The sequence below is a fragment of the Thermomicrobiales bacterium genome, from assembly GCA_041390825.1.
GTDB lineage: Bacteria > Chloroflexota > Chloroflexia > Thermomicrobiales > UBA6265 > JAMLHN01.
On sequence record JAWKPF010000017.1, the window covers coordinates 56,405 to 96,841 of the forward strand.

38 protein-coding genes, 3 tRNA genes, 1 other RNA gene and 1 pseudogene (1 of these 43 running past the window's edge) are annotated in these 40,437 nt (G+C 61.0%); 19 read left to right on the forward strand and 24 right to left on the reverse strand.

Annotated elements, in window-relative coordinates; translation table 11 throughout:
* The 5 genes from purF to der form a co-directional block, all read left to right on the forward strand.
* Positions 1–1,275: the 3' portion of an amidophosphoribosyltransferase gene (gene purF / locus R2855_10840; GenBank protein ID MEZ4531509.1), read on the forward strand. It extends 177 nt beyond the left edge of the window; only the last 1,275 of its 1,452 coding nucleotides appear in the window; its start codon lies off the left edge, out of view; its stop codon occupies positions 1,273–1,275.
* A gap of 28 nt (positions 1,276–1,303) precedes the next feature.
* Complete coding sequence (gcvT, locus tag R2855_10845) at positions 1,304–2,431, forward strand: glycine cleavage system aminomethyltransferase GcvT (protein ID MEZ4531510.1); 1,128 nt, start codon at positions 1,304–1,306, stop codon at positions 2,429–2,431.
* A gap of 37 nt (positions 2,432–2,468) precedes the next feature.
* Entirely contained in the window at positions 2,469–2,861 is a 393-nt protein-coding gene (gene gcvH / locus R2855_10850; GenBank protein ID MEZ4531511.1) for a glycine cleavage system protein GcvH, read from the forward strand.
* A gap of 123 nt (positions 2,862–2,984) precedes the next feature.
* Positions 2,985–4,334 carry an aminomethyl-transferring glycine dehydrogenase subunit GcvPA gene (gcvPA, locus tag R2855_10855; GenBank protein ID MEZ4531512.1) on the forward strand — a complete coding sequence of 450 codons (1,350 nt, stop codon included), beginning with the start codon at positions 2,985–2,987 and terminating at the stop codon, positions 4,332–4,334.
* Between the two features lie 136 nt (positions 4,335–4,470).
* On the forward strand, positions 4,471–5,820 hold the full coding sequence (gene der, locus R2855_10860) for a ribosome biogenesis GTPase Der (protein ID MEZ4531513.1): 1,350 nt from the start codon (positions 4,471–4,473) through the stop codon (positions 5,818–5,820).
* 119 nt (positions 5,821–5,939) lie between these two features.
* On the opposite strand, the gene galE is transcribed toward der, so the two are convergent.
* Positions 5,940–6,920, reverse strand: coding sequence for a UDP-glucose 4-epimerase GalE (galE, locus tag R2855_10865; protein MEZ4531514.1), 981 nt, complete (start codon positions 6,918–6,920; stop codon positions 5,940–5,942).
* 121 nt (positions 6,921–7,041) lie between these two features.
* Here galE and glyA point away from each other — a divergent pair, with 121 nt between their 5' ends.
* Together glyA and R2855_10875 are read left to right on the forward strand one after the other, a co-directional pair.
* Positions 7,042–8,298 (forward strand): serine hydroxymethyltransferase, encoded by a 1,257-nt coding sequence (gene glyA, locus R2855_10870; GenBank protein ID MEZ4531515.1) that lies wholly within the window; start codon positions 7,042–7,044, stop codon positions 8,296–8,298.
* 38 nt (positions 8,299–8,336) lie between these two features.
* Positions 8,337–9,374: an MraY family glycosyltransferase gene (locus tag R2855_10875; GenBank protein ID MEZ4531516.1), complete on the forward strand. Its 1,038-nt coding sequence runs from the start codon at positions 8,337–8,339 to the stop codon at positions 9,372–9,374.
* Between the two features lie 6 nt (positions 9,375–9,380).
* Here the strand turns inward: R2855_10875 and R2855_10880 are convergent, their stop codons facing one another.
* The 5 genes from R2855_10880 to R2855_10900 form a co-directional block, all read right to left on the reverse strand.
* On the reverse strand, positions 9,381–9,569 hold the full coding sequence (locus tag R2855_10880; GenBank protein MEZ4531517.1) for a hypothetical protein: 189 nt from the start codon (positions 9,567–9,569) through the stop codon (positions 9,381–9,383).
* 63 nt (positions 9,570–9,632) lie between these two features.
* Entirely contained in the window at positions 9,633–10,016 is a 384-nt protein-coding gene (rsfS, locus tag R2855_10885) for a ribosome silencing factor (protein MEZ4531518.1), read from the reverse strand.
* 58 nt (positions 10,017–10,074) lie between these two features.
* Positions 10,075–10,146: transfer RNA gene (locus R2855_10890), tRNA-Ile, on the reverse strand.
* 215 nt (positions 10,147–10,361) lie between these two features.
* A complete protein-coding gene (locus tag R2855_10895) occupies positions 10,362–10,805 on the reverse strand; it encodes a VOC family protein (GenBank protein ID MEZ4531519.1) in 444 nt (147 codons plus the stop codon).
* Between the two features lie 257 nt (positions 10,806–11,062).
* Positions 11,063–12,085, reverse strand: coding sequence for a succinylglutamate desuccinylase/aspartoacylase family protein (locus R2855_10900; GenBank protein ID MEZ4531520.1), 1,023 nt, complete (start codon positions 12,083–12,085; stop codon positions 11,063–11,065).
* Between the two features lie 318 nt (positions 12,086–12,403).
* Here R2855_10900 and R2855_10905 point away from each other — a divergent pair, with 318 nt between their 5' ends.
* Complete coding sequence (locus R2855_10905) at positions 12,404–14,236, forward strand: chloride channel protein (protein MEZ4531521.1); 1,833 nt, start codon at positions 12,404–12,406, stop codon at positions 14,234–14,236.
* Positions 14,237–14,299: 63 nt separating this feature from the next.
* On the opposite strand, the gene R2855_10910 is transcribed toward R2855_10905, so the two are convergent.
* The 3 genes from R2855_10910 to R2855_10920 all read right to left on the reverse strand — a co-directional run bounded on the left by R2855_10910 (position 14,300) and on the right by R2855_10920 (position 17,427).
* Positions 14,300–14,372: transfer RNA gene (locus R2855_10910), tRNA-Gly, on the reverse strand.
* A gap of 9 nt (positions 14,373–14,381) precedes the next feature.
* Positions 14,382–14,458 (reverse strand) — tRNA-Pro (locus R2855_10915).
* Between the two features lie 47 nt (positions 14,459–14,505).
* Complete coding sequence (locus tag R2855_10920; protein MEZ4531522.1) at positions 14,506–17,427, reverse strand: DUF2298 domain-containing protein; 2,922 nt, start codon at positions 17,425–17,427, stop codon at positions 14,506–14,508.
* Here R2855_10920 and R2855_10925 point away from each other — a divergent pair.
* Positions 17,426–17,928: pseudogene (locus tag R2855_10925) on the forward strand (methionyl-tRNA formyltransferase). The gene R2855_10920 and the pseudogene R2855_10925 overlap by 2 nt on opposite strands.
* Positions 17,929–18,063: 135 nt before the next feature.
* Complete coding sequence (locus R2855_10930; GenBank protein ID MEZ4531523.1) at positions 18,064–18,420, forward strand: hypothetical protein; 357 nt, start codon at positions 18,064–18,066, stop codon at positions 18,418–18,420.
* Here R2855_10930 and R2855_10935 read toward each other — a convergent pair.
* The 3 genes from R2855_10935 to R2855_10945 all read right to left on the reverse strand — a co-directional run bounded on the left by R2855_10935 (position 18,417) and on the right by R2855_10945 (position 20,584).
* Positions 18,417–18,890: a hypothetical protein gene (locus R2855_10935; protein ID MEZ4531524.1), complete on the reverse strand. Its 474-nt coding sequence runs from the start codon at positions 18,888–18,890 to the stop codon at positions 18,417–18,419. The two genes, R2855_10930 and R2855_10935, sit on opposite strands and share 4 nt — an antisense overlap.
* A gap of 89 nt (positions 18,891–18,979) precedes the next feature.
* On the reverse strand, positions 18,980–20,011 hold the full coding sequence (locus R2855_10940; protein MEZ4531525.1) for a prephenate dehydrogenase/arogenate dehydrogenase family protein: 1,032 nt from the start codon (positions 20,009–20,011) through the stop codon (positions 18,980–18,982).
* A gap of 27 nt (positions 20,012–20,038) precedes the next feature.
* Positions 20,039–20,584 (reverse strand): SH3 domain-containing protein, encoded by a 546-nt coding sequence (locus R2855_10945; GenBank protein MEZ4531526.1) that lies wholly within the window; start codon positions 20,582–20,584, stop codon positions 20,039–20,041.
* Between the two features lie 187 nt (positions 20,585–20,771).
* Here R2855_10945 and R2855_10950 point away from each other — a divergent pair, with 187 nt between their 5' ends.
* The gene (locus tag R2855_10950) at positions 20,772–21,356 is read left to right on the forward strand and encodes a hypothetical protein (protein ID MEZ4531527.1); all 585 of its coding nucleotides are present in this window, start codon (positions 20,772–20,774) and stop codon (positions 21,354–21,356) included.
* On the forward strand, positions 21,289–21,765 hold the full coding sequence (locus tag R2855_10955) for a hypothetical protein (GenBank protein ID MEZ4531528.1): 477 nt from the start codon (positions 21,289–21,291) through the stop codon (positions 21,763–21,765). Before R2855_10950 ends, R2855_10955 begins: the two co-directional genes overlap by 68 nt.
* Before the next feature lie 54 nt (positions 21,766–21,819).
* On the opposite strand, the gene R2855_10960 is transcribed toward R2855_10955, so the two are convergent.
* The 6 genes from R2855_10960 to tatA form a co-directional block, all read right to left on the reverse strand.
* Positions 21,820–23,547: an NADH-ubiquinone oxidoreductase-F iron-sulfur binding region domain-containing protein gene (locus R2855_10960; GenBank protein MEZ4531529.1), complete on the reverse strand. Its 1,728-nt coding sequence runs from the start codon at positions 23,545–23,547 to the stop codon at positions 21,820–21,822.
* 4 nt (positions 23,548–23,551) lie between these two features.
* Positions 23,552–24,082, reverse strand: a complete 531-nt coding sequence (locus R2855_10965; protein MEZ4531530.1) for an NAD(P)H-dependent oxidoreductase subunit E — start codon at positions 24,080–24,082, stop codon at positions 23,552–23,554.
* A gap of 141 nt (positions 24,083–24,223) precedes the next feature.
* Positions 24,224–24,625: a hypothetical protein gene (locus tag R2855_10970; GenBank protein ID MEZ4531531.1), complete on the reverse strand. Its 402-nt coding sequence runs from the start codon at positions 24,623–24,625 to the stop codon at positions 24,224–24,226.
* Positions 24,626–24,660: 35 nt separating this feature from the next.
* A complete protein-coding gene (locus R2855_10975) occupies positions 24,661–25,212 on the reverse strand; it encodes a bifunctional nuclease family protein (GenBank protein ID MEZ4531532.1) in 552 nt (183 codons plus the stop codon).
* Between the two features lie 135 nt (positions 25,213–25,347).
* A complete protein-coding gene (gene lepB, locus R2855_10980; protein ID MEZ4531533.1) occupies positions 25,348–26,100 on the reverse strand; it encodes a signal peptidase I in 753 nt (250 codons plus the stop codon).
* Between the two features lie 134 nt (positions 26,101–26,234).
* Positions 26,235–26,468, reverse strand: coding sequence for a twin-arginine translocase TatA/TatE family subunit (gene tatA / locus R2855_10985; protein MEZ4531534.1), 234 nt, complete (start codon positions 26,466–26,468; stop codon positions 26,235–26,237).
* Between the two features lie 212 nt (positions 26,469–26,680).
* Here tatA and R2855_10990 point away from each other — a divergent pair, with 212 nt between their 5' ends.
* From R2855_10990 to R2855_11010, 5 genes are all read left to right on the forward strand, one after another.
* Positions 26,681–26,812, forward strand: coding sequence for a hypothetical protein (locus tag R2855_10990; GenBank protein MEZ4531535.1), 132 nt, complete (start codon positions 26,681–26,683; stop codon positions 26,810–26,812).
* Positions 26,813–26,886: 74 nt separating this feature from the next.
* A complete protein-coding gene (locus tag R2855_10995) occupies positions 26,887–28,593 on the forward strand; it encodes a hypothetical protein (protein ID MEZ4531536.1) in 1,707 nt (568 codons plus the stop codon).
* Complete coding sequence (locus R2855_11000) at positions 28,559–29,518, forward strand: HEAT repeat domain-containing protein (GenBank protein ID MEZ4531537.1); 960 nt, start codon at positions 28,559–28,561, stop codon at positions 29,516–29,518. The genes R2855_10995 and R2855_11000 overlap by 35 nt, the downstream gene beginning before the upstream one ends.
* Positions 29,518–30,561 (forward strand): peptidoglycan bridge formation glycyltransferase FemA/FemB family protein, encoded by a 1,044-nt coding sequence (locus R2855_11005; protein MEZ4531538.1) that lies wholly within the window; start codon positions 29,518–29,520, stop codon positions 30,559–30,561. The genes R2855_11000 and R2855_11005 overlap by 1 nt, the downstream gene beginning before the upstream one ends.
* Positions 30,558–32,060 (forward strand): UDP-N-acetylmuramoyl-L-alanyl-D-glutamate--2,6-diaminopimelate ligase, encoded by a 1,503-nt coding sequence (locus R2855_11010; protein ID MEZ4531539.1) that lies wholly within the window; start codon positions 30,558–30,560, stop codon positions 32,058–32,060. The genes R2855_11005 and R2855_11010 overlap by 4 nt, the downstream gene beginning before the upstream one ends.
* Here R2855_11010 and aspS read toward each other — a convergent pair.
* The 4 genes from aspS to murJ are packed head-to-tail and all read right to left on the reverse strand — an operon-like array spanning position 32,042 to position 38,332.
* Positions 32,042–33,859, reverse strand: coding sequence for an aspartate--tRNA ligase (gene aspS, locus R2855_11015; GenBank protein MEZ4531540.1), 1,818 nt, complete (start codon positions 33,857–33,859; stop codon positions 32,042–32,044). The two genes, R2855_11010 and aspS, sit on opposite strands and share 19 nt — an antisense overlap.
* 35 nt (positions 33,860–33,894) lie before the next feature.
* Positions 33,895–34,737 carry a MazG family protein gene (locus tag R2855_11020; GenBank protein MEZ4531541.1) on the reverse strand — a complete coding sequence of 281 codons (843 nt, stop codon included), beginning with the start codon at positions 34,735–34,737 and terminating at the stop codon, positions 33,895–33,897.
* A gap of 5 nt (positions 34,738–34,742) precedes the next feature.
* Positions 34,743–36,611, reverse strand: coding sequence for a translation elongation factor 4 (lepA, locus tag R2855_11025; GenBank protein MEZ4531542.1), 1,869 nt, complete (start codon positions 36,609–36,611; stop codon positions 34,743–34,745).
* A 41-nt stretch (positions 36,612–36,652) separates the two neighbouring features.
* Positions 36,653–38,332 carry a murein biosynthesis integral membrane protein MurJ gene (murJ, locus tag R2855_11030; GenBank protein ID MEZ4531543.1) on the reverse strand — a complete coding sequence of 560 codons (1,680 nt, stop codon included), beginning with the start codon at positions 38,330–38,332 and terminating at the stop codon, positions 36,653–36,655.
* A gap of 105 nt (positions 38,333–38,437) precedes the next feature.
* Between murJ and rpsT the strand changes: the two genes are divergently transcribed.
* On the forward strand, positions 38,438–38,707 hold the full coding sequence (gene rpsT / locus R2855_11035; protein MEZ4531544.1) for a 30S ribosomal protein S20: 270 nt from the start codon (positions 38,438–38,440) through the stop codon (positions 38,705–38,707).
* Between the two features lie 65 nt (positions 38,708–38,772).
* On the opposite strand, the gene R2855_11040 is transcribed toward rpsT, so the two are convergent.
* Together R2855_11040 and ssrS are read right to left on the reverse strand one after the other, a co-directional pair.
* A complete protein-coding gene (locus R2855_11040; GenBank protein MEZ4531545.1) occupies positions 38,773–39,795 on the reverse strand; it encodes a hypothetical protein in 1,023 nt (340 codons plus the stop codon).
* A 26-nt stretch (positions 39,796–39,821) separates the two neighbouring features.
* A non-coding RNA gene (ssrS, locus tag R2855_11045) (6S RNA) lies at positions 39,822–39,954 on the reverse strand.
* A 101-nt stretch (positions 39,955–40,055) separates the two neighbouring features.
* Here ssrS and R2855_11050 point away from each other — a divergent pair.
* Positions 40,056–40,437 (forward strand): beta-ketoacyl synthase N-terminal-like domain-containing protein (locus R2855_11050; protein ID MEZ4531546.1); only part of this gene is annotated, 382 nt, incomplete at its 3' end.

Consider the following 40,437-nt stretch of genomic DNA (forward strand, 5'->3'; position numbering starts at 1 on the left):
CATGCCATTCATCGCCGCACGCATCTGGGGTTGGTGAGCCAGGCGTTTACAGAGAACGATCTCGCGGTGCTGCCTGGCTTCGCTGCCGTTGGGCATACGCGATACTCCACCACCGGCCAGAGCAGCGAACGCAACGCTGGCCCAATGCTGACCGAAAGCCCGCAAGGACCCATCGCTGTCGGGCACAACGGCAACATCGTGAACGCGTTCGCGCTTCGAGATGAGCTCGAGGCGCGTGGAGAGCGATTCGTCACCACCACCGACAGCGAAGTGCTCGCGCGCCTGATCGCGCTAGCACCGGGCGAAGACATGGTGATGAAACTGCGGCAAGCGATGCCCCGGTTGAATGGCGCATACAGCCTCGTGATCCTCACGAAAGACAAGCTCTACGCTGTTCGCGACCCGAAAGGCGTGCGACCACTCTGTCTCGGCAGGTTGGGCGGGAACTGGGTCGTCGCGTCAGAGAGTTGCGCGTTGATGACCGTTGGCGCGGAATTCGTACGCGAGGTCGAACCGGGCGAGATCGTGCAGATCGATGCAGATGGCATGCAGTCGTTTCGACCGCAAGAGCAAGTCAAGCACGCCACCTGCCTGTTCGAGCTCATCTACTTTGCCCGTCCGGACAGCACGCTGCTCGATCAACGTTTGCACCTGGTGCGCCAACGAATGGGTGCGGTTCTCTCGGAGGAGCATCCAGTCGAAGCCGACGTCGTTGTCGGGTTGCCCGATTCCGCCACCCCTGCCGCCATCGGTTACGCCAAGCAATCCGGCATTCCGTACGGCGAGGGCTTGATCAAGAACCGCTATATCGGCCGGACGTTCATTCAGCCTGACCAGCGCTTGCGCGATATCGGCGTCTCGCTCAAGTTCAATGCATTGCCCGAGGTGCTCGAAGGCAAGCGGGTGGTGCTGGTCGACGACACGATCGTGCGCGGGACCACCAGCCGGCCAATCGTCAATCTGCTCCGCAGCGCTGGCGCCAGGGAAGTCCACATGCGGGTGCATGCGCCGCCAATGATGTGGCCGTGCTATCTGGGTGTCGACCTTGCGCGGCGAGAGGAGCTCATCGCGGCGCGCATGACCGTCGAGGAGATTGGCAAGCACATCGGCGCTGACTCGATTGGGTATCTTTCCCTCGAAGGACTCCTGCGGGCGATCGATGCGCCCGGGGGAGGCTTCTGCACCGGCTGTCTGACGGGGAACTATCCGATACCGGTGCAGCTCGAAATGGATATGAACAAGCTGGTACTCGAGCGAGAAGCACTTCTGGCCTGACGCTCCAAAGAGGAAACGGGGAGATTCGTTGACCGAAACCGAAACCGAGGTCTTGTACACGCCGCTTTACGACCGGCATGTGGCGCTTGGCGCGCGGCTGATTCCGTTCGCTGGCTGGATGATGCCGGTGCAGTATGCGGGAATCCTTCATGAGCACCGGCTGGTTCGCACCAAGGCTGGTCTTTTCGATCTCGGCCACATGGGCCAGGTCGAGGTGACCGGACCGGACTCGCTCCCGTTCATGCAATATGTCGCGAGCAACGACATCTCGGTGCTCGAGCCCGGCAAAGCGATCTACGCTCTTCTCACAAATGAAGATGGCGGCGTGGTGGACGACATCATCGTCTATCGCCCAAACGAAGGGGAGGGCTACTTCGTCTGTGTGAACGCGTCCAACAAGGACAAGGACGTCGCATGGATGCAGCGATGGGCCGCCGAGCGAGACGACCTGGACGTGACAGTCACGGACATTTCTGACAAGACCGGCATGATCGCAATTCAGGGCCCCGAGTCAGAGGCGATCATGGCGCCACTTGTGGCCAACCCAATTTCAAAGCTCGACTACTTCGCCTGGATGCCGAATGCCATCAACGGGATTCCCGTGCGGCTGGCCCGCACCGGCTACACCGGTGAGGATGGATTCGAGATCTACAGCAGCATCGACGATATCGGCGCCATCTGGGACGCGGTTTACGAAGCCGGCCAGCCGTTTGGTCTCGAGGCCATCGGACTTGGCGCTCGCGACACGTTGCGGCTCGAAGCACGCATGCCACTCTACGGCAATGAGATGGACGATCAGATCACTCCGCTCGAAGCCGGACTCGGCTGGGCCGTAAAGCTGAACAAAGGCGATTTCATCGGTCGCGACAAACTGGTAGCCCAGAAAGAAGCCGGAGTTCCACGCAAGACGATCGGGTTCGTGATCGAAGTACGCTCTGGCGCGCCACGCTCGCACTGTGAATTGGCTGTGGATGGCAAAGTCGTCGGCCACGTCACGAGCGGCGCGTTTTCGCCCACGCTCGAGCAAAACATCGGATTGGGCCTTGTCGATGCGGATATCGCCGGTGTTGGCAAGCCAATCGATGTCATCATTCGCGATCGCGCCGTTCCGGCGGTTCAGGTAAAGACTCCGTTCTATAAGCGCGAGCGAAGCTAGCTCGCTGTCGAAGACACTCGAGGGGAGAAGAAAAATCGTGTCATCACCTGCCGATCTCAAATACTCCAAGTCGCACGAATGGGTGCGAGTCGATGGCGATGTTGCCACCATTGGTCTCGCCGATCATGCGCAAAGTGAACTTGGCGACATCACCTACCTCGAGTTGCCAGACGTCGGCGACACCGTCACGGCGGGAGAGCCGCTGGGTGTCGTGGAATCGGTCAAGGCTGCGTCCGACATCTATGCCCCGGTCGGCGGCGAGGTGATCGAGCGCAACGAGAATGCCGTGAACGCGCCGGAACTGGTCAATCAGTCCCCGTTCGGAGACGCCTGGCTCATCAAGGTCAAGGTGGCCGATGCCGCCGATCTCGACGCGCTGATGGATGCCATCGCCTATGACGAGTTCCTCGAAAGCGAAGCCGGGCACTAGTTCTTCCTGGAAGGGATCAGGCGGGACCGAGCATCGGTGAATCGCTGACTGCTCGAGCGCATCGCCGCCATCAGTTGGGTAGTTTTTTCGTACGCATCGTTCAGCAAAAGGATCGAGAACCACATGGCCTTCAATCCTCACACGGCTGAGGACCGCAGCGAAATGCTCGCGGTGATCGGAATCGACGATCTCTCCGAGCTCTTCGAGCCAATTCCGGCAGACGTGCGACGCCCGACGCTCGATCTCCCCCCACGGCTGACCGAGATGGAGGCAGCGGCCTATCTCGACAGACTCGCGGCGAAGAACCTGATTCCCAACGGAGCCGATTCATTCCTGGGCGCCGGCTCATACCGGCACTACTCCCCGGCTGCCGTTTCGCAGCTGCTGTTGCGCGGTGAGCTGTTCACGGCCTACACGCCCTACCAGCCAGAAGTCGCGCAGGGAACGTTGCAGATCATCTATGAGTTCCAGTCGCTGATTGCCGCCCTCTTCGACATGGATGTGGCAAACGCATCGATGTACGACGGCGCCACTGCCCTGGCCGAAGCAGTGCACATGGCGGTGACTGCCGCCAAGAAGAAGGACAAGGTCCTCATCAGCGGCACGATCCACCCAAACTATCTCGAGGTGATCGAAAGCTATTCGGCCGGTGCCACCTTTGAGATGGCTACGCTGCCACTGCCATCGAATGGACTGGCGACCACCGCAGCGGAGATCTCCGCTGCGATCGATGAAAACACCGCCGCGGTCGTTGTCCAGTATCCGAACTTCTTTGGGACGATCGAAGACCTGGCAGCGATATCCCAGGCCGTGCACGATGCCGGAGCCTATCTCATCGTGGCGACCTATCCCGTCCCCTTGTCGCTGCTCAAGCCACCGGGCGCATTCGATGCCGATTTCGTGACCGCCGAGGGGCAGTCGCTCGGTGTGGCGCAGAGTTTCGGAGGCCCATACGTCGGTTTGCTCGCGACGAAACAGGAATTCGTGCGGCAGTTGCCTGGACGGCTGGTGGGAATGACCACCGATTCGGAAGGCAAGCGCGGGTATGTGCTGGCATTGCAGACACGCGAGCAGCATATCCGTCGTGAGAAGGCCACCAGCAATATCTGCACCAACCAGGGCTTGATGGCAACTGCGGCGACGATCTACATGTCGTTGCTCGGCCCGGAGGGCTTCCGGGAGATCGGCCGGGCGTCGTACAACAATGCCCACTATCTGGCGGATCGGCTTGCAAAGATTCCGGGTGTTTCGATTGCCAACGGTGGCGAGTTCTTCAATGAGTTCACCCTGACGACTCCGGTTCCGGCGGCCGTCATCAACGCGGCTCTGTTGGAGGCAGGAATCATCGGCGGATACGACCTGGGCAATGTCGATGAGTCGCTGGTGAATTCGCTCCTCATCGCGACCACCGAGCTCACATCGATCGATGGCATGGACCGGTTCGTCGAAATCGTTGGGTCGGTCGTCGTCTGATCTCGGCAGGACCGTGACGTATACTTCCGGCGCTGCCGGCCACGTGGAGGCCGGTCTTTTTGATATGTCGCGATGTTGTGGGGCGCGCGCCGATTTCGGCCGCGAACCGGCGGCTTCGAGAACGAAGTCGAGGTAAGTGACCGTGGCCAAGCCAATCGTAGCCATCGTCGGCCGTCCAAACGTCGGCAAGTCCGCGCTGTTCAACCGCCTGATTGGCGAGCGGGTTGCCATTGTCGAGGACGAGCCGGGCACCACGCGCGACCGTGTCTACGGCACTACCGACTGGCGCGGACTCGAGTTCACGCTCGTCGACACCGGCGGATTGCAGGACGAAGAGGAGATCGAAGCGTCGAGCGTTGCGGAAATCGCTCGCCGCACCCGCGATCAGGCTCGCAGTGCAATCTCCGAAGCTGATGTCATCGTCTTCATGGTCGACTCCAAGAACGGTCTCACCTCAGGTGACTATGAGGTGGCGGATCTGCTACGCCGCACCGACAAGCCGACGATTCTCGGCGCGAACAAAGCCGACAACCTCGAGCGGCGCGATTCGGTCTTCGAGTTCTACGAGCTCGGTCTTGGAGAGCCAATCGCGCTGTCAGCGCTCCATGGAACGGGAACTGGCGATCTGCTCGATGCCATCGTCGAAGCGCTGCCGCATTCTGACGAGGACGAGATCGAGTTCGAAGGCCCGAACATCGCCATCGTGGGACGTCCAAATGTTGGCAAGAGCCGCCTGGTGAACGCGCTCCTCGGCCAGGAACGCGCAATCGTGAGTGATGTCCCTGGCACCACACGAGATTCGCTCGACACCCACCTCGAGTGGAATGGATCGCCAGTCACCTTGATCGACACGGCCGGAATTCGTCGTCGGGGCCGCGTCGAGACTGGCATCGAGCAGTACAGCGTGCTGCGTTCGATGCGGGCCATCGACCGGTCGGACGTCGTCCTGATGGTGGTCGATGCGACCGAGCCCTTCACCGCGCAGGATCTGCACATCGCCGGGTACGTCGAAGAGCAGAAGAAGGGTATCGTCGTCGTCGTCAATAAGTGGGACCTGATCGAAAAGGACACCTACACGATGGACGAGTACCACGCGTTGGCGGCCAAAGAGCTCGTCTTCGTGCCATACGCGCCCATAGCGTTCATTTCTGCGAAATATGGGCAGCGAGTCCACCAGGTGCTCGATCTCGCGCTGGAGGTCGTCAAGGAGCGCAAGAAGCGCATTCCTACCGCGGCCCTGAACAAGATGCTGCGAGAAGCAGTGGCCAATCATCCGCCGTCGAGCAAGTCCGGCAAGCCAATCAAGTTCTACTACGGGACGCAGGTGGATATCGAACCGCCCAGGTTCGTCTTCTTCTGCTCAGATCCGAAGGCGATTCACTTCAGCTACCGGCGGTACATCGAGAACCAGCTCCGTGAACAGTTCTCGTTCACCGGAACCCCAATCCGGATCAGTTTCCGCGGCCGCGATGATGCCGATCTGTAACCTCGAGCTCAGAGTCCCCTGACCATTTCGCCCGGCCGCCGATCCCCAGAAACACGACTCGAACGGCCGCCGGGAGAGCTGTTACCGTTGGGCTTGCCGGGCAGATCTGCCTACGCTTCTCAGGACGGGTATCCATCCGGATAGCGCTGCATCCAGTCCCAGGCACTGCCGATCATCTGGTCGAGTGTCGATCGATGCGGATTCCAGCCGAGTTCTCGGCGCGCTCGCTCGGCATCGGCGATCAGAATCGGCGGATCGCCGGCTCGGCGCCCATGATAGTTTCGCGGCACGGGCTTGTCGGTCACCGCTTCGACCGCGTCGATCACCTGCGCCACGCTCGCGCCGTTGGTCGTGCCGAGATTGAACGGCCCGGACACATCATCGATGTGGTCGAGGCCAAGAATGTGCGCATCGATCAGGTCCTCGACATGCACGTAGTCGCGGATCGCTGTGCCATCGGGAGTGGGATAGTCGGTGCCAAAAACATCGAGTGGTGGACGGCGCCCGGCCACCGCCATGAGCGCATTCGGGATCAGATGGGTCTCCGGCCGATGGTCCTCGCCATGCTTCTTGGTTGCCCCGGCAACATTGAAATACCGGAATGCGATCCAGCGGGTAGCGTACGCGGTTGCGTACGCTTCGAGCATCTGCTCGAACATCAGCTTGGACAGGCCATATGGGGAGACTGGCTGCTTGGCTGTAGTTTCGAGAATCGGGATTTCGGCTGGTGCTCCGTAAACAGCCGCGGTCGATGAGATGATGAAACGATTCACACCGGCCGCGCGAGCTGCCTCCAGCAAGTTGTAACCGCCAACCATGTTGATGCCGTAGTAGAGATCGGGTTTGGCAACCGACTCGGGAACGATCGTGGCAGCAGCGAAGTGCATCACGGCATCGGGCCGTGCATCCGCCACAATTGCGTTCAGTTCGGCGGCATTGCGCAGATCGCCCTTGACGACGGTGGCCGCCGGTTCGATCGACGCCGGCTGACCGGTGCGCATGTTGTCCAGCACAACCACCTCGTGGCCCGCGTCGATCAGCTTTTCCACACCGACACTGCCGATATATCCGGCTCCTCCGGTCACGAACACGCGCATCATCTCTCCATTCGATCGTCAGGCCGCGCTCTACGCAAACGCGGAGCGCCGAAAGCCCGATGGTACAATGCACTCGCCCGAATCTGCTTTCCCCTGGTTCGATCGACTACCCTGAAAGGCGCTCATGGTTACTACCGCAATCGATGTGCTGGCCGCTGACCCTGAAGTCGCAGACGCAATCCGTCATGAAGAGGAACGTCAGCGTCATGGCATCGAACTGATCGCCTCTGAGAACTTCGTCTCTGCCGCCGTGCTGCGAGCTGTCGGCAGCGTCCTTACCAACAAGTACGCGGAGGGATATCCCGGGAAGCGCTATTACGGCGGTTGCGAGTATGTCGACGTCGTCGAAACGCTGGCCATCGAGCGGGCACAGGAACTGTTCGGCGCCGAACACATCAACGTGCAGCCGCATTCCGGCGCGAACGCCAACCTGGGCGCATATCTGGCGCTAATCGATCCAGGAGACAAGATCCTCGGGCTCAGCCTGGCGGAGGGTGGCCACCTCACGCATGGGCTCGCCGTGAACTTCTCCGGAAGGCTCTTCGATGCCCATTTCTATGGCGTCGACCAGGAGACCGGATTGATCGACTATGACGTTGTGGAAGCGCGCGCCAAGGAGGTTCGCCCACGGGCGATTATTGCTGGCGCCAGCGCGTACAGTCGTGCGCTCGACTACAGGCGATTCCGCGAAATTGCCGACGAAGTTGGCGCGTATCTGTTTGCGGACATCGCGCATCCGGCCGGTTTGATCGCCGCTGGCCTGCTGCCGACGTCGATTCCCTACGCTCATGTGACGACCACCACCACGCACAAGACGTTGCGCGGTCCGCGCGGGGGCATGATCATGACGAGCGAGGAATTCGGCAAGAAGATAGACAAGACGATCTTCCCTGGGCTGCAAGGCGGTCCGCTCATGCATGTCATTGCGGGAAAGGCAGTCGCGTTCCGTGAAGCGCTTTCCCCCGAGTACAAGGTGTACGCGCGGCAAGTGATCGAAAACGCCGCTGCGATGTCGGATACATTCATCGAACGTGGAATGAAGGTCATTTCCGGCGGGACCGATTCCCACCTTCTGTTGCTGGACGTGGACACGGTCGGGTTGAGCGGAAAGCAAGCCGAGAAAGCGCTCGACAGAGTCGGGATTACGGTGAACAAGAACACGATCCCCGGCGATCCGCGTCCGCCGACCCAGGCAAGCGGTATTCGCGTTGGCAGCCCCGCCGTGACCACTCGCGGGTTCGGCGTGGACGAATCGCGATGGGTGGCGAACATGATCGTCGACGTGCTGCAGCAGCCCGAGGACGAGGCGATGCTGGCGCGCGCGGAAGAAGAGGTTCGATCCGTGTCGCGCAGGTTCCCGTTGCCCGGAGTTCCCGCCTGATCGACTAGCGTTCACCTGAAATCATCGAGAGGCGACCGATGAGCCACGCCCAGATAGCCGTGCTGCTCTTTTGTTCGGTCTCCGCACTGTCGGCGTTCCTGGTCTGGCGCGCAATTCCCATCGGGCGTCAACTTGCCATCGTCAACCGCTCAGGGGTTCCCGCGCCGCGCATTGGGGGGATTGCGGTCGCGATCGCATTTTGGTTTGGCGTTGCGGTGAGTTTCGCGCTGCCAATCAATCGATTCCCGATCGAGGTCGAGCGAATCGCGCTCATTTGCCTGGCAGGTGCGGCGATTACGCTCTTCATGCTGCTGGACGATGCCGTGGGGCTTGCGCCAAGAACAAAGCTCGGGATTCAGATCGCAGTTGCCGCGATCATGATCCTGCCGCGTCTCCGCAACGCATTCCACGGCATTGCCATCGACCAGTTCAACGCTCCGATGTTCGGCACGGTCACGCTGGCCTTGCCGGTTGCCGTCGTCGTCACGATTTTCTGGTTCGTAGCGATGATGAACGCGATCAACTGGATCGATGGGATCGATGGTCTGGCGCCAACCGTCACCCTCGTGGCCGCGATTGTCTTGTTCCTTCACACGTATTTCTGGCCGAGGGCGGACCCGCAATTCACCATATCGATCCTGCCGCTCGTGCTCGGCGCGGCGGTGCTGGGGTTCCTGCCATTCAACTGGTTTCCGGCCAGGATCACACTGGGAGACGCAGGTTCGAACTTTCTCGGCCTAACGATCGCAGCGATCTCGATCGTCGGTGGCGCCAAACTTGCGACCGCGCTGCTGGTTCTCGGGTTGCCCCTGCTGGACCTGGTGTGGGTGACGGTTGCGCGCGCTGCCCGAGGTCAGCCAATCGCAACGGGGGACAAGTCCCACCTGCATCATCGCCTGCTCGCGCGGGGCTGGAGTGTCGGCAGGATCGTCGGGTTTGTGGGAGGGGTCTCGCTCTTTTTTGGGGTGCTCTCACTCCTGCTGCCCAGCAAGGAAGCAAAACTCGGCGCCATGCTTGCGCTGGCCGCCGTTTTGCTTCTGACAGTAGGACGCCCCGGGTTTCGCTCGCCGAACTGAGTCTGGCTATTGGAGCAGGAGCTCGAACTTCGGCTGGCTAGATCCGCCGCGGCGAAGCGCCTTGCCGGCAAGCGATCTCACTGAGGCAACGTAGGGCGCAAGGAGCACACCGAAAACCGCGCCGGCCGCACCGCCCACCAGCGCGCCGAGGAGGAACGGGAGGAGAAACGAGATCTGATTCCGCTCATTCTTCACGAAGATCTCACCCTTTGTCGTTTCAAATCACCGTTGATCCGCGTCGGCGGCAACGCGAGATCGCTACTGAATCGCCAGAAGCCGGGGTGCTTCGGCCCAAAGTCGCTCCATTCTATAGAAATCGCGCAGATCTCTGTCAAAGACGTGGACGATCGCATCGTTGTAGTCGAGCACGATCCATCCTGAGCGCGGCGTGCCCTCCACACGCTGCGGCCGCACGCCTTCCTCGCGAAGTTCTTCCTGCAGCTTCTCCGCGATTGCACGCAGTTGCCGTTCGTTCTCTCCGGAACAGATCACGAAGAAATCCGAGAAGGTGGAAAGACCACGAATATCGAGCACCACCGTATCCGATGCGGGTGTATCCGCAAGAATCTCGGCGATGCGGAGGGCCAGATCACGGGCGGAATCGCGCACGTCCGTGGGGGTTGCCAGTGCAGTATCGGTCAAACAATCATCCCTGTATCAAGTCGCACGAATTGGACGAACGCAACGCCTGTGCATCAGGTGGGCCCGGCAGGATTCGAACCCGCGACCCTGGGGTTATGAGCCCCGTGCTCTACCACTGAGCTACAGGCCCCCTGCGCAGCACATGACGCAGCATATGGCGATGGTACACGCATTCGGCCCCACTGGGCCATATGGCGCGTTCGAAGCACTCGACAGCCCTTCCCGCCAACCGAGCAACATCGGCCAACGCTGGATCGCCGGTTCGTCCCTATTTCTCAGGTGGTCACGCTCGTCTCGCCGGTCGCCCTCGTGACGATCCCGGCTGCTTCGCGGCCTGATCCGAAATCAACCGGCTACTTGGGGGGTATATGAAATCATCCACTGAACACCGAACTTGTCGACGCAGTCACCGAAGTAGTCGCCCCAGAACTGGTCGGCCATCGGCATTTGCACTGTTCCGCCGTCGCTGAGTGCGGCAAACAACGCATCCGCTGCGGCGCGGGAGTCCGGGTGAAGCACGATGAAGACGTTGTTCCCGGGCTTCAGCGCATGTCCCCACTCCGCCACGGTGTCGGTGCCCATCAGGATATGGCCTCCGAGTATCGGGAGCTGCACGTTCATGACCAAACGCTTCAGGTGCTCTGGAACCGGCGGCATTCCCTCCTGAGCCGGCATGTCACCCATGCGAAAGATCTGGCCAATGTACTCAGTGCCGAAAACGGACTTGTAGAACTCGAATGCTTCCTCGGTTTTCCCGTCGAAGTTGAGATATGTGCTCACTGATGCCATGTTGCGCTCCCGTGCGTCCTGATCCTCACCGGGACCATCCCGGCTTTGACAATTCGTCGTTCCAGCAAGCGCGAATTCGACACTCAGGGACCCCGGATTTATCGCAAGAAGTCGAGGCTGCAGGCACGTAGCCGCTTGTGGAAACTCGAACCACCGGATCGCTTCACGAGCCGGGACAGAGGACGTTGCCCGCCACTGACCAGGGTATCCGCGTCTTGCTGTGCCGGGGATTCGGACGACGCTTCTGAAGCGACGAGCTAACGGAGCGCCGAGGCTTCGATCGGTTGCCCCGTTACGAAGACACTGTCTCCGGCCAGCGTCGGAGTCATCGCACGCACCACCACGAGCACTCCGTCGACCGGCGCCGTGAACACCTGCGCGCCGCGTTCCGGTTGGTCCGGGAACCAGAGTCGGCCGACCGGGTCGCCCGCCCGCACCGGATCGCCCGGCTCCAACAGGTTTTCCCAAAAGCCGGGCTCATCAGTATTGACGTAATTCGCGGGATCTCGGCCATCGATGATCACAGCCGGCTCCAGGCCCAGTGATTCCCGTGTCAACACCTCACCCTGCAGGACACCGACATGCCGCAGGACATTGGTCAAGCCGCTCCAGGCCAACTGGTGAACATACGCTGGCACACGTCCACCACCACCCAGTTCGGTGGTGATCACCGTCTTGCCCATGTTCTCGGCTTCGACCGGCAGAAGCCCGGAACCGTTTACGTCGATGTAGAGAAAGTGATGATCGCTGTTCCAGGCCAGCATGCCGTCGAGCATGGCCTTTCGCTGCGCGGGATCTTCCACCACATGCATATGGGAACAGGGAAGGAACCAGAAGGCATTGCCGCCAGAATGCAGGTCGATCACAACATCCGACATCGGGAAGAGTACACGGGTGAAAAAGTCGGCCAGTTGTTCGTGTGGACCACCGTCTGGTCTGCCGGGGAAGGAGCGGTTGAAGTTCGCGCCCGAGGGCCAGAGTCTGGTGCTTGCCCAGGCCGCTTCGCGTGAGATGACCGGCACGATGATCAGACGACCCGTGACTTGGTCCGCATCGATTTCGTCGATGAGACGCAGACACGCAATCTGCCCCTCGTATTCGTTCCCGTGATTTCCGCCGCTGACCAACACGGTTGGCCCGTCGCCGTTCGCAATCGTCGCAATTGGAACGAGATCGTACGCCCAACCTCCGTTGTTCGTGATCTTCGGATAGCGAAGTCGGCCTATCTGCTTGCCGCTTGCGGAAAGATCGATCGACGAGGTCACAGAAGGGGGTTGCATGTGCTCCCTATCGTGCTAATCCAAGGGCCGTGGCGCGTGGGCGCTGCGTGAGTGTACTGAACTTCGTGCACCATCGCCGCTCAGCCTCATCATCTCGTGCTCACGGATCCCCAACAGTTGCGATACCACTTCCCTCGACCACGATGATCGCTCGATTTCTCCGGCGTGATGATGATTCCGCTGGCTTCGCCGAGCCAAGCGGACGCCAAAACAATCCGCTTCGTGGTGATTTCCTCCGGCGAGCGACGCCTCGTCGTAGTACGATGGATGTGGCGCAAAAGCCTGAAGCGCTCTTTTCCCCAACGGAGTCGAATAGTCATGTCCCGAACGCTCTCGGAGGGCGCTGCCTCTCCGCAAGCCGTCGACCGTCACGTTCTCGGTGATTTCACGACCACGCGTCGTCTCATCGTCTTGTCAGCTATCGCCATTTGCCTCGGCGCAATCGGCGCGGTCCTCGCGTTGCTGCTCTTGCGTCTCATCGAGTTTTTCACCAACCTTTTTTTCTTCGGACGGCTGAGCATTCAGCCGGCATCCCCAGCCGATTCGAATCTGGGTCCAGCCATCATCGTCATCCCAGTCATCGGCGCCTTGATCGTCGGGATCATGGCGCGTTTTGGCTCTGAACGGATTCGCGGGCACGGCATTCCCGAGGCAATCGAAGCCATCCTGCTTGGCGGGAGCAAGATCCAGCCGCGCGTTGCTGTCCTCAAACCTGTCTCCTCGGCTGTCTCGATCGGCTCCGGCGGCCCGTTCGGCGCCGAGGGGCCGATCATCATGACCGCTGGCGCAGTCGGATCGCTCATAGCGCAGTTTTTTCATCTCACCAGCGCCGAGCGCAAGACGCTGCTGGTCGCCGGCGCCGCCGCAGGCATGTCGGCTACCTTCTCCGCGCCGCTGGCGGCCGCCGCGCTCGCGATCGAGCTCTTGCTCTTCGAGCTGAAACCGCGCAGTTTGGTTCCTGTGGCGTTGGCCAGCGCCACGGCGGCGATCGTCCGGGTTCCATTGCTCGGGGAGGGGCCGCTCTTTCCGACGCCCGTTCATTCATCGGACATCGGCCTGACGGTACTGCTCGCCTGCATCTTCGCCGGTATCGCGGCCGGGGCGCTCTCCGCAGTGTTGACCACCGCGGTCTACTTTGCTGAAGACACGTTCGCCCGACTGCCGATTCACTGGATGTGGTGGCCGGCAATTGGCGGCATCGTGGTTGGCATTGGAGGATTCATCTTCCCTGAAGCCCTGGGGGTTGGCTACGACGTCATCGAAGAGCTGCTTGCCGGGAAGGCGACCAGCACGATCATCATAGGGGTGCTCCTGGTCAAGTCGACCATCTGGACTGTGTCGCTTGGTTCAGGAACCTCGGGCGGAGTCCTGGCTCCACTGCTCATGATGGGAGGGGCATTGGGCGGTCTGGAAGCTCACGTTCTGCCAGACATGGGGCCGGGATTCTGGCCGGCGATCGGGATGGCGGCGATTCTGGGCGGAACGATGCGTGCTCCGCTCACCGGAATCATTTTCCTCCTCGAGCTGACCCACGACATCGATCTCATTCTGCCGCTGCTGGCAGCCACCATCGTGGCGCATGGATTCACTGTCCTGGTCATGAAGCGCTCGATCCTCACGGAAAAGGTCGCCAGGCGCGGGTTTCACATCACCAGGGAATACTCCATCGATCCGCTGGAGATTCTCTTCGTACGAGAGCTCATGCGCGTGGAGGTCGTCGTGCTCAAGGCCTCGATGACCGTCGACGAGCTCTTCGAAGGGTTTCGGCTCCGAAGCGACCGACTCGATCTTGGCCAGGCGCTCTATCCCGTTGTGGAAGACGACGGGTCACTCGCCGGAATCCTGACTCGTCACCAACTGGTCGAAATGCAGCTCAGCGCGCATCCGGCAGGCCAAACGCTTGGCGACGTCTGCGAGCGCGACTTCGTCGTTGCATTTCCGGACGAGCCATTGCGCTACGTCATGGAACGAATGGCCACGACCGGATTGACCCGCATGCCGGTGGTCGATCCAGCCAACCGCACTCGCCTGATGGGACTGATCACGCTGACTGACCTTCTGCGCGCGAGGCAGCGCTCGCTCGATGAAGAGCGCGTTCGCGAACGGGTAATCACCGTACGCTCCCCGCGCGCTCGCGCAACGCCCTCTTAGGCGCTTCGCAATCGCGCTGAACGTGCATTCGGGGAAATCACTGCATTTGGAAGTGCTCTGAGGAGCGGGGGACGGGACTCGAACCCGCGACAACCTGCTTGGAAGGCAGGCACTCTACCAACTGAGTTACCCCCGCGTTGTCGGCTGGTCGGGGTGAGAGGACTCGAACCTCCGACCTCAGCGTCCCAAACGCCGCGCGCTACCAGGCTGCGCCACACCCCGCTGCTGCCAGCAGCGCGAGCCAGTATAGGAAGCAAGATGACACCACGTCAAACTCGGCTCGTCGAAACCGACACAAGATAGCGGCTCGAAACGAGCTCAGGACTTCGACCGACGATTTCGGGCCGGTCCCCTGCATCTGCACCGAGCGGTGAAACAACCCGATAGACGGTCGTCCCGTCGGATTCGAACGCGACTTCGAGTCCTTGACCGACCATCGACTCGAGCGCGGCGATGCCTTCCGCAGAGGCATATGGCGTCGCCGGACTCGAAGGCAAGCCGGACTTGCGTTCGACGTCGCCGACGATGATGTATTCGATCCCGTAGGTATCGATGATCTGCTGCTTGCGCTCGATACTGTCCGAGTTGTAGAGATCGCGCACATCTGCGTCCCGTTGAGCGATCTCCGGGTAGTACCGTTGCTGCTGTTCATGCCGATCCCATCCCAGTACAGTCGGCAATCCGAGCGCGATCGCAAAGCGGGAACCGTTGCCTCGGTAGGGACCAATACTCGCCTCGGCGATCACCGGTGTGCCGCGCACGTGTTCCTGGAACCAGTGAATGGCGTCCAGATCTCCATCGAAATGGACGACCTGACCGGTGCCGCTTTCGATCGTGCCATATCGCATCCAATCCAACGCATCGAGCGTGCCCGGTTCCGGATGCCCCTCGAACCGCTGTTCGAGCCGCGGAATCGTCGCAACAGCAGGGTAGACCAGCGAAAGTCCAATGAGCAGCGCGCAAGCCCCCACGGCCAGCCGGTTGCGGGTCGTCGGTTCGGAACGAACCCACTGTGTTGTTGGCCGAAATCCCTGTGGGGTGGAACTCCATGAGGTGATCGCGATGCTGCGTTTCGAGATCAGGATAGTCAAGGAGACGGCCGCCAGGAGGCTCGAGAGCGTCCAAACCTGGTAATAGAGCTTGAAGATCGTGTTCATGCGATACCAGTCTTCCAGGCTCGCAAGATCGTCCACCACGAAAACGATCTCTACCCCTGCGACGATGGATCCAGCCGCGGCAAGCACCAGACCAAAGTACGACGTCGCGCGATCGTCGAATGAGAAGAACGTCAGGAATCCGCAGGCCGCCAGAATGAGGCCGACCGCCAGAACGGGCCATCCCAGAGCGACCAGATATGCCGCCCCAATGACACCAATGACAACTGCCATGGCGGCCACGAATGCATCGGTCCCGGCCCTGAGCATGACCATGGACAATGCGCCCGCCGCGATCAGCGAGATGACGATCGTCCCGGTGGAGCCGGAGGGAAACTCGATGAGTTGTGGTCGATACACCTGCACCGCAATCCCTGCGGTCACCGCCAGGCAGAAAACCGCGATGGCCAGTTCACGCCACCTTGGCTTAGGTGTCGACCATGAAAGCAGCCCGGACACCGCCATCGAAACACCGATGATACCGAGCAGCGCCCCCAGATGAAGCATGAACTGCCCGAGATCGGTGCCTGCCCTGACCCGGTCGACTTCACTGAACAGCGCCACAAAGTGATCGTGAAATGGCCGGAACATCAGATACGCCAGTGCTCCCGTCGCCCCGGAGACCACAATCGTGACCAACAAGCGGACCAGGAGATTGCCGAATCGCTTGCTCCACAGGAAGATCGAGGCAACCGCTGCGACGGCATAGACCGGCACGTCCCAGGCGTTTGCCGCACTGAGCGAACCAAGACAGAGCGCGAGCGCGACCAACCTCGGCAGGCTCCGTCTGAGTGAGGCGCTGTCCGTGGACAACGCGAATCCCAGCGCAAGCACCGAGAGGGTGATCGGCAACGCAATCAGGTGCGCATGCAAGTCAGCGTAGAGTCCGGTGAAGTAGGGGAACTCAGTAATGCCGCCGTCGATCGCGCGGCTGGCCGCCCATGTCCAGTCGAAGCTGAAGACTGGCCATTCGGGAAGCGACCGCACCAGGTCCCATGCCGCCTGCAGGTTGCCGATCAACGCAAAAATGAGCACTCCCAGACCGCCAGCCAGCAACGGGTCGACCCGATCGCGGCTGAGACGAGTGGAAACTGCCACGGCCAGGCTGTACATGGCCGATGCGGCCAGGCCCATCATGGTCGGCTGCGCGAGGTTGAATGCAATCTCGGAGGGTATTCCAGTCAGTTTGATGAGAAACGCGACGAGATACTCGCCATAGTAGTAGTAGTTGAGGATGCCGCCCGAAAACCAGGGATCGAATGGAGGGAAGTAGGGAGAGCGCAGGAGCGCATTGATATGCGCAAACTCCATCGGTTTCTCGCCACCCCAGATCGGGTGCCAGGAATCGGGATTGATGAATCGAAAGACGAGAAACAGCGAGAACACGATCCAGAATGCAGCTTCCGCCCCGCCGATCGCTCTTCTGGACGGTCGCTCCGCTGTCCTCGAAGCGCCGGTCGACGCCATCAACCAACCGATGACGGCTGCCGCAAGCAGGGCATACCAGGCCCAGATGGCTTTGAACTCGATCAGCTCGAACGATGCCGCAAACCAGACGCCCCACGCGGCCAGGAGCAGCAGAAACACCCGGGCAAATCCCTGACCGGCATCGGGGAACGATCCCAGCAGTGACCGGGCCAATGGTCGACCGGCAACGCCAAGAAGAACGAGCAGGAGCACCCAGGCAACGACGGCGACCGCGGTGCGGTCCGTCCATGCACTTGACCAGCGGGCGTCGTCGACAACCGGCAGCTCTTGCACCGGCTCGTCGATCATCAGCTCGTCTGGGTCTCCCGTTTGGAAATGGTCGAGATCGGCAACGATTTCACCCGATCGCGGCGATGCGGACGCACCCGCGATCGAATCGGTGGCAATGGACACCAGAACCAGAGAAAAAACCAGCACCAGCAGCGCAAGCGACAATTGCACGGCGCGGTGTCGTAGACCAACTAGCTGGCGCAGAGATTGCCGCTCCTCACGAGAGATCAAGACAACTCGATCGGCGCGAGCGCCGAAATCGGATAGAGTCTGCATCATGCGCGCCAACCGTGCCGAACGAATTCGCATTGTCTACTTCGGGACCCCTGCCTACGCGGTCCCGGCGCTTCGCGCGCTCGCCGAGAATGAACGGGTTACGGTCGAGCTGGTTGTAACGCAGCCGGACAGACCAGCCGGACGCGGACGTAGGCTCACTCCACCGCCGGTGAAGGAGTTCGCGGTCGATCACGGCATCCCGGTCTATCAACCAGAATCGCTTCGCACCGAGCAAGACCGCGCTCCAATAGCTGCTGTCGACCCGGATCTGTTCGTGGTGGCGGCATTCGGCAAGATCTCGGGCCGAGGCTCCTGGGAATTCCGGCGCTCGGATCGGTGAATCTGCACGCCTCGCTCTTGCCGAGCTACCGGGGAGCCAGTCCAATCTCGGCCGCAATCCTGGACGGTCAGCCCGAAACAGGCGTCACACTCATGCAGATGGATACCGGTCTCGATACCGGACCAGTGCTCGCCATGCGATCCACACCGATTGCACCTGAGGACACGACTGCGTCGCTCACGCCTCGACTGGCCGAGATCGGCGCGCAGTTGCTCATCGACACGCTTCCCGGGATCATCGACGGTTCGATACAGCCGATTCCCCAGGACGATGACAGCGCAACGCTCACGCGTCCGCTCGTGAAGGCCGACGGCTGGATAGACTGGTCACAGTCCGCAATCGATATCGAACGGCAGGTTCGGGCAATGTGGGAATGGCCGCGCGCGTGGTCGACGCTGGATGGCCAACCCGTGCAGATACACCGCGCGAATGTGACGGCGTGTCCCGGCGAGCACGCACCCGGCACGCTCCTCGAGGGTCCGCTCGTTGTCACCGGAGCTGACTGCCTGAGAATCGAGATGGCGCAGAGCGCCGGAAGCAAGCCGCTTCCGGGAAAGGCATGGTTGCAACAGGCGAACGCCGAAGGCAAGGTCATGGGGACCTCGGGCGTTTCGGAGCAACCATCGGTTCCGATGGTCCGACCGGTAACCGGCTAGCGGCCGGAACCGACCAGGGGCGGGTCGTCGTCATCACTCCGCGAATTTCGCGCGCCGATTCGCCAGGATGGCGGTCCATCGTCCGCGTTCAAGTCCTGGCCGCGCCAGAGCTTGGGTGATTCGTTTCGCCGCCGCGACCGCACGAATGCGTTCACGAAGAACCCGACGAACAGCAGAATGCTGGCGATCGCCAGAACCCGTCCCGCAAGTGGCCAATGGATTCCCGCGACCCAGGCCACAACACCCAGAGCGACGGCCGCGACGAGCCAGATGCCATCACCCAAACGGTTGCTCGCGCGCTCGGTGGCGACTTTCGCCCGATCGGGCGCCTTGTAGCGCGTAGCAATTGCGGCCGCGCGTGCTTTCTCGAACGACGTCGGGTCGCGGTCGGACCGCTCGAGGATTTCCTCGACTTCGGCTTGCCACCGCGGCACCGGTTCTTTGGGTGGTTTGGGAAGTTGATCGGTCATGTCGCAAGGTGAGTGAAGGCAGCTACGGACTACATGGTAGATCATGCTGTCCAGCCGAAGCGCGGCACTGCAACCGGCACGCGACTCCTTTACTGGGCTGGAGTCTTGGCGTTCTGGTCCTTCTGCACACGCGGTTTGCGCATGAACCCGCCGAAGAGCATGCGCCCCATCTGCCCGGAGAATCCATCTCCTTCTCCATCGTTTCCGGTTCCGCCGAGCAACTCAGCCTCGCGTGAAGTTTGCACGGCCCATTCGGCGCGTCGATCGCGTCCGTTTGTGAAATACGCCAGCAGTTCCTCGCTCACCGTTTCGTCAGACGAGGCAAGCTTGGTCTGGAAATCCTGAAGCTCGTTGACATAGGCATCCAGCCATCGCTGGACTGCTGCCTTGTTGGTCATGACCACGTCCCGATGCATTTCCGGACTTCCGCTCGCCAAACGCGTCATGTCGCGAAAGCCGCCGGCCGTGAGCGTCTTCATATCCCGCCACGATGGATCGGCAGAGAGCGCATTCATCAGCGCAGTCGATGCAACGAACGGCAAATGGCTGATGCCCGCAACGTAGGCGTCATGTTCGGCGGGGTCGACGAAGTAGGGCTCCCCGCCGAGCGCATTGACCATGCCGAGCACGGTCCGGATCGAATCGTCGGTTGCCTGCACCGACGGGCAGATGCACCAGGTCGCTCCCCGGAAAAGATCGCCATCGGCGCCCTCGATGCTGGTTTCTTTGCCAGCCATCGGGTGACCACCAATGAAACTGACCGTGCGCGGAAGCAGGGTGTTTGCCCAACTGAGCACTTCTGATTTGGTCGAGGCGACGTCGGTGACAGCGGCGCCATGCTTCAGGAGCGGGGCTATATCGCCCATGATCTCCTTGAGCGCCAGCACTGGTGCGGCAAGGACGATCAGATCCGCGTTTTCGACGACTTTGCGCAGCTCCCATTCGGTGCGATCGACGGCGCCGATCTTCTTGGCCTCACTCTGCCGGTCCAGATTCGAGTCGAAACCGATCACATCGAGCGCCGGTTGGCCGCCGCGAACATTCTCGGCCGACCATCGGCGAAGTCCAATTCCAATCGAGCTGCCAATAAGGCCAAGCCCTACGATTGCGATTCGTTGCATGGATGAAATTGCTCCGTGTCTGTGGTGCTAGCTGGTCTCGACGGTATCGACTTCGCGCAGCCATCCTTCGAGGCCGCTCTCGGTTTTCATGCGAAGCCAAATCGATCCGTCATCGCCGGTCGTCTGCTCGTCGAGATACTGCAACGGCGTGCCTGGATCAAGTGTAGCGACTGGTTCTCCGGAATCAATGCTCGGGCCTGGCCGGAAATTGACTGTGAAATCCGGATTCGACTCGTGCGTCTGCAGGAACGTCGTTGTGGTTGCAGTCTGGGCTGGCGCCACGGTTGGTTGTCCACCAGAAGGCTCCGTTGCCGCGGGCGCTTCGGTAGCAGATGGCTCCTCCTGTTCATCATCGTCGCCAAAATCGGGAGCCTGCGTTTCCTCCGCATCGCTCGCGGCCGCAACTGCCGGCACAGGGGTGTTCTGCTCGTATCCCGTGAAGTCGGAGACGTACGGTTCGATGCGCCCGAAGAGCCACGCGGACGAAAGGATGCAGATAGCGATGGCAGCGGCCATGGTCAAGCCGACGGCCAGCCCCGAACGGCGTGAGTGCTGCCGGAGGCGACTGGACAAACCTTGATCGGACATCAGAAGGGGATTGGCGACTTTCGGTCAGGCGCGGCGGTCCAGCAGGACCAGAAGCGCGGCGAGTATATCACGCCAATCTGTACGCTCCATTGTGCGCTGAGGTTTCGGGTCGCTACACTGCGGCATCCGATGCCCTGTACGGGCAAACTCGCGCTGAGGAGGAATTCAGCCAATGCTGGCGCTGTCGCGTAGTGATTTGAAGCAACTGGTCCCCATGAAGGACGCGGTCGAGCTCATGAAGATCGCGTTTCAGGAGTTGTCAGAGGGACGGGCCGAGGCGCCAGTTCGCGCAGTGGTGGACGTCAACGACGATCCGTCCGCCATGCTGATGATGCCAGGCTACGTGCCGGCGTCGCACGCGCTCGGCTTCAAAGTGGTCAACTTCTTCGCCGGGAACCCCTCCAAACGTGGACTCCCAACACTTCATGCCATCGTCTGCCTGATCGACGATGTCACCGGCGAGCCGCTCGGTGTGATGGAGGGGGGCTTTGTCACCGCGCTGCGTACCGGCGCGGTCTCGGGCGCTGCCAGTGATCTGATGGCGCGGCCGGATTCGAGCGTCCTGACTGTGATCGGCGCTGGAGTGCAGGGAGTTACTCAAGCAGCCGCGGTTTGCGCCGTGCGGCCAATCGGAGAGGATCATCGCGGTCGATACCAGGGAAGAGCAATTGGAGCGCTACTTGAGCACGATGGCCGCCGATTGGCCCGATCTCGCCCCCGTTGGTCGTCACACCGACGTGGCATCCGCAGTCGCTGAAGCCGACATCATTTGCACCGCCACCACCGCGCGAGCGCCGGTGTTTCGCGATGAGGATGTCCGGCCGGGAACGCACATCAACGCGGTCGGCGCGTTCACGCCCGAGATGCAGGAGATTCCTCCGGCCACAGTCGCACGGTCGCGGGTCGTGATCGACAACCTCGATGCCGCTCTCGCGGAGGCAGGCGACCTGCTCAAACCGATGAACGACGGGTTGATCGACCAGTCTCACTTCGAAACGGAGCTGGGCCATCTTGTCGCAGGAACCGCAATCGGGCGCGCGGACGACGAGGAAATCACGTTCTTCAAATCGGTCGGCAACGCGGTGCAAGACGTGGTGGTGGCCAGGTTCGCAATCGATCAAGCAATCGCGCGCGGAATCGGCCAGGTAATCGATCTCACGGTCTGACAGAATTAAGAACGCCCCGGCTCCGAAATGGAACCGGGGCGTCGAGCCTTCTTCCTAATCGGCGGCCATGGCGTCGACGGTCGCCTGGGCTGAAACTGGGCAGACCCCGCATGGGCAGACCCCGTCGATGTGCGCCTGGAACTCCTCGGGATACTGCTGCATCATGCCGAGCAGCGGCATGGGAGCCACCTGCCCGAGACCACAAAGCGACAGCTCGATCACATGTTTCGAGGTGCGTTGCAGCAATGCCAGGTCTGATTGTGAACCGCGTCCGAAGCGGATGCGGTCCACTGTTTCGACCAGCGTCGGATTGCCACGCGCGCAAGGAACGCATTTCGAACACGACTCGACGCGATTGAACGCCGTCAGGTAGCGGGCAAAGTCGACCGCGCAAACCGACTCGTCGAAAACGACGAACCCGCCGGAACCGAGCATACCGCCCATGGCGGTCAAGGAATCGAAGTCCACCGGCACATCGAGCTGGTCATAGCGCAGCGGGCCTGCCGAGACGCCTCCGGTCTGGATCCCCTTGAACTTGTAACCGTCGCGCATCCCGCCCCAGACCTCATCGATCAGGGTCTTGAAGTTGATCCCCATCGGCACTTCCACCAATCCCATGGTCTTCATGGGACCCTGGACGGTCATCAGCTTGGTGCCCTTGGAGCCTTCGGTGCCGAATTGCGCGTACCACTCGCCGCCTTTGACGACGATGTCACGCATGTTGCTGAGGGTTTCCGTGTTGTTTGCAACTGTTGGGCGCTTCCAAAGTCCTTCTTCCACCGAGCGCGGCGGCTTGGTGCGCGGTTGGCCACGTACACCCATGATGGAATACATCATGGCCGAGCCCTCGCCGCAGACGTACGCGCCGCCTCCGGTGCGCAGCCGGAAGGCGACGTTCTTGCCTGAACCAAGCATGTCACGCCCAACCAAGCCCAGCGCGGTCGCGTCGTTCACGGCTTTTCGGAAGCGCTGAATTGCGAGCGGATACTCACCACCAACGTAGTTGTAGCCGCGCTCCGCTCCCACCGCGACGCATGCGATCAGGATTCCTTCCAGCACACGGTGCGGATCGCCCTCGTGGATGCGCCGGTCCTTGTAGACGTTCGGCTCGCCCTCGTGGGAATTGCAGGTAACGAACTTGGGTGTGACACGTGCCTTGCGGCCGCTTTCCCACTTGATTCCGGCAGGGAACCCGGCGCCGCCCCGGCCGCGCACATTCGCGGTTGTGACCTCGGCGATGACTTCCTCAGGGGAAAGCTCAAAGAGCGCGCGGTAAAGCCCCATGTATGCGCCACGCGCAATCGCTTCCTCGATCGAATCAGGGTCGATGACCCCAACGTCCTGCAGCACGATTCGCTGCTGATACTTGTAGAAGGGAAGGGTGTTCAGCGGCTTGTGACCGTCGAACTCTTCGTCGCCTTCGACACCGATGATCTTGCTGCGATGCTTGCCGTCGATGATGCCCTTGGCGTCACTCGGCTCGACATTGCGATAGACCACCGCGGGCTCGCCCTTGCGCTTGACGCGCACCTGGACATCGGTCCAGTCCGCCCCGTCTACGCCGGTCTTGCGGACGTGCAGATTCTCTTTCTCAGCGATCGCCTCGAACGCGGCCAGCACCTCCAGGGCGCCTATGGGGATCGACGAACTGCCAACGCCAACCGAAACGACCGTCTTGTCGCCGTTCCAGATGGCTTCCCATTTCTCGACTGCGCGAGCTTTGTATTCGTCGAACGCCTTCCTGGACGTCAAGCGAGGGAGATCGGAGGTTGGTTGCGCCATAACTCTATTGCTCCCGCGGGTTGTCCGCGATCACTCGCTGCACGAGCTCGTTGAAGGACTCGTTGGTCAGGCGTCCGTGGAAGCGGTCATCCAGCTTCACCACCGGAGCCTGGTTGCAGACTCCGAGGCATCCGTTCACGACCTGGACCGTGAGCTCGCCGCCGGCGGTGGTTCCACCGTCGCCGATACCGTACTTGTCGGCCAGTTCCTGAACGAGTTGCTGGGACCCCATGACGTAGCAGGACATCCCGTGGCACATGAGCATGAAATGTTTGCCGCGGGGTTCGGTTCGGAAGTCGGCATAGAAGGTGAGCAGCCCGTAAATCCGGTTGATGGTCGTCCCGAGCCGCTCGGCTACGATCTCGGCAGCTTCCACCGAAACGTACCCGAAATGCTCGTTGACTTCCTGCAGTGCGCTCAGGATGAGCTCCTGCCCCTCCTGCCAATCTTCGGGCTCGAAATGAGCCATCAGCTTTCGAACGTAATCGAGATCGATTCCGTTGCCGGTTGCCGGCGCGTGAACTGCTTCTGCCACTCTTCCCTCCCGGGCAAGTCCGCGGGCGTCCCGAAACACGCCGCAAAATCGGCGCTCGAGTCCGTCGCGAGTATAGGGATGCCCGGAATCGCAGTCAACGCATCATCGCAACCGGCAATGACGTGCCGTTCGATCTGCGGACTATCCCTTGGGCTGGTCTGCGAACAACGACTTGAAATCCCCGTCGAACGAATCGAGAAACTCGTGAATCTCGAGCACATCGTCGACCGTCACCGGTGGCTGGGGTTCGTCGTCGAGCTGTTGAATGTCGAAATACTCGCCGTCGGTCTCGAACGTGATCTCGATCGATGCTCTCGACGGGAACCCGAACAGGGACTCAGCGTCGATTGGCCCAGATGATTCGCCCACTACCGCCGCAAAGCTGCGCGAATGGCAGTCCTTGCACTGCACGATCATTAGCCAGACATCTGACTTGCGGGACACGACCTCGACATCGTCCTCGACAAATCGTCGATGACAGACAGTGCAGCGGTCCATTCGCTCGACCACGATACGGCGAATTTGGTTGTCGGAAGCGTCCATTGGTCTCGTTGCGGCTCCAGTGAGTTCGGAGAACGCTAGTCTCCGCGACCTCGTTCGAAGTCGTCGGAATCCAGGGTATTGATGAATTCGCGAAAGATCGAAAGGTTCTCGTCGTCTGGCCGCGGTTCGCTTCGACGCTCGGTCAGACGTTGCGGATGTTGATCGGACTCGAGGTCAGCATCTTCGTCGTCCAGGCTGACTCCCGCGCGATCCATGACCGACTCGTCGACATAAATGGAGGCTCCGCTTCGCACTGCAAGCGCGATCGCATCGCTCGGCCGGGAATCGAGCTCGATGGTTCGGCCATCGACGGTTACCACCACCCGTGCGTAGAAGACATCCATCGAGAGATCGCTGACGATCACATGGTCGATCGAGCCACGCAATTCGGCCAACATCGAGCGCATGAGGTCATAGGGGAGCGGTCTGGGAGATTCGACGCCTTGCAGTTCCATGGCAATGGCGTGCGCTTCGAACTCTCCGATCCAGATTGGGAGATAGCGCTCGCCCGCCAGTTCCTGGAGCAACACGACGCGGTTGTTTGTAATGCGATTGAAGCGGATGCTCTTGACGACGATTTCGATCATGACCGGGTTTCCAGTGGCACGCAGGTGGAACGGTTTGTGAGGCGGTCGGACGAGGCAACGCGCTCTCTCCGTCGACACTCGAATTCTACAACGTTCGGCGCCCCAGAAACGGTTCGTTGCGACGCGTGGTCTTCGCTAGCCGCTGGTTTCATCCAGTTCGTCGTAGTCGGCGGACGGAACCGACCCGATATGCCCGATTGGCCAGTAGGTGATCCACGCCTTGCCCACGATCTCGGAGATTTCGACGGTTCCGAAATACCGGGAATCAGAGCTATGCGCCCGATTGTCGCCGAGGACGAAGACGGACCCCTCTGGAACCACCACCGGATCGCATGCGCGCGGTTGGCAGTCGGTTGTGTCGCCATGCAGATACGTTTCGTCCAACTCGATCCCGTTCACCCAGACTCCGCCGTCCTTGATCTCGACGGTGTCACCAGGCAAGCCGATGACCCGCTTGATGTACGGCTTCTCAGAGGTAACGGGCGGATTGAAGACGATGACATCGCCACGGTTCGGACCGTCGAACAGGGTGAGCTCCTTGGCCTCTGCATGCTCGACGCCGGGTATCCAGTCGACAAGCGTGTAAAGGTCCCAGCTCTTGTACGCGTTGCGGTTCACCAGCAGCATTTCGCCATTGACCAGGCTGGGCAACATGCTGCTGCCATCGACCCTGAAATTCAGGACCAGCGTGCGCACGCCGACAAAGATCACCACCGCGATCAACGCGGTTTCGATGATCTCGCGGATCGCGCTGCCTTGCTTCTTGGCGGGCTTCGTGGAAATCATGGGCTCGCCGGCGTCCGAAAGCGCAGGATCCGGATCGTCCGACCAATATGTGTTGCCAGTGGAAACGGATTTGGAGAACTGGGAATCGTCGGTTGAGCTCATTGTGTATCCATCGTCAGCATCGAAGTCGGGAATGAGGATACTCCACGAACGCGATCTTCGGCTGAAGTCAGCCTGAAACAGAAACGGCCGGATCTGACGACCCGGCCGTTCGAAAGCGACGCAGTGATGACGAGCTAGATCTCGTCGGCGCGAACCTGGCTGGTGTCAACCGACTTGGCGGTCGAGCCAGTCGAGGCCACCGTGGTCGAGGTGCCATCAGGGAGCGCGTTCGGATCCTCGGATTCCTTCTTGAACTCCTTGATGCTCTTTCCCATGGCTCCGCCGATCTCGGGGAGCTTCCCGGCGCCAAAGATGATGACTACGATGATCAGCACGATCACGAGTTCTTGCCAGCCTAGACTTGGCATTGTTGCGATCCTCCTCCGGCCACGCTACCGGAAAGCGTTCTGAGCAAGTGGGCGAACTGACGCGAGTATAAAGACGAGCGCAGGTCGCGGCAACTCGACTTGGCGACTGCGAATCCGGTCCCAACCGGGCCAGATAGCAAACCATAGTATACTACGCAAGTTTGGACGATACCTGCCCGTCCGGCGTTTCACCAACCACGAACGGAGTCTCGATGAGCCAGCCCGCCGAACCAGTTCGGTTGACCGACGAGGATGTCGATTTTCTCGTTTCAGTCTTGCGAAACGCATCGGAACCGCTTCCGACGCGCGCGCTGATCGAGGCGTTGCGCAACCGGAAGAGCTGAGCTCCACCGACACCGCGCGGCCACCAGGCTTCGTTTCGCCGCGCCTGAATAGCACCTCATGGAGTTGTGAATCGATGGTAACAATCGCGCCAGCAACGCGAACATTCGCTGGCACTTCTGCCCAGCAAGAACACGCAGCGGAGCTCTTCCGGCTGATGCAGTCCGTGGGACGGTTCATGTCCGTGAACGCCCCAATCCGGCTGACACTCGACTCTGCCGCGGAGTTCTTCGCCGACAAGAAGATTTCCAGGGACGCGCTGGTTGCCGCCATCCAGGCGAATCCGGATTCGTTCCACCTGGATGAGAGTGGCGAAAAACCGGTCATCATCGCGACCCGGGCCGGCACGCTCAGCGGGGCGCGCCGTCCCGACACAAGCCACGATTTCGCGACTCGCCTGATGACGCCGGCGCCCAAACCGGAAGTTTCGGATCAGATGCTTCGGCCTCGACCGCGGATGGAGTCCGGATGGTCGATATTCGATGTCCAGACCACTGACCTGGACGCTCGGCCGAACACAAGTCTGGCAGCCGGTTTTGCATTGACTCAACCGGTCGAGGAAGCGATTGCCGAGGCTGCCGAGGCCGAAATCGATGCAGTCGCGGCCGCGGAGTCGTTCCGCACTATTACGGTACCTGCAGCGCAATCGGCTCCCACCGACGTGTCGGATGCGTCCGATACCGATCTGGAAGCAGCACTCATCGAACGGCTGGGCGCCGATGGCCAGGTGGCCATGTTCGATGGTCAGTGGATGCTGGAAGATCGCGTGCCGCGCTTCAGCAAGGGCGAGTTGCGCAAACTCAAGGACTACATTGTCGAGCAAGAGCAACCGCTGACCGACGAAGTCCTGATTCAGGATGTGCTCGATGTGCGTCCGCGTTCGGCTGATTTCGACCTGATGCGATTTGCGTTGAACTATCGGCTCTCGAAGGAGCATCGCGACTTCGAATTTGTCGGCACGAGCGGACAGCGTTTCTGGAGCACATCGGCACTTGCGCCCATTGGCACCGGTTTGCGCAAACCCAACGAGATTGGCGCCGACTATCGATACCTTCTGGACGAAGCTCCCGCCGCGCCGAACTATCGGTCGCGGAAGGAACTGAGCCATGTGTTGACCTTCTATGAGTTCACGCTCGGCTTGCTTCCGTACAACGCAGAGGTGCAGGAGCTGCTCGGACCGCCGGTCACCCCGAACCAGCGCACCGCCGTTCTGACGTTCGAGTGCCCACAGGTCTACACGACCTATCTGGTCGAGTTGCGCTATCCGACACCGAATCGCGGTGGGTTCATAGTCGGTCTCGACGACTTCTTCAACGAGAACCTCGTTCCAGGAGCCCTGCTGTCGATTCGCGCAACCGAGAACGACGGGCATTTCATCGTCGAGTACGTGAGCGCATCCAGCCAGAGCCAGCGTCTGCTCGAGCTCGAGGAACGCCGTCAACGCTATGTCTTCCGGCCGACTTCGTTCGCCTGCGGCGTGCTGGAAGAATCCCTGCTGACCGAGGAGACCTGGTCGAGCCTGAACGGCGAGAAGCCGCTTGACGAGAAGACCCGCCGGCGCCCTGAGGCAGTCGTGGCCGTGACGTTCGAGCGTCTCGGCAAGCAGTTCGAGGGTGGTGGGTATACGGCTACATTCTCCCAGCTGTTCGCTGGCGCGAATGTCGAGCGCCCGTTCTCCGAGACTCTGCTCCGTTCCATTCTGGAGAATGACGACACCGGCGCGTTTGCCAAGGACCCAGACGGACCAGATGACTACACCTACATCCCGGGAAACCCCGCCTAGCGCGGAGTCCGGCACACTCGCCCCCGCGATCCAGGCGATCGTCGGGGGCGACTATTCACGTTCCCGGCTTGCTGCGCTCTCCGATTTGGATCGGGCTCGCGTGACATATGTGCGCGCGCACTGGCTCGATATCCCCGACACTGAACGGCATGCCCTCATGCTCGCGCTGGCGGAACTCGGGGACGAATCGCTGGAATACAACTTCAACCGGGTGTATCGAATTGCACTCGATGATCCCAACCCGGTGATTCGGCAATTGGCGCTCGTAGCCCTCTGGGAGGACGAGGGGGGTGACTTGCCGCCCACATTCGTCCGTCTGCTGAGAACCGATCCGTCGGACGATGTGCGCGCCGCCGCAGCCGACGCGCTGTCCATTCCCTTCGATGCGATCGCCGACGGACAGTCGACCGTCCTCGACAAGGACGAGATGATCGAACTGTTCACTGGCATCATCGAAGATCCCGTCGAATCCCCGATCGTACGGCGGCGCGCGCTCGGCGCCATCGCGGCGTTCGGCGCAGATCCTCGGATCTCCGAGCTCATCCGGATCGGTCTCGATGATGAGGATCAAGCAGTCGTTGCGGGGGCGGTATACGCCATGGGGCGGACATCGAGCGCAGCCTGGCTACCCGAGTTGATCGAATTCATGCAAAGCGAGGACGCCGAACTGCGTTTCGAATCGGCCCGAGCCGCGGGACTGTTGGGCGAAATCGACGCCGTCCCAGATCTCGCCGAGCTCGTTTGGGACCAGGACGCTGAAGTGCGCACGGCAGCGATCGATGCGCTGGGCTCGATCGGCGGTCCGGCTGCCATCCGCGTCCTCCGGCAAGTGGAGCAGGACGACGATTTCGAGGAACTCGAGAACGTGGAAGATGCGCTCGATGCGGCGCTGATCACCGTCAACCCACTCGAGCGGCAGTCGTAGTGGCGGGCGCATCCAGGATCGAATCGCCGGTCGTGCATGAGCCGCACGCCTGGAACGAGGCGCTGCGTGCGCTCGACGGTCACCTGTTGCAGTCGTGGCAGTGGGGCGAGTTCAAGGCTGACCACGGATGGAGGCCCGAGCGAATCGCTATCGGGGGCAGCGAGCCCCGCGCGATGGCTCAAGTGCTTTATCGACACAAGGGACCGGTCAGCATTGGATATATCCCGCGAGGTCCGGCGGTAGCGGCAGATGATCTCGAAAGCGCCCGTTTATTGCTCGACGCCATCGACGCAAGCGCCCGCAAGCACCGCGCGCTCTATGTCATGATCGAGACCGACTTGCCAATCGTCGGTTTCACCGATCGTCCGTTTCCGGAAATCGAAACTCTTTCCTACCACCTGCAGCCGGGTCGAACGGTCAAGATTCCACTGGTCGACGACGAGAAGCTGTTGGCCGGCATGCATCAGAAGACGCGCTACAGCGTCCGCCTCGCGCCCCGCAAAGGCGTAATCGTCGATCGGCACACCGGAGACGATCGGTCCGCCCTCGACGAGTTCTATTCGATGCTCGAAGTGACATCGAAGCGCAATGAGTTTGGCATTCATACGGCCGAGTATTACCGTGACTTCATGCGCAGGTTTCCAGAGAACGCCATCCTGTTCATTGCGCGTCTCGATGGTCATCCGGCGGCTGGCCTTATCGCCGCCGCGTTTGGAAACGATGCCATCTACATGTACGGCGCCTCCGACACCCGGTATCGAGCGGTTGGCGCGGCATTCAATCTCCAGTTCCTCGCCATGCAATGGGGCCGCGAGCAAGGCGCTTCGCACTATGACATGTGGGGAATCCCCGATGTCGATCCGCCAGCCGACAACGAACACAAGGACCATGTTCCAGCGACCAAGGGCGACGATTGGCGCGGCCTCTATCGATTCAAGACCGGCTTTGGCGGCTCCATCGTCTCCTATCCTGCTGCCGTGCAGCGATCGTATCATCGCCGCCTGGGCGAACTCGCCGATCGGATGATTGGTCGATCGCAATGACTCGTTCCCTGAGCGATCTGGCGCGGACCGTGCCCGGGGCGACGGTCTCGGGGGACGTGAGCGTCCAAATCCAGGACATTCAGTACGATTCTCGGCTGGTCACGCCGGGCGCATTGTTCGTCGCGCTTCGTGGCGGCTATGTGGACGGCCACGATTTCATCCAGAGCGCGCTCGATCGCGGCGCAGTCGCGGTCATCGTCGACCGGACTATCGACCTCGACGTGCCGGCGATTCACGTTGCGGACTCACGTTCGGCGCTGTCGCCCATTTCGGCAGCGTTTTTCGGCCATCCATCCCACAAGCTTCAGGTTGTCGGCATCACTGGCACCGACGGCAAGACCACGACGAGCTATCTGGCCGACGCGATCCTCTCGCATGCCGGAATCGTCACCGGGGTGATTGGCACCGTTTCCGTGAAGATCGCGGAACAGGTCGTCCAACATGAGACCCGACAGACAACACCTGAATCGATCGAGATTCAGCGCCTTCTGGCGCAGATGGTCGACGCAGGCGTCGAGACCGCAATTCTCGAAGCAACTTCTCATGGTCTGGCGCAGCATCGACTCGACGATGTCGATTTCTCGGTTGGGGCAGTCACCAACATCACCCATGAGCATCTGGAGTTTCACAAGACGATCGCCGCATACCGGGCCGCCAAGGCAACCTTGTTCGACAGGGTGGCCTCCAGGAACGGCATTGCTGTGGTGAATCTGGATGACGAGGGAGCCCAGGCCGTCCTGCCGCATGCCGCGGGCGCGACCGTTCTGCGATATAGCTGTCTCGATCGCGACGCTGAAATCTTCGCATCGAACATCGACATCAGCGTTGACGGGACGTCGTTCGACCTGGCACTAGGCGGAACCACGGTGTCAATGCGAAGCCCGCTCATCGGACAGTTCAATGTCGAGAATGCACTGGCCGCGATTGGCATCGCACGTGCCATGGGACTCGATATCAAAGAGATCGCGGCAGGGCTTGCGACGGCCCCGGCGATTCCGGGCCGGATGCAACGCGTCGATGAGGGCCAGCCATTCTCTGTCATCGTCGACTATGCGCACACGCCTGAATCACTGCAGAAACTGCTGGTCCTTTTGCGATCATTGAGTCCGACGAGTCGCATCATCGCAGTCAGCGGAAGTGCAGGCGAGCGCGACGTGCCCAAGCGCGCGCTGCAGGGCGGCGTCTCGGCCCGCCTGGCGGATTTCAGCGTCTTCACCAACGAGGATCCACGCTTCGAGGATGCCGAAACGATCATCGGCCAGATCGCCGATGGCGCGATAGCGGCCGGCGCGACGCCCGGAGTCGACTTCCTGACCATTGTCGAGCGACGCGACGCGATCGCAGCGGCTCTCGAGCGAGCCCAGCCAGGAGACATCGTCCTCCTGGCTGGCAAAGGGCATGAACGCTCGATTATCTGGAACGGCGAAAAGATTCCCTGGGATGAGCCGGCAGTTGCCGCCCAACTGCTGAACGCGCTGGGCTACGTCCGGGCTGCTTGATCTTTGTCGACGTTCGGCCTCAGCGATAGCCCGACATCGACCAGTTGCTGCTCCTCGATCGGGGAGGGCGCATCGAACATCAAATCGACGCCGCGCTGATTCTTTGGGAAGGCCATGACTTCGCGGATGTTGGATTCATCCGCCGCAAACATCACCCACCGGTCGATACCCATGGCAATTCCGCCGTGCGGAGGAGCGCCGAACTCGAGCGCATCCAGGATCGCGCCAAACCGCTCCTGCTGCGCTTCGGGAGAATGGCCCATCATGGAGAAGATCATCGCCTGATCGGCGCGAGTGTGCATTCGGACCGACCCGCCACCGACCTCGAAGCCATTCAGGGTCAGATCGTATTGCTTGGCGCGCACGGCGCCGGGATCAGTCGCGAGCAGCGGACGATCCTCTTCCAGAAATCCCGAGAAGGGATTGTGGGTCGCATCCCAGCGCTGCCCCTCCTCGTCCCATTCAAGCAGCGGGAACTCATAGATCCACAAGTAGTGGAACACGTTTGGATCGGCCAGGCCGAGCACATCTCCGAAATGCGTCCGAAGCGCTGAGAGCGACTTGGAAACGACATCGAACGAATCGGCCACGAGCAACACAAGGTCGCCTTCGTCTGCGCCAAGGTCAGTGGTAACGGCCGCGAGCTCGCCTTCGGACAGGAACTTCGCGACGGGTGACTTGATCTCCCCCTCACGCAGGGCGAAGGTCGCCAGTCCCTTGGCGCCGTTCGCTTTGGCGATTTCCGTGATGTCGTCGATCTGCTTGCGCGTGTAGTCGGCGCATCCCGGAACCACGATCCCCTTGATCACCCCACCGTTCTCGATCACACCGGCGAACGCTTTGAACTCGGTCCCGCGAACCGCGTCCGTCACATTCTGGAACTCCAACCCGAAGCGCATGTCGGGCCGGTCGCTGCCAAATCGCTCCATTGCCTCGTGATACGTCAACCGTGAGAACGGGCGATTGAATGACTTGTCGGTGAATGTCTCGGTCAATTCGATGAAGAGCTGCTCGATCAGCCCCATCACGTCTTCCTGCGAGACAAACGACATCTCGATGTCGAGCTGCGTGAATTCCGGTTGCCGGTCGGCGCGCTGCGCCTCATCGCGGAAGCAACGCGCGATCTGGAAATACCGGTCGAGTCCCGACACCATCAGAAGCTGCTTCAGCTGCTGAGGCGATTGCGGCAGCGCATAGAACTCACCGGGAAAACCGCTGGATGGCACGACAAAGTCGCGTGCTCCCTCTGGCGTGCTGCGAATCAGAAGGGGCGTCTCGACCTCGACAAACCCACGATCGTCCAGGAAGTCGCGCATGTACTTCACGATCTGGTGCCGCAAGATGACATTGCGCTGCATCCGTTCCCGGCGCAGGTCGAGGTAGCGATATTTCAACCGAAGGGATTCATCGACATCGCTCTCTTCGTTGATGTAGAAGGGCGGATTCAACGATGTGTTGAGAACGGTGAGGCTCTGGACCTCGATCTCGATCTCTCCGGTCGCCAGGCGAGGGTTCTTCGTTCCCTCTGGTCGTTCACGGACGATGCCGGTTGCCTCCAGCACGTACTCGTTCCGCACCTCGCTGGCCATCGCATGGGCGTCTGGCTGGATCTCGGGGTTGAAGACGATCTGTGTCAGGCCATAACGGTCTCGAAGGTCGATGAAAATCAAACCGCCGAGATCGCGTCGCCGATTCACCCAACCTCGTAGCACCACGTTCTCGCCGGCATTGGCTCCCCGGAGCGAACCACACGTCAGTTTTCCGGTTACTGCTGGATCGACATCGCGAAACGTGGACACACGAACCCCTTCTTCAATAGTCCAATGGAGACAAGTCAGCTCGCTGCGTACTTGTTGTCGAATGCGGTCTGCAATTCTGCTTCCGGGTCGCGACCGGCAGCAATCGCCGCTTCGATCATCGCCAGCAGCGTATCGCCCTGGGGCAGCACCTGATCGACGCTGATCTCCCCCGCATCCTCGCGCATGGCCATCGCTTTCGCGATCACCGGCATCGACTTCGGCAGCCGATCATACTTGCTTCGTGGCTTGGCCGTGGCGCCACGTTCCTCGCGTTTGATGCGTTGCCAGGTCGAGAGCACCGCCTCAGGAGTATCAGCGGCGTCATCGCCAAAGACATGGGGATGCCGCCGGATCAACTTTCGGTTCACCGTTTCGTAGACATCCTCGATGGTGAACGCGCCCTGTTCTTCGGCGATCTGGGTCAGCAGCGCGACGATCAGGAGAAGGTCGCCGAGCTCACCAGCCAGCTCGCCGGAGTCTCCGTCGGCGATCGCATCGACCACTTCGTAAGCTTCTTCGGCGACCTTGGACGACAGGCTCTGCAAGTCCTGTGCCCGGTCCCAGGGGCAACCCTGGGGCGAGCGGAGATAGGCGATGATCTCGTGAAGGCGCTGGGCGCTTCGCCAGTTCTCGGCAACCGGGATTGGGGCAATGTCGAGATCGAAGAGCAGGTCGTCGTTCGGACGCACGTCGACGTTCTCGTACGGCCCATATGCTCGTTCGAGCAGAGCCATGATGCTCACAAGCTGCTTTTCGCTCAACCCCAAAACGCGGGTTCGGCGCGTTGCCGCCACGTCGAGCATCGGGCCACTGAACGGCGCTTCCTCGATCCGGCGCAGCAGCTCTTCGGCAACAATGACCTGCTCAGACGAATGCACTGAAACTAGCTCTTCGCATTCTGACTGCTGTCGTTCAGGCTCAGCACGGCCATGAAGGCTTCCTGGGGAATCTCGACACTGCCGACCATCTTCATGCGCGCCTTGCCTTCTTTCTGCTTTTCCAGCAGCTTGCGCTTGCGCGTGATGTCTCCGCCATAGCATTTGGCAAGCACGTTTTTGCGCATCGCCTTGACGGTTTCGCGCGCGACGATCCGGCTACCGATCGACGCCTGAATCGGCACATCGAACATCTGGCGCGGGATCAAACGGCGGAGCGCATTCACCAACTCTCGACCGCGCGAATAGGCTTCGTCGCGATGGGTGATGATGGAGAGCGCATCGACCGCGGTGCCGTTGACCAGAACATCGAGCTTCACCAGATCGGCCGGCTGGAGCGAATTGAAGGTGTAGTCGAGCGACGCGTAGCCCTGGGTGCGGCTCTTGAGCTGATCGTAGAAGTCGATGATCACTTCACCCAGCGGCATCTCGAAGTTCAACTGCACGCGGTCTTCATCGAGATAGGTCATCTCCTTGAACGCCCCGCGCCGTGCGGTCACGAGTTCCATCACATTCCCGATGTACCGTGCCGGAACGATGATCGTGAGGTTCATCCGCGGTTCGCGGATTTCGTCGATCGATCCGGGATCAGGCAAGTCGGACGGATTGTCGATCACCTTGATCTCGCCGCTGCGCAGCAGCACCTCGTACTCCACGCTCGGCGCCGTTGTGAGCAGTTCGAGCTTGTATTCGCGCTCCAGGCGTTCCTGAATGATCTCCATGTGCAGAAGACCAAGAAAACCGGCGCGGAACCCAAACCCCAGCGCGGCGGAAGATTCAGGTTCATAGACGAGCGACGCGTCGTTCAGACTCAAACGGTCGAGCGCGTCCCGCAACATCGGGTACTCCTCGCCCTCGACTGGATAGAGCCCCGCAAAGACCATAGGCTTCGCTGGCCTATAGCCCGGAACCGGCGCGGCCGCAGGGAGTGCGGCGCTCGTGATGGTGTCGCCAACCTGAAGATCTTTGACGGCCTTCAATCCCGTCGCGATGTAGCCAACCTCACCACAATAGAGCCCGTCGACCGGAGTCATTCCCGGTGAAAAGTATCCGAGCTCGAGGACTTCCGACTCTTTGCCGGTGGCCATCAAGCGGATGCGGTCATCCTTGTGGATCGCGCCATCGACCATCTTGACATATGCAATCACGCCCTTATACGGGTCGTAATGCGAGTCGAAAATCAGGCCCCGGGCGGGAGCATCTGGATTGCCACTCGGTGGAGGAACATGCGTGACGACCGATTCGAGAACCTCGGGGATACCGACACCGGTCTTGGCAGATGCGGGAACGATTTCGTCATCCAGCAAACCGATGACGTTTTCTACTTCTTTCCGTACGCCTTCTGGATTCGCGCTCGGAAGGTCGATCTTGTTGATGACGGCAATGATCGCGAGACTCTGCTCGAGTGCCAGGTAGACATTTGCCAGTGTCTGGGCTTCGATCCCCTGGCTGGCGTCCACCACCAGCAACGCGCCTTCGCACGCCGCCAGCGAACGACTGACCTCATACGAGAAGTCCACGTGACCAGGGGTGTCGATCAGATTGAGCTGATAGTCGAGGCCGTCCCTGGCCGTGAACTGCATGCGCACGGCTCGGGCCTTGATGGTGATGCCCTTTTCCCGCTCGAGATCCATGGAGTCGAGCAGTTGCTGCACCATCTGGCGCGATTCGACGGTACCGGTGTACTCGAGCAGGCGGTCGGCGAGGGTGGATTTGCCATGGTCGATATGGGCGATGATGCTGAAATTCCGGATCCGCTCCAGGGGGATCCGGGCACCACGAGACATCCCAACCAGGAGCGAGGCATCGACCGACATGCGCGTGATTATAGTCGACTGCTGGATCGGCACATAGCCATCTAGCCGATGTGCGCGAGACGCCGCACGCGACCCCGGATCTTCTCCATCGGGTTGCGCGCTTCAGGAATGCTCAACAGCCAGGCGAACAGCACATAGGCGGCCAGGCAAGCGCCTACAGCCATGCCAAGAAAAGCCAGTTGAACGGCGCGATTGATGTCCGGGTCGCCGGTAATCTCCTCGAGTTGGGTAGCAGTCAACGCCGAAACGAGCGCCATGCCCGCGGTTGCGAGCACGATCTTGGCAAGCCAGACTCCGAACTCCGTGCCAAATCCCCCGATGCGCCGCCGGAGAATCACGAACAGAATGAACGCCTCGACGCCAGTGCTCACGCTGAGCGCAAGCGCCAAACCGACATGTCCCATGGAATCCAGCAGCAGCTTCGACAGGATGATATTCAGCACGATGATGAGAATGCCGGCAGCCACTGGCGTTACCGTGTCTTTCATCGCATAGAACGTGCGCGCCAGCACTTCGACGAGCCCGTACCAGATGAGCCCAAGCGAGAGGAATGCCAACGGTTCTGAGGCGAGAATGGTGGAATTCGCGTCGAAGTTTCCGCTCTGGAAGATGGTCTGAAAGAGCGAGGTTCGAAACTCGAACAGGCCGATCGTGGCCGGAATCAGCAAGAAGAGCAGAGGACGCAAACCGCGTTGAAGCGTGTTTCGAAACTCGTCGATCTCACCGAGCTCCCATTGCGCGGCCATTGTCGGGAAAACCACGGTTCCGATGCTGAGGGCCAGCACGCCGTTCGGCAACATGAGCATCTGCCAGGCGTAATTCAGGCCAGAGACGCTTCCTTCACCCGCCTGCGAGGCAAAGTGATTGACCGCCACGAAATTGATCTGGAACGCCGCTTGCCCAACCACGCGCGGGAGCAGAAGAACCCCAACTTCAGAGAGCCCTGCGACATTCCGCGAGAGGGTCGGGCGGAAGACAAGTCCGGTTCGCACGACACCGGGAATCTGAATCCCAACATGCAGGAGCGCGCCGATGAGCACCCCAAACGTCACACCCTCGATACCGTATTCCGGTGCGAGGAAAATGGCCGCCAGGACGATCGCCAGGTTATAGACAACCGGCGCCAGCGCCGGCAGTGTGAACTGGAGATGAGTTTCCAGGATTCCCTTCGCTGCAATGCCCATTCCCAGGAGAAGCGGGGAGAGCAGCAACATGCGCATCGTCTGAATGGCGAGATCCATCGCTGCCGGCGGTAAGTCGGGCGCGACGACCGTCCGCATCAAGGGCCCCGCAAGCGCGAACGTGATCAACCCAAGGACGACGGTGGTCAGCGCTGTCCAGGTGATGACCGCCGACGCGAGCCGGTCCGCGTTCTCTTTTTCTCCCTTCGCCAGGAGCCCGCCGAAAACGGGAATGAAGGCGGCGCCAAACGCGCCGGACATAATGACGAGAAAGAGCAGATCGGGGATGCGGAACGCGCTGACGTAGGCGTCGTAATCGCTGGATGTGCCGAAACGGTTCGCCAGGATGATCTCTCGGAGCAGCCCCAAAACTCGGCTCGCAAGAAATGCGACGCCGATGATAACCGCGCTCCTGGCCATCGACCGCCCTGCCGGAGACGGCGCATCGCCGCCAGCATAGATATCGCCTTCCTCTAGGGGGAAGTCGTCGCTGACCGGTGCATCCCACGCCGGCAAGGGATCATTGATGCGGGCGGTCACGATTTGGTATCATTGCCCGTCGCGACGCGATGAGCGGGCGCAGCTTCGTGGTGTCGAAATGCTGCGAAGACCATGGATTCCTGACTCTATTGAGGTGAACCGAAATTGGCGAATAGCAAGTCGGCTGAAAAGCGTATCAGGGTTGCCGAGCAAAAGCGACTTCGGAACCGCCCGTATCGAACTGAAGCTCGCACCTACGTGAAGAAGGCCGAGCTGGCAATTCGACAAGGCGATGCCGAACTTGCGGCCGGAGCAGTGGGCGATGCGATCAGCACGCTCGATCGCGTGGCGAACCGCGGGGTCATCCATCCCAACAATGCGGCTCGGCGCAAGTCCCGCCTGATGAAGAAGTACAACACGCTGCTTGCGGGCTAGATTCCCCGCGAGCAGGTAGCTTGTCGGCAATGGGCCGGCGCGCGGAAAAACCGGTGGCGTTCCAGCTACCGGTTTTCTGTTTGCCCGGTAACGCGCACCACCAGATCGACCAACCCTTCCTCCGGGTTACGAATGCGGCCCGTCTTGATTCGTCGATCGTTCTCGAGCGCCAGCCTCAGCTGCCGAACCGGCGCCATGCGCGCCCGCTGCACGGCTCGTTCCACCGGTTGCATGCGGTTTGCATTGGCAAGTCCAAGCGCGCGGCCGGCTTGCACCGGGTCGCTGGGGCGACCGGCCGCTTTTACCGCTACCGCAAGTTCCGTCTGCTGATAGATCTGCGCCAACATTCGACTCGGGTCCTCCCCGGCGCGGCGTGCATTCCCCACTTCCCCGAGCGCCCCTCGCTGGTTGCCCCCGATCACCGCATCGAGCAGCGGAAAGATACGTTCTTCGCTTCGTTGCGGAATCATCTCGTCGATGATCCCTACTGTGATCGGGCCGGGATACGAAGCCAACGCCAACTTCGCCAGTTCCGATTCGAGAAGCTCCATGGAGGGTGGCTTGTCGAACGCGCGATTCGCGGGCGCCTGCGGCCAGTAGGCAGGGAAGAGCCGGTCGAGCAACGCGCGCGCTGTTGTCTTGTCCAGGCTCGAATACTGGCGAGAAGCCATGTCTTGCGCGAGCTCGATCAACGCGTTTCCGCGAGGCGCCTCATTGATCGATACAGTGACGCCATCGGGAAGTTGCTTCCTGATCGATGCGCTGAGTTCGGCCATTTCAGGTTCGAAGAGAATTAGTCTTGTCGTTTCCGGCATCGACCCCACAAGCCGCGCGACATCGGTTTCCGCCTTTGCCTTTCCACCTCTGCCGCCCTTTGCAGCGGATTGGCTGAGCAGTCCTTCGATCACGATCACGCGGTTCGACCCGAAAAAGGGGACAGCGGTCACCGCGGCCAACATCGCGTCGAACGAGCTGCTGGCGGCATCGATTCGGTCTGTGTCTATCCCGCCTGGATCGAGCGCGGCGAGCTGGCGACCGAGCGCATGTCTGGCCAACGCTCGATCGGACCCAAGAATGACGAACAGCACGGAAGCGTTCTCCAGAAATCGAGGATGCCGACCCCGCAATGCCGTGTGTGACGGAGTCCTGAACCTGCACTAGCAGGTGGGAACCATTCGAGCGGTTCCCGACTCATGTGATTTATCGGCTCACGACCACGCCACGATGCACGCACACCGCAGAGTCGGTAGACCAAGAGCGTACACCACGCGCCATACGAGATGCGCCACTCGGATGCGATACTTTTCGACTGCGAACCGGCAGGCGCCGGTCGACAAGGAGTGCAGGCATGACAAACTCAACCCAGCGCCGCAGCGTTGTCATTACGGGAGTCAGCGCAATTTCCCCGGTTGGGCTCGATGCGGAAACCACGTGGCGGCATCTGCTCGCAGGTGTGTCCGGCGTTGGGCCGATAACCCGCTTCGATACCGCTGGGTTCGAAACCACGATTGCCGCGGAAGTCAAGGGTTTCATGCCGGACGAGATCCTCGGCAAGAAGGACTACCGGCGGATGGACCGCTATTGCCAGTTCGGCGTCGCAGCCGCAATGGCCGCAGCCGAAAACGCGTGTTTCACAACTGGCGCGCCCGATCCGTATCGCACGGGGGCGCTCATTGCAACTGGAATGGGCGCGATCGAGACTATCGAAACCGGCATGGAAACGCTGCTCG

Excerpts from the sequence above, each read along its gene's own strand:
- gcvPA (MEZ4531512.1), top strand. The coding sequence starts at position 2,985 with ATGGCCTTCAATCCTCACACGGCTGAGGACCGCAGCGAAATGCTCGCG.
- galE (MEZ4531514.1), bottom strand. The coding sequence starts at position 6,920 with ATGATGCGCGTGTTCGTGACCGGAGGAGCCGGATATATCGGCAGTGTC.
- glyA (MEZ4531515.1), top strand. The coding sequence starts at position 7,042 with ATGGTTACTACCGCAATCGATGTGCTGGCCGCTGACCCTGAAGTCGCA.
- R2855_10875 (MEZ4531516.1), top strand. The coding sequence starts at position 8,337 with ATGAGCCACGCCCAGATAGCCGTGCTGCTCTTTTGTTCGGTCTCCGCA.
- R2855_10895 (MEZ4531519.1), bottom strand. The coding sequence starts at position 10,805 with ATGGCATCAGTGAGCACATATCTCAACTTCGACGGGAAAACCGAGGAA.
- R2855_10900 (MEZ4531520.1), bottom strand. The coding sequence starts at position 12,085 with ATGCAACCCCCTTCTGTGACCTCGTCGATCGATCTTTCCGCAAGCGGC.
- R2855_10905 (MEZ4531521.1), top strand. The coding sequence starts at position 12,404 with ATGTCCCGAACGCTCTCGGAGGGCGCTGCCTCTCCGCAAGCCGTCGAC.
- R2855_10920 (MEZ4531522.1), bottom strand. The coding sequence starts at position 17,427 with ATGATGCAGACTCTATCCGATTTCGGCGCTCGCGCCGATCGAGTTGTC.
- R2855_10935 (MEZ4531524.1), bottom strand. The coding sequence starts at position 18,890 with ATGACCGATCAACTTCCCAAACCACCCAAAGAACCGGTGCCGCGGTGG.
- R2855_10940 (MEZ4531525.1), bottom strand. The coding sequence starts at position 20,011 with ATGCAACGAATCGCAATCGTAGGGCTTGGCCTTATTGGCAGCTCGATT.
- R2855_10950 (MEZ4531527.1), top strand. The coding sequence starts at position 20,772 with ATGCTGGCGCTGTCGCGTAGTGATTTGAAGCAACTGGTCCCCATGAAG.
- R2855_10955 (MEZ4531528.1), top strand. The coding sequence starts at position 21,289 with ATGGCCGCCGATTGGCCCGATCTCGCCCCCGTTGGTCGTCACACCGAC.
- R2855_10960 (MEZ4531529.1), bottom strand. The coding sequence starts at position 23,547 with ATGGCGCAACCAACCTCCGATCTCCCTCGCTTGACGTCCAGGAAGGCG.
- R2855_10970 (MEZ4531531.1), bottom strand. The coding sequence starts at position 24,625 with ATGGACGCTTCCGACAACCAAATTCGCCGTATCGTGGTCGAGCGAATG.
- R2855_10975 (MEZ4531532.1), bottom strand. The coding sequence starts at position 25,212 with ATGATCGAAATCGTCGTCAAGAGCATCCGCTTCAATCGCATTACAAAC.
- lepB (MEZ4531533.1), bottom strand. The coding sequence starts at position 26,100 with ATGAGCTCAACCGACGATTCCCAGTTCTCCAAATCCGTTTCCACTGGC.
- tatA (MEZ4531534.1), bottom strand. The coding sequence starts at position 26,468 with ATGCCAAGTCTAGGCTGGCAAGAACTCGTGATCGTGCTGATCATCGTA.
- R2855_10990 (MEZ4531535.1), top strand. The coding sequence starts at position 26,681 with ATGAGCCAGCCCGCCGAACCAGTTCGGTTGACCGACGAGGATGTCGAT.
- R2855_10995 (MEZ4531536.1), top strand. The coding sequence starts at position 26,887 with ATGGTAACAATCGCGCCAGCAACGCGAACATTCGCTGGCACTTCTGCC.
- R2855_11000 (MEZ4531537.1), top strand. The coding sequence starts at position 28,559 with ATGACTACACCTACATCCCGGGAAACCCCGCCTAGCGCGGAGTCCGGC.
- R2855_11010 (MEZ4531539.1), top strand. The coding sequence starts at position 30,558 with ATGACTCGTTCCCTGAGCGATCTGGCGCGGACCGTGCCCGGGGCGACG.
- lepA (MEZ4531542.1), bottom strand. The coding sequence starts at position 36,611 with ATGTCGGTCGATGCCTCGCTCCTGGTTGGGATGTCTCGTGGTGCCCGG.